We start from the raw sequence: 57671 nt of genomic DNA, 5'->3' as shown, positions 1-57671 counted from the left end.
CCAGCCCCCAAGAGAACCACGAAATCACCCGGATTCGCAATGCCTGCAACCACTGAGGCGAGATCTTCCCGTTTTTCGAGAAAACGGGCGTCGCGATGGCCGGCGGCCTTGATGGCCGAAACCAGCGCTTCCGAGCTTGCGCCTTCAATCGGATCTTCGCCCGCGGCATAGACCGGAGCAAGAATAATCGTGTCCGCATCGTTAAAACAATGCGCGAAATCGTCAAACAGGCTGGAAAGCCGGCTGTAGCGGTGCGGCTGGTGCACGGCGATGATGCGGCCCTTGCAGGCTTCGCGCGCCGCCGCCAGCACGGCCTTGATCTCGACCGGGTGGTGGCCGTAGTCATCGAAGACCTGTACGCCGTTGGCTTCGCCCGTCAGCGTGAAGCGGCGCTTGACGCCGGCAAAGGAGGCAAGCCCCTTCTTGATGTCGGCTTCCGAAATGCCGAGACGATTGGCGACCGCAATCGCGGCCGTCGCATTCGACACATTGTGGCGGCCGGGCATCGGCAGGACGAGGTCCTTGAAGGAGAATATCTTGCCGGTGCGGCGGCGACGGATTTCCACGTCGAAGATCGACCGCGTGCCGTCAATGCGCACATTCGAAAAACGCACGTCGGCCTGCGGGTTCTCGCCATAGGTGATGACCTTGCGGTCCTCGATCCGGCCGACCAGCGCCTGCACTTCCGGATGGTCGAGGCACATGACGCCAAAACCGTAGAACGGCACATTCTCGACAAACTGGCGGAAAGCGGCGCGCACGGCATCGAAATTGCCGTAGTGATCCAGATGCTCGGGATCGATATTGGTGATGACGGCCACATCGGCCGGCAGCTTCAGGAAGGTGCCGTCGGATTCATCGGCCTCCACCACCATCCACTCGCCCTCGCCCATGCGGGCGTTGGTGCCGTAAGCATTGATGATGCCGCCATTGATGACGGTCGGGTCAAGATTGCCGGCTTCGAGCAGCGTCGCGACCATGGAGGTGGTCGTGGTCTTGCCGTGGGTGCCGCCGATGGCGATGGCATTGCGGAAACGCATCAGCTCGGCCAGCATTTCGGCACGGCGAACGATCGGCAGGTGTTTTTCCCGCGCGGCGATGAGTTCCGGATTGCTTTTCTTGATGGCGGTGGAAACCACCACGACCTCGGCATCACCGATATTATCCGCCGTATGGCCGACAAAAACCTCGATACCCTTGTCGCGCAGGCGCTGCACATTGGCGCTATCGGCCTGATCCGACCCCTGAACGCGATGGCCGAGATTGTGAAGCACTTCGGCAATGCCGCTCATGCCGATCCCGCCTATGCCGATGAAATGGACAAGGCCTATGGCTTTCGGCATCTTCATGCCCCAACTCCTTCATTCTTCTTGAATTCCTGTACGGACTGGCCGGAAGCAATCGCCTCAACCAGATCTGCCAGCACATCAGCCGCATGCGGTTTGCCGGTGGCCTTCGCCGCTGCCGCCGTCGCGCTCAAACGGTCAGGCTCGGAAAGCGCCGAGGACAGAAGGCTGGAAAGCTTCTGCGGCGATAGTTCGGCCTGCTTGATGACGCTTGCGCCGCCCGCTGCCGAAAGCGCTGCCGCATTGGCGGCCTGATCGTGATCCAGCGCATGCGGATAGGGCACGAGGATCGACGGACGGCCGATCACCGACAGTTCCGACACCGTCGAAGCGCCGGAACGGCTGATGACCAGATCGGCCTCGCCAATACGTGAGGCCATGTCGCCGAAGAAGGGCGAAACATCCGCTTTCACGCCAAGCTTCTGATAGGAGGCGATCACGCTGTCCTTGTCTTCGGGGCGAGCCTGCTGGGTGACGACGATGCGCTTGCGCTGCTCGTTCTTCAACAGGCAGATCGCTGCCGGTACGGCGCTGGAAAAGAATTGCGCGCCCTGGCTGCCGCCGAAGACGACGAGCTGGAACGGTTCATCCGTCTGCGACGGCGTATAGGGTATCTCCGACGCCGCCAGCACCGCCGGGCGAACGGGGTTGCCGGTGGCCACGGTCTTGTCGGAATACTGGCCGTTGGCGGGCGGCAGGAAACCGCCGGCGATTGCCTTCACCCGGCCTGCCAGCGCCTTGTTGGCGCGGCCCATAACCGCATTCTGCTCGTGAATGATCGACGGCACGCCAAGCCCGGTCGATGCCAGAAGCGGCGGCACGGTGGGATAACCACCGAAGCCGACAACCGCGACCGGCTTCAGCTTCGTGACCAGCCGGCGCGCTGAACGCAGCCCCGTCCATAGTTTCCACAGCGAACGCGCCACGGAAATCGGGTTCTTCGAACCGATCGTGGCAGACGGCACCACATGAATTTCATCCGCCGGGAACTTGCCGGCATAACGCTCGGCGCGGCTGTCGGTGACGAGATGCACCTGATAACCGCGTTCCTTCAGCGTATGCGCCAAGGCCTCGGCTGGAAACACGTGACCGCCGGTTCCCCCGGCGGCAAGAAGAACAATACCCTTACTCATGATCGTTTACTCCGCGGGAACGCCGGAACCGACGCGGAAGAAACTCCGCTCCTGTGCCCGCTTTTCGGGTCTGTGGCGTGTCAGCGCCAGAAGGAAGCCGGCGGTCACGCAGATCGCCATCATCGACGAACCGCCATAGGAAATCAGCGGCAGCGTCATGCCCTTAGCGGGCATCAGTTCCAGATTGACGCCGATATTGATCATCGACTGCATGCCGATCTGCAAAACGAGGCCGGCCACGGCGAAGCGGCAGAAGTCGTCCTTTTCCTTGAAGGCGTGCGAAAGGCCGCGCAGCACGATGAAAGCGAAGATCGCCACCAGGAACATGCAGAAAACGATGCCGAATTCTTCCGCCGCCACCGAGAAGATGAAGTCGGTATGGCTGTCGGGAATGATACGCTTGACGATGCCTTCGCCCGGTCCGCGTCCGAACCAGTCGCCGCGAATGATCGCCTCACGCGCCGTATCCACCTGGAACGTATCGCCTTCGCCCGTCCAGAAACGGTCGATACGGCCGGCAACGTGCGGCAGCAGCAGATAGGCGGAGATGATGCCGCCGACGCCGAGACCGCCGAGCATGATGATCCAGAACCACGGCACGCCGGCCATGAAGAACATGCCGCCCCAGACCACGGAGGTCAGGATCGTCTGGCCGAAGTCCGGCTGGGCGATCAGGAGCGCAGCCACAATGCCGAAAGTGATGATGGCGAAGAGATTGCCCGGAATTTCAGGATGGCGTGCCCGCTCGGCGAATAGCCAGGCGCAGACGATCACGAAGGCCGGCTTCATGAATTCCGATGGCTGGATGGAAAAAGTGCCGATGGAAATCCAGCGTCTCGCACCCTTGACCTCGATGCCGAAGAATAGCGCGAAGATCATCATCAGCAGCGAGGCAATCAGCATGATGACTGCCACGCGGCGCACCTGACGGGGCGACAGAAAGGAAAGACCGACCATGATCGCCAGCGACGGCACCATGAACATCGCCTGGCGCTCGACAAAGAAGAAGCTGTTGAGACCGATGCGTTCGGCAACCGCCGGCGACGCCGCAAAGGACAGCATCAGGCCGATGCCCATCAATGCGATGAACGCCGCCAGAAAGAAACGGTCGATGGTCCAGAACCATTCCGCGACCGGACCGCGATCAACTCGGCTTACCATGGCCTTCAGCCCCTTTTCCAGAGTCAACCAGCATCGTCATGCCATCGAGCGCCGCAACCTGCGCGACGAACGAATCACCTCTGATTTCAAAGTTCTTATACTGATCGAAGCTTGCGCAAGCCGGGGATAACATCACGATATTGCCGGCCGTCGCATCTTTTTCCGCATCCGCCGCCGCATGCTGGATGGCTTTGTCCAGCGTGCCGGATATTTCATAAGGTACTGCCTCGCCCAGCGTCGCTGCAAATTCGGCTGCCGCTTCGCCGATCAGATAGGCCTTGGCGATGCGAGGGAAGAGCGGCGAAAGGCTGGTGATGCCGCCCGCTTTCGGCAGGCCGCCGGCGATCCAGTAGATACGGTCGAAGCTTGAAAGTGCCGGTGCAGCAGCATCGGCATTGGTCGCCTTGCTGTCATTGACGAAGGTGACGTTGCCACGGCGTCCGACAGGCTGCATGCGATGCTTGAGGCCGGGGAAGGATTTCAGGCCTGCGCGAACTTCCTCTTCGGAAACGCCGACCGCAAGGCAGGCGGCGATTGCCGCCGCCGCATTCTGCGCATTGTGGCTGCCGCGAAGGGTCTGGATACCATCGAGATCAACCAGCAGCGCGGAAGTGCCACCATGCGCCCGCAGGATGCGGCTGCCTTCGGCATAAAGACCTTCGGAAACGACATTGCGCTTGGAAATGCGCTCCACCTTCACGCCGGCACGCTCGATACGGTCGGCGATCAATGTCGAATGGCTGTCATCGACACCGACAATTGCCGTGCCGCTGCCCGCCACCAGCCGCTCCTTGACGTCGGCATAGTGCTGCATCGTGCCATGCCGGTCGAGATGATCGGGCGTCAGGTTAAGAAGAATTCCGGCGGTCGGATTGATCGTTGGCGCGAGATCGATCTGGTAGGACGAGCACTCAACCACGTAGAAACGTTGCGCCTTCGGCGGATCGAGGCTCAGCACCGCCGTACCGATATTGCCACCGAGTTGCGTATCGCGGCCGGATGCCTTGAGAATATGCGCAATTAGCGCCGTCGTTGTGGACTTGCCGTTGGTGCCGGTAATGGCGATAAAAGGGCAATCCGGCGCATGAGCGCGGCGCTCACGGATGAAAAGCTCGATATCGCCGATGATCTCGACGCCCGCAGCTTTCGCAAGGTCGACCGACCAATGCGGTTTCGGATGCGTCAGCGGCACGCCGGGCGCCAGAACGAAGGAAGAGAAGTTCGGCCAGTCAATCGTCCGGAGATCCGCCGTCTTGATGCCTTCGGCCTCGGCCTTCGCGACACTGTCGGGATTGTCGTCGAAAGCAACGACATCCGCCCCACCCGCGACCAGCGCCCGGGCCGTGACGAGACCCGAACCGCCAAGCCCGAAAAGCGCGACCTTCTTACCTCTGAACGACGTGACCGGGATCATCGCTCACCTCAGCTTCAGGGTGGCGAGGCCGAGCAGCGCGAGGCCAACGGAGATGATCCAGAAACGGATCACCACCTGGCTTTCCGTCCAGCCCTTTTTCTCGAAATGGTGATGGATAGGCGCCATCAGGAAAACGCGTCTGCCGGTGCGCTTGAACCAGAAGACCTGGATGATGACCGACAGCGTTTCCATGACAAACAGACCGCCGACGATGACCATGACGATCTCGTGCTTGGTCGCGACAGCGATGGAACCGATGAGGCCGCCAAGCGCCAGCGAACCCGTATCGCCCATGAAAATGGCGGCGGGCGGTGCGTTGAACCACAAGAAGCCGAGGCCCGCGCCGATGACCGCGCCGACAATGACGGCGAGTTCACCCGTGCCGGGCACGAAGTTGATCTGCAGGTAATTGGCGAAAACCGCGTTACCGGCAAGATAGGCGATCACCCCGAAGGTAGCAGCCGCGATCATAACGGGCACGATGGCGAGACCATCGAGACCATCCGTCAGGTTCACGGCATTACCCGCGCCAACGATGACAAAAGCACCGAAGAGCACAAAGAAATAACCGAGATTGATCACGAATTCCTTGAAGAACGGAAACGCGATGGAGCTGCCGAGCGTGCCGCCATGCGGGGCGGAAGCGAGCGCCATCTTCATCATGAAGAAGACGGCAATCGCTGCGATGAGGAATTCAATGCCGAGACGCGCCTTACCGGAAAAGCCCTTGTCGCTCTGTTTCGTGACCTTCAGATAATCATCGTAAAAGCCGATGGCTCCGAAACCGAGTGTCACCATCAGCACGGCAACGACATAGACGTTCGACAGGTCACCCCACAGCAGCGAGCCCCCGAGAATGCCGGCAAGGATCATGAGCCCGCCCATGGTCGGCGTGCCGGCCTTCTTGAAATGGGTCTGCGGCCCGTCGGCGCGGATCGGCTGGCCCTTGCCCTGGCGCACGCGCAACGAGTTGATGATCGCCGGTCCAAACAGGAAGACGATCAACGCAGAGGTGAACATCGCCGCACCCGCCCGGAAGGTGATGTAGCGGAAGAGGTTGAAGACTTGAACTTTATCCGACAGTTCGACGAGCCAGATCAGCATAATTGCCCTTTCAAAAGGCTATTTCAGACTTGGCGTTCCGTCTCGGGGAATGCCGGATACTTGTCAAGCAGGGCGGCGACAATCTTGCCGAAACCGAGGCCAAGTGACGATTTTATCATCAGCGCGTCTCCCGGTTGCACCCATTGCAGCGCAAAATCGGTGAGTTCCGCCGTCGTCGGGAACCAGATGACGGTGACGCTGTCCGGCAGCGCATCGCGCAGCGCCGCCATCGCCTCCCCTGCGAGCCAAACATGCTCGATGCCGGCCGCAAGCAGCGGCCCGGCCAGCTCTTCATGCAGCTGCGCGGAAAATTCGCCCATCTCAAGCATGTCGCCAAGAACGGCAACGCGCCGGCCGTGGCCCTGCGTTTCCGTTTCCGCCAGCACGGCAATCGCCGCGCGCATGGAAGCGGGGTTGGCGTTATAGCTTTCATCGATCAGCAGGAACGAACCGCTTTCAATCGTCAGACGGTGGCGCTGACCGCGTCCTTTCACAGCCTCGAGCGTTCCGAGCGCTTCAAAAGCGCGGTCGAGATTGGCGCCCGTCACGGCGACGGCACCGAGCACGGCCATGGCGTTGTCGGCGATGTGACGTCCGGGAACATTGAGATGCAATTCGCTGGTCTCGCCGTTCAGGATCGCCCAGATGGTCGAACCCGCAGGCGTGCTTTCAAAGTCGGCGAGCCGGAAATCGGCCTTGGCGTGCTGACCGAAGGTCAGGATGTGCTCTATACCCTGTTCCTGCGCAGCCTCTTCAAGCTGCTCGAACTGGGCATTGTCGCGGTTGAGGATGACGGAGCCGCCCTCCTCAAGCCCTTCGAATATTTCCGCCTTGGCCGCGGCGATCTCTTCAATATTCTTGAAATTGCCGAGATGGGCGGGGGCGATGGTCGTGATGATCGCCACATGCGGACGCACCATCTTGACCAGCGGGCGAATTTCGCCGGAGTGGTTCATGCCGATTTCGAAAACGCCGAACTCGGTATCCGCCGGCATACGCGCCAGCGTCAGTGGCACACCCCAGTGATTGTTAAAGGATGCGACCGCCGCATGAACCCGGCCCGACGGCTCCAGAGCCTGCCGCAGCATTTCCTTGGTGGTCGTCTTGCCGACGGAGCCAGTCACCGCGATGATGCGTGCCGAAGTTCTCTCGCGCGCCGCAATGGCAAGTTTGCCGAGTGCGGCAAGCACGTCCTCGACCACGATCATGGGCACGGTGAGCCGGCCGAGAGCCGGTAGCTTGGCTTCGGCAACGACCAGGAGGCCGGCCCCATTGGCAACGGCAAAACTGGTGTAATCATGGCCGTCGACCCGATCACCCTTGATGGCGAAGAAGGCTTCGCCCGCCTTGACGGTCCGGCTGTCGATGGAAATGCCGGTGATTCCGGTCGGCAGGTTGCCAACGGGGCGTCCTGCCGTGATGGCGATCATGTCGGCGACTGTCCATAACCAGCTCAAATCTTCAATCCTTCCAGCCCTGCGAGTGCCGCGCGCACCTGTTCATGATCGGAAAACGGCAGCGTCACGGAACCGACGATCTGCCCCTCTTCATGCCCCTTGCCCGCGACGATGAGCGTATCGCCGTTGGAAAGCAGCGATACCGCATGGCGGATCGCCTCTGCCCTGTCGCCGATCTCCAATGCACCCGGTGCCGCCACTATCACCTCGGAACGGATCGTTGCGGCATCTTCCGAGCGCGGATTGTCGTCGGTGACGATGACGATGTCGGAAAGGCGCGTCGCCACCTCGCCCATGATCGGGCGTTTGCCCTTGTCACGGTCGCCGCCGCAACCGAACACGGTGATGATGCGGCCGGAGGTGAAAGGCCTGACCGAGGTCAGCACATTTTCCAGTGCATCCGGCTTATGGGCATAGTCGACATAGGCAAGCGCGCCGTTTTTCGTCTGGCCGACAAGCTCCAGACGGCCGGCAGCGCCGATCAGCTTTTCGAGCGCCTTCAGCGCGGTTGCCGCCGGAACGCCGGTGGACATGGCAAGACCGGCGGCGACGAGAGCGTTCGCAACCTGAAAATCACCCGCCAAGGGTATGTCGACTTCATAAATCTCGCCGTCATGATGCACTTCGATCATCTGCTTGTGACGGAAGTGCTCAACACGCTTCAAGGCCAGATAATCGCCCTTGCGACCGACGGTACGGACATCGAGACCCGCTTCGCGCGCCGCGCGGATTGCTTTTTCCGACCACGGATCGTCCGCAAAGATAATGGCGGGCGCACCCTTTTCCATCAGCGTATCGAAGAGCCGCATCTTCGCGGCCATATAGTCCTCGACGGTCGGATGATAATCCATATGGTCGCGGCCGAGATTGGTGAAACCGGCCGCTGCAAGCTTCACGCCGTCGAGACGGCGCTGATCGAGGCCGTGGCTCGAAGCCTCCATGGCCGCATGGGTCACGCCTTCGGCCGCAAGCTCGGCCAGAAGCGCATGCAGCGTCACCGGATCGGGCGTGGTGAGCGCGCCGTAGTCTTCGCGGCCGGGTGCAATCACACCTGTCGTGCCGATCTGTGCTGCGGCATGGCCCGCGAAAGCCCAGATTTGCCGTACGAAGGAGGCAACGGAGGTCTTTCCCGCCGTGCCTGTAACGGCAACCATGGTTTCGGGCTGTTTTCCGTAAAAACGGGAAGCGGCAAGGGAGAGATAAAGGCGTGGGTCCGTAACCGAAAGCACCGGCACATCGGCATCCACGGGATGCCCGGAAACAACGGCGACCGCGCCCTTGGCAACCGCATCCTTCACATAGGCCGCGCCATCCGCCTTGGTGCCAGCAACCGCCACGAACAGGCTGCCGGGCTGCGCCCTGCGGCTGTCTGCGGTTATCCCCCGATTTCGATCGCCCCGATCTCAGACAGGAGCAATTCATTCAATTCCGGAAACGCGTTTCCGGATATATCTCGCAAATTCATCGACTGTGTCCGTCTTGTCCCCCCGGCGCGAATCGCCGGAACATCATAAGCTCTAACAATCAATAAGACACGAGCAAGGCCGAGCCATCCTTGCCGAACTTCGGCTTCACGCCCAGCACCGCCGCCGTGCGGGTGATGATATCGTGCACCATCGGCGCCGCAGACGTACCAGCAAGAGCCGCACCATTACCCTTGTCCGTCTTCGGTTCGTCAATGAAGGTCAGCACCACATATTGCGGGTCGTCGATCGGGAAAGCCGACAGGAAGGCGTTGAAGTTCTTGTCACGCACATAACGGCCATTGACGACCTTGTCCGCCGTGCCGGTCTTGCCGCCAACGTTGAAGCCGTCGACACGCGCATTACGGCCCGATCCATTGACCCCGTTCCATTCGAACAGGAAGCGCATATCCTTGCTGGTGGTGGGCTTCAGAACCTGCTTGGCCACCAGATCAGCCTGTTCGCGGGTGCGTGGCAGGAAAGTTGGCTCAATCAGCTTGCCGCCATTAACGAGTGCTGCACCGGCAACCGCGGTCTGCAGCGGTGTCGTCGAAACGCCGTGACCGAAGGAAATGGTGATGGAGTTGATCTTCTTCCATTCGCGCGGCTGCGAGGGCATTGCCACTTCCGGCAGTTCCGTCTGCATGCGGGTCAGAAGCCCGAGCTTCGTCAGAAACTCTTTATGACCTTCGGTGCCCACCGTATCGGCAATCTTGGCCGTACCGATGTTGGACGAATACTGGAAGATTTCCGGCACCGACAGAACGCGGTTCTTGCCGTGGAAATCCTTGATGGTGAAACCGCCGATCCGGATCGGATAACGGGCATCGAAACTGTCGCTCAGACGCACGCGGCCCGAATCGAGGCCCATGGCAATTGTGAAGGACTTGAAGGTGGAGCCCATTTCGAACGTGCCGTTCGACATGCGGTTGAGCCAGCCCTCTTTCGCACCCTCGGCCGGATTGTTCGGATCGTAATCCGGAACCGAGGCCATGGCGAGAATTTCGCCGGTATGCACATCCATCACCACGGCGCCGGCGCCAATCGCCTGGAACTTGGCGATCGCCGAAGTCACGACTTCGCGCACGATGGACTGCACGCGCAGATCGATCGAAAGCTTCACCGGCTCAAGCGGCTGGTCGCTGGTCATGCCGAGCGCCGTGAGATCGGCAAGCCCCTGGCTGTCGACATAACGCTCCATACCGGCAACGCCGCGATTGTCGATGTTGACGTGACCGACAATATGGGCCGCTGTCGGTCCACCGGGATAAAAGCGCCGCTTTTCCGGGCGGAAACCGACGCCGGGAATGCCAAGCGCAAGAATCTGGCTCTGCTGCTTCGGCGTCAGCTGACGGCGCAGCCACTGGAAGCGCGAATTGGAGGAAAGCTTCTGATAGGTGGCGCGCTGATCGAGGTCGGGCAGCACGGTGCGCAGTTTTTCGATGGCTTCGTCAATATCAACGATGCGATGCGGCTCGGCAAACAGCGAGACGGTGCGAATATCGGTGGCCAGAACCTCGCCGTTACGGTCGAGAAGGTCCGGGCGCGATGCCATCAGCCGGTCTGCGGGCGCGATGCTCGAAACCGTTTCCTGTTCCGCCATGCCATATTGTACGAGACGCCCGCCGACGACGCCATAAAAGGCGACGAAACCGAAGATGATGAGGCCGACCCGGCTTTTCGCCTGGGCCGCCCTTTTCTTGCGCGCGCCCTCAAAGGCGGCATGATCCGTATAGACGCCGGTGGTGCTGGCGGAAAAATGAGCCTTGCTCTTCAAAACCATGACACGGGAGAGAAAAGACATCAGCGGTTCACCGATCCTGTTATCGTGTCATCCATGTCGTCGGCTTCATCGCCTGCGACGGCGGAGAGGGCTGGAGCCGCTGGGGGACGGGAAACACGCGCCCTGGGCGTCGGAATCGGGGCGCCATTGGCGGCGATCTGGCCCGCCGGCGGCGATTTCGGCTTGGACGCTCCACCGAGCGTGGCGCCCGGCTTCGACCCGTTGACAGCCGCGGCGATGACGTCCTCCACGCTCATGCCTTCCGGCTCGGGCGGCTGCGGCAATTGCGACCGCAGCATCGGAAGTTCGCGCGGCTGCGCCAGCTGCGTGGGCATCGTCGGCGAAAGGCCGAGCTCATTCTGATAGGCATTGACGAGACGATGGAGGCGGTTGGGCTGCGTCAACAGCGCCCAGTCGGCCCTGAGAAGATCGATCGTATCCTTCTCGAGCTTGATTTCAGCCTCGAGCTTGCGAACCTCTTCCAGCTTGAGATCGGCCTTGTGCTTGATCGAATAGGTCACAACAGCCGCAGCGACCATGACCCCCACCAAGACGATATCGAATGTACGCAGCATATCAGCCTCCCATCTTTTCAAGGCTGGCGAGATCAGGAAGCTCGAAAATAGAAAAATCCGCAGCACGCGCCGGCGCTGAGGTCCGCAGACCGGCGCGCAGCTTGGCTGAACGGGCACGCGGATTGAGTTCCGCCTCCTCGTCACTGGCGGCGATCATCGGCTTGCCGATAGTGTCGAAAATGGCGGGCCTGTCTTCCACCATCGGCAGATGCCGGGAACCGGCGGCTTTACCCGACCGATCCGCGAAAAATTTCTTGACGATACGGTCTTCGAGCGAATGGAACGTGACGACGACAAGCCGGCCGCCGGGTTTCAACGCCTGTTCGGCGGCAAACAGCGCCTGCGCCAGCTCACCCAGTTCGTCATTGACGAAAACGCGAAGCGCCTGAAACACGCGTGTTGCAGGATGAATCTTGTCCTTCGCCTTGCGTGGCGTGACGATCTCGATCAGACCGGCCAGATCGCGCGTGGTGCGGAAAGGCTCTTCCGCCCTTTTCTTCTCGATGGCGCGGGCGATGCGGCCCGGCTGTTTTTCCTCACCGAGAAAGCCGAAGATGCGGATGAGATCGCCGACCTTGGCGCGATTGACGACATCCGCCGCCGAAACGCCCGAACTCGACATACGCATGTCGAGAGGGCCGTTCTTCTGGAAGGAAAAACCGCGTTCGGCCTCGTCGATCTGCATGGAGGAGACGCCAATATCGAGAACAACACCGTCAAGGCCACCTTGCGGCGCGTGTTTGGCCAGATCGGAAAATTGCGACTGAATAAGCGAAAGCCTGCCGCCATTGGCGGCCACCATGGCCTGACCGCCGGCAATCGCTGTCGGATCGCGGTCAAGCGCGATCACGCTCGCGCCCTGGTCAAGAATGGCCTGGGTATAGCCGCCGGCCCCGAAGGTGCCGTCAAGAATGATCTTTCCGGATGCGGGCTCAAGCGCGGCGATCACTTCGCGAAGAAGAACCGGGATGTGGCGTTGAGGTCCGCCACCGGCATCAGAAGATCGTCCGCCAGAATTCGCCGCCATCCCGTGTCCCCGTCCTATGCGGGGCGAGCAGCCGAAAAACCGCGCCCCGCTCTTGCTTCCGCCTGCGCCGCCAAAAACGCATTCGGTTGCCAAAGCTGAAAATGATCCGCCCGTCCAACGAAGGTGACGTCGGTGGATATGCCGGTAAATTCCCGCACGAAATCCGTCACCATCAACCGACCTTCCTGGTCGAGCTTTATGAAAACGCCGCCGCCGTGAACCAGCAGCGACATCGCGTTCGCCTCCGGCGAGAAGGCATCCATGGACGCTATCTGCCGCTCGTAGCGCTCCAGCAAATCCGGACCGCCAACGCTGATTGCCGGAAAGGCGAAATCCTGAAGGCAATAAAGCTCCTGAATGCCGCGCCTGGCCAGCACCGAACGAAACGGAGACGGAACCGAAACGCGCCCCTTGGCGTCGATCCTGTTCGTCACGTTCGATAAAAAGCGGTCCATTACTCAACTCGCCAAAACCGCATTCCGCAAAGCGAAACATCCGCCCCGCAGACAACACCGGTACGCACGACACATCGCCAAGCGCCAGGGCGACATGCCCTGCAGCAGCCCCTCGCAGGCTCCTCACTCGTTTCAGCGATTGCGGGTCAAAAACACGACCCAATGTGGTGTGCATTTGGGATACCATGGGACACTATGGGCGTCAATGGGAGAAGCCCGCACGATGCCGACTTCGCATCGGAAATTCATAAGCCGTTAAGTTTAACGAATGGTTTACTTCACACAGCACGATGCTTTTTCACCGTACACGAAGGCACGGTGAAACCGCGGTTTTTCTGTTTTAAAACAATGAAATGATTGCACGATACCGCGGTGCCCGCATACGGATCGGAAGGAAAATTCGCCAGTTGGCCTGTAAGCCGGGTTCTGTATGGCCCCGGTTTGACCCGGAACGTGGCAGCCATTCATCTGGGACGGCATTTGCATGCCGCCTCTCGCAACCCACCCGGATGACGGGCCCGGAAACCGGCTGTAAACGAGCTTTCGCCCATCCCATGTCATCCCTATTCGGTCTTGCTCCCGGTGGGGTTTACCTTGCCACCACTGTCACCAGCGGCGCGGTGGGCTCTTACCCCACCCTTTCACCCTTACCATGCCAGGCATGGCGGTTTGCTCTCTGTGGCACTTTCCCTGGGGTCGCCCCCGCCGGACGTTATCCGGCACCGTATTTCCGTGGAGCCCGGACTTTCCTCACCTTACCGTCTTTCGACATTGGTAAAGCGCGGCTGCCCGGCCAACTGGCTTGGGCTGCATAACCATGTTCCGGGGCGAAAGCCACCGAAAAGCGCAATGAAAGATCAAAGAAATGCCGGCTTGAAATCCGCGGCATAAGCCCCGTCGCCGATTTTTCCGTCTAGCAGCAGCGCAGCGCCGAGCCGCCCGATCTCATCGGAACTCTTCGCCGCCGTGCCGTTGCCACCGGTCAGAACCGCAATGCGCGGTGACGTCGTAAAGCCGATGGCCGGATAACCGCCTGGCGTTTTGGAAACCACGCAGGCAGCCATGGAAATGCGCGAGCGGTCGATGGACGGCACCAAAGTCGCGACGATGTCCGAGAGATGGTCACGCGCGCTTTCACGCCCGCCGGAGCGGAACCATGCGCGGATCTCGGGATCGCTGCCGACGAGCTTGTCGTCGGGATCGCCGCCGATCTTCAGGTAGAACTTGCCGTCGGGATACCGCACGGGCGGCAGCAGATAGATATGTTTCGTCGTGTCGTGAGGCTCATAGATCAGCGACGGCATGCCCGCATATTGCTCCAGATCCGCTTCATCGATCTCGAAGAAAGCGACAGTGCGCGCATGGACATTGAGAGCAACCGGCTGCGGCAGAAGATCCTTCGTGATCGAAAAACCGCCAGCCGCGACCAGCACCCGGTCCGCCGCGTAGACCGCACCCGAGGCCGTCTCCACTATTGCCCTGCCAGCCTCTTCCCGCGTCGATACGACGACATCGTCGACGAGCGTGACGCCGGCTTTATCTGCCAGAACGCTCTGCGCCTTCACCAGCGCGCGCGGATTGACGTAACCCGCATTGTCCTTTTCGAACACGCCCTCGCTGCCCGGCTCGAAGGAGAAATAGGGAAAGTCATTTCTCAGGCTCTCATCATTCATGAGTTCCGTGGAGACGCCAAGCCGTTCCGCCGCCTTGAGGACATTGCCGATAAAAGGATTGTCGCCTCCCCGTCCCGGCCCAACGATCAGGCAGCCGACAGGCGCGTAAAACTCCACCCCGCTCCTTGCCGTTATATCGGCGTAGCGTGCAATCGAGCGATTGGCGAGCAGGGCCCAATCGGCATCGCTGTCGATGGTGCGGGTAATACGCGCTTCATCGTAATGGCTGGCAAAAACACCCTGATGCGACGTGATATCGGCAGGCTCACCGGGGCCGATCAGCGCGACGCCATCCACCTTTTCCGCCAGATGGCGGGCGGCGGCGGCACCCATCATGCCGCGACCGACGACGATATATTTGAAATGCCCCGACATGCCGCCCTCTTCATCCGCTCTGTTCAGTCGCAACCTTGTAGCCGCTCCACAGAAGGATGTCAGATAAAAACCGGCGACATTTCGGCGGCAAAATCATTCTCGGTCAGCTGGCCGTCCAGAAGCAGCACCGCGCCCAGCCGCCCGATCTCATCCGACGACTTGGCGGAAACGAAATTGCCGCCGGTCAGAACCGCGATGTTGGAAGATTGCGTATAGCCGATATAGGGATAGCCGCTGCGGGTGATGGAGGCGACGCAGGAGCCCGATGTCACCGGGCAACCCGCAAGTTCCGGCATCAGCGACAGCGCCCGCTTTTTCAGGAACTCGACCTCGCCAGGTGTGCCGTCCGAATGGAACCAGTCGATAGCCTCGGCAAGCGTTTCGAGCCTGCCCTTTTCGCTTTCGCCGCCGATCTTCAGATAGACCTTGCCGTCGGGATAATGCACGGGCGGAAGAATATAGACGATATCGTCCTCAGTCTCCGCCAGCACGATGGTCGAGGGCATGGTGCCGAAAAGGGCCTGCCTTGCGTCATCAAGCTCGAAAAAGGCAATGGTGCGGCCCGCCGCCGCCATATCGACCGGCGACGGCAGAAGATCGGCCATGTTGGTGAAACCGCCGGCTGCGACGATGACCTTTTCAGCCGTGTGCACGGCCCCTTCCCGGGTCGAAACCTCCACACCCTTGGAGGTATCGCGAATATGCGCCGCCGTCTCGCGCACCAGCCGCGCGCCCTGCGCCGCGGCAACGGTGCATTGCGCCTTCACCAGGGCGCGTGGATTGACGTGCCCGGCATTGCGCGCCTCGAAATAACCGTTGTGATCGGCAGGCAGGGAAAACATCGCGAAGCGGCCGACAAGCCTGTCGCTGCCGATCGTTTCCACGCCAAGACCGAGACGGCCCGCTGAGGAAAGCGCGCGCGACACATAGTCTCCGGCAAGCCCCTTGCCATTTCCGGTAAACAGGCAGCCCGCTTCGGTGAAGAAACGGATGCCGCTTTTTGCCTCGATCTCCGTATAGCGCCGGATGGAGCGTTGCGCCAATTCCGCCCAGACCGGATCGCCGTCGAAACCACGGGTGATGCGCGCTTCATCGTAGTGGCTTGAAAACACGCCGGTATGGGTTTTGCGATCGGCGGGTTCGTCCGGTCCGATCAGCGCCACGCCATCCGTTTGCGCCGAAAGGTGCCGCGCCGCCGCCGCACCCATCATTCCAGCCCCGACGACGATATATTTGAAATCCGGCATGCCATGCTCCGTATCAGATTTATTCCTGACTACAGCATGCGGGCATGAACCGGAATCGATTTCCGTGACGTCCGAAGCATGTGGCGCGCGAATCTGAAAGATCGCACGCCTTGGCGAAAGGCCTCAGCTGGCCAGAAGCGCCTGCACCTTGCCGCAATAACGCTTGGACACCGGGTTCATGCGGGTGGCGCCATGGCCGGCATTGTAACGCAGGATCGTGCTGCAAACCTCGCCGCCGCCAAGCTGATGGGCGGTCGCCAGATATTGCATGCCCAGCGAATATTGGTCTCGGGATCATAAAGAGCCTTGGTCGTGCCGCGAAAGCCCATCATGCGCGCCGTTGCCGGCTTGATCTGCATCAGCCCGACCTCGCCTGCGCTGCCGCGGGCCTTGGGATTGAACCTGCTTTCCACAGAAACGACGGCATGCGCCAGATTGGTGGGAACGCCGTAACGCTTGGCATATTTGACGATCAGATCGGAATAATCATTCTTGAGCGACGAAGGCAGACTCTTTTCCGGAATGGGATAACCGGGTTTGCGGAAGAAGGTCTCCAGCGTCACGGTCTTGGTCTTGACGTCCTCGTCTTTGGCAAAAGCAATCCCCGCCTGCGAAACGAGCATAGCAACGCCCGCTGCGACAGCAACAAAAACTCTGTTCATATGCTGAAAAAGTCTCCAGATCGGATAACCGGAACAATGAAACGATACAAATGTCCAGCGCGTGGAAAGTCGATCACGACCTTCCACAGTCCAGTCTCCTTGATTGATATTGACGGCAAGTTCCCCTGAAGAACAGCACCGCGTCCAGTGCCGTTCTTAGACTTCCTCAATGCGGATTAACTGTGGCACATCAAAAAAAGCGACTTGAACGCCCCGAAAACGGGGAACTATTTTCCAGAATTCGCGTTTAAGCGGCCGAAAATTTCGGCAGGCTGGCAATCAACCGGTGAAGCGTGTCAATAGTGGAAAAATCCGCGATGCCATCCACCAGCGCCGGGCGGAAATGCCGCTGGAAGGCGGCCACGGCACCCTCCGTCTTCTCACAATAAGCGCCTGTTATTTCAACGCCGTATCCGTATATGGAAAGCATCGATTGCAACGCTTCCACCGGCTGGCCATGGTCGCCGCGCTGGAAAAAGCGTCCGCCGCGGATCGGCGCGGGTTCAACCCAATGGCCGACACCGTGCTGCGACAGGATGTCCCACGGGAATTTTTCACCCGGATCGACCTTGCGGATCGGCGCCACATCCGAATGCGCAAGCACCCTTTCAGGGGCGATATTCCAGCGCTGGCCGCAATCGCGACACAATTCGATGACGGCGGCCACCTGTTTTTCCGGAAATTCCGGCAGGCCGCCGGGATGCCCCTGATTGGCGATTTCGATGCCGATGGATCGGGAATTGATGTCCTCATCGCCCGCCCAGGTGCTTTTGCCCGCATGCCAGGCACGGCGGGTTTCAGGAACCATCTGAATGACGCGCCCGTCCTCGAAGACGAAATAATGGCTGGAGACCTGGCTTTCGGGATTGCAGAGCCACGAAAGCGCGCCATCGGCGGTCGTCATGCCTGTATAATGCAGGAGGATGATATCCGGGCCTGCCACGCCCTGTCTTTCGCCATGGTTGGGCGAAGGCGCAACGGCTGCGCCCTTGAAGTCCGGCAGAAATTCACTCATGCGACGCGGCGTTCTTTCTCGATGGCCGCATAGGCGGCATTGAGGGCCGCCATACGCTCATTCGCGGCGGCATGCAATTCCATCGGCACGCCGCGTGCGATGAGCTTGTCCGGATGATGCTCGGCGACCAGCGAACGGTAACGCTTGCGAATATCCAGAAAGTCGTCCGAGGGCGAAACGCCGAGCACGCGGTAGGGATCGCGCCCATCCATGTGAACGTGCCGCGCCATGATCGTTTCAAAGTGATCTTCGGTGATATGGAAGATTTCCGCGATACGGCCGAGGAAAGCCAGCTCCCGTTCGTGGATCAGCCCGTCAGCCTTGGCGATGTGGAACAGACCGTCAATGACGCTTTCCAGCATCTCGCAATTGTCATGGCCGGAACCGCACAGACCGGCAAGACGCTCGGCATAGGCCTCATAACCGGCAACGTCCTGTCGCGCGAGATTATAAAGACGCGCGACGTTTCTAGCTTCTTCTTCGGGAAAGTCGAAGATCTGCCGGAAAGCGCGCACCTCGGCATCGTTGACGACACCATCGGCCTTCGCCATCTTTGCGGAGAGTGCAATGATTGCAACCGAGAATGAAACCTTGCGGCGGGTTTCCGGATCTCCCTCGAAGAGGGTGCGGATAGCTTCCACCACGCGTCCGAGCGCGCCACCTGCCGCGTCGCCGATTGCGCCGAGCAGCCGCTCCCACAGGGATGAAATTTGCAGACAGGCGAAATCGAACATCATGCAACAAGCATGACGGGATATTGCCGCGAATGCAATATGCCCCGCAACGCTGCGGCATTAACTTTTATTCATCTTTGCGACAGTTTTGCTTCAGGAACAAGAGCGCGGCAACCGACACGACTGCAGTTTTCCACAGGCTGCGCGAACACGGGACAGACGATACGGATTGAAACGATTATATTCGGACTCCTTCCTCAAGCCGCTGAAAAACCGCGAGAAATCGGCGTTTTTCTTGATAAATTCACTTTACACCTACACGTGGCTGTCGCATCCATTTGCCAGACATGTCTTTGAATATACGCAAAAGGAGAGCCACGATGGCCAAACAGAAAGTCGCAATGCTGACCGCGGGTGGCCTTGCGCCCTGTCTCTCTTCCGCCGTTGGCGGCCTGATCGAACGCTACAGCGACATTGCGCCTGAGATCGACATCGTGGCCTATCGCTCCGGTTACCAGGGCGTGCTTCTGGGTGACCGCATCGAAATCACCAAGGACATGCGCGAAAAGGCCCCGCTGCTGCACCGTTACGGCGGATCGCCGATCGGCAACAGCCGCGTCAAGCTCACCAATGCCGCCGATTGCGCCAAGCGCGGACTGGTGAAAGAGGGTGACAACCCGCTGCGCGTCGCCGCCGAACGGCTGGCCGCTGACGGTATCACCATTCTCCACACCATCGGTGGCGATGACACCAACACGACGGCCGCCGACCTTGCCGCCTATCTCGGCGCGAACGGCTATGACCTGACCGTCGTCGGCCTGCCGAAGACGGTGGACAATGACGTAGTGCCGATCAAGCAGTCGCTGGGCGCCTGGACCGCCGCCGAAGTCGGCGCTTCCTTCTTCGACAATGTCAGCAACGAACAGAGCGCTGCCCCGAAGACCTTTGTCATCCACGAAGTCATGGGCCGTCACTGTGGCTGGCTGACGGCCGCGACCGCGCGCGCCTATATTCAGAAGACCAGCGGCAATGAATATGTCGAAGGCCTGATGATGAACACGCAGATGAAGAATATCGACGGCATCTACCTGCCGGAAATGGCCTTCGACATCGAGGCGGAAGCCGAACGCCTGAAGGCCATCATGGACAGGCACGGCTATGTCACGCTGTTCGTTTCCGAAGGTGCTGGCCTCGATTCCATCGTTGCCGAGCGTGAAGCCTCCGGCGAGGCCGTCAAGCGCGATGCCTTCGGGCATGTGAAGATCGACACCATCAATGTCGGCGGCTGGTTCCAGAAGCAGTTTGCCGGCCTCATCGGCGCCGAACGCTCCATGGTGCAGAAGTCTGGCTATTTCGCGCGCTCCGCGCCCGCCAATGGCGACGATCTGCGCCTCATCCAGGGCATGGTTGATCTCGCCGTCGAAAGCGCGCTCAACAAGGTCTCGGGCGTCACCGGCCATGATGAAGACCAGAACGGCAAATTGCGGACCATCGAGTTTCCGCGTATCAAGGGCGGAAAGCATTTCGACCTTTCTGCAAAATGGTTTACCGAAGTGATGGAACACGTCGGTCAACCGTTCACAGCGGCCTAATTTTACGATAGGCTAATTAATGCGGTGACAGGGAGGGCAAGGAGGAAGAGAATGTCTGGACAGGCCTGGCTGATTTTTTGTGCAGCATGTGCCGTTGTGTTCGCACTTCCCTCTCCCCTTGTATTCTCCGTGGCTTCCTATGCCGGCATTCGCGGCAGGAAAACGGTCTTCGCCTCCGTCAGCGGCGGAGCGCTCGGTATTGTCACGGCCATGACGATTTCGGCCATTCCGGTGGCCGGGCTCACCTATTTGCCGCAATCCTTCGTGGAGATCGTTCAATGGGCCGGCCTTGGCTGGCTCATGCTGTTCCTGCTCTGGACCTTTGCCACGCCCGCAGCCCAGGCGGCCAATGCGGATAACGACAATCTGCCGGGCAAGTCCTGGAGCGGCATTTTCCGCGACTGCTACGCCATGGCCGCGTTGCGCCCGCGCTATTTCGCGTTCTTCCTGGCGCTGTTACCGCAGTTTGTTTCCGCCTCCGGCAATGCCATCGAAACATTCGCCACGGCTCAGGCCGCAATCATGCTGGTGGCGCTTGCCGTTCTCACCCTGCAGGCGCTGTTTTTCAGCTCCACGCTTTCGCTGGTGCGCCGCATGTCCGGCAACAAAAAAATCCGGCCGAAATACCGCACCCACTTCATTTCCGGCCGCGCCGTCAGCGCCGGCTACAGGCGCATCGCGGCCTGAAAAACCGCCTGAAAGCCGGGGAGCCACGTCCCGGCTTGCCGCTATCCTTACAATAGGTTAATGAAGGCTCGACGGGACACTGCCTGCTTCGCTTGACGCGGGGGTATCGAGAGACAGGCATAACGAAGGCGGCAACATGCGAAATTCGGGCAAATTCCGCGGAAGAAGTGCAGTTCTTCTGTCTTCCACCGTGGGCCTCGCACTGGCATTGGCTGGATGCACAAGTGTCGAATATACCGCCAAGGAAGGGCCGGACGGCCCGAAAATTGCGGCAGTCAACCCCACTGCCGCTCCTGCGCAGGCATCGACACAGCCGGCAACGGCTGAAACCGCAGCAGGCGTAACGCCGGCCGCACCGGCGACAGACGCCGCCACCGCTTCGCAACCTGCAACGCTTCCTACCGCCGTCGCCGTCAAGGGTGGCCGTGTGGCCCTGCCGCCAGCCTCTGAAATCGCAGCAGCAGCGGCGATCAGCGCCCAGATGCAGCAACCGGCAGAGATGGCGCTGGCGACCGTGACGACGTCAGCGCCGGCCACAGCGGCTGCTCTCGCACCCCATGCCGCAACGCCGGCAGCAACCGCGATCGAGACAGCTGGAGCCGCAGCACAATCGTCCACCCACAACGCCGCCGCCGATCTGCCGCAGGTGGTTGCCGTCAAGGGCAGCTTCCCGCCCGCGCCGCCGCCACCTGGCACCCCATCGATCGGCACCGAACTGACGGCCGAGCGCAAGGTCATTCCGCTGCCGAAGCCTGACAGCACGGTTCTCGCCTATGCCGCGGGCCCGACCAATGCCGCCCTTGCCGCCATCCGGCAGAATGAAACCGTGACGGCTCCTCTCAAGTCGGCACCTGCCGGGCGCGAAAAACTGAGTGGGCTGATTTCGAAATATGCGGTCATGTATAATGTGCCGGAAGATCTGGTGCACCGCGTGGTCCAGCGTGAAAGCATGTACAATCCCGGCGCCTATAATGGCGGCCACTTCGGTCTGATGCAGATCAAGCACGCCACTGCCCGCTCCATGGGCTTTGATGGCCCCGCTTCCGGCCTGTTCGACGCCGAAACGAACCTCAAATACGCCGTCAAATATCTGCGTGGCGCATGGCTTGTGGCCGATAGCAACCGCGACAACGCAGTCCGTCTTTATGCACGCGGTTATTACTACGACGCCAAGCGCAAGGGCATGCTGCACGTTCTGCGCAAGTGATTGCTTCGAGGCTGCATCGGGAACACCATCCAGATCAGGCTGGTTTCTTGATACTGGCGGCGAAAAGCGCCGAAAAACCTCTCCGTCATCCTCGGGCTTGACCCGAGGATTAACGATTTCGACGTACTCATGGATCCTCGGGTCACGCCCGAGGATGGCGCCACGACCGGTGAGAACACCCTCAGCGCTTTGCAAAGTCGATCCGTTTCATGCGTCTTTTCGATTCGTTGCTTCCGCCCACAGCCCCTGTCATCAAACTGTAGCGTCACGGCTGTAGACGCCTCTCAATCGACTGAGAGGTGAACATATGACGAGTGCGGCACCCAAGACCGGCTTCAGCAAAAACACAAAACTGAAGTCCGCGCTGCTCCAGCACAAGGCACTCTCGAAAAGCGGTCTTTCCGAACGGTTCTTCGGCGTCCTGTTTTCCGGCCTCGTTTATCCGCAGATCTGGGAAGACCCGGAAATCGACATGGAAGCGATGGAGCTTGGCGAAGGCCACCGCATCGTCACCATCGGCTCGGGCGGCTGCAACATGCTGGCCTATCTCTCCCGCAATCCGGCCAGCATCGATGTGGTGGATTTGAACCCGCATCACATCGCTCTCAACAAGCTGAAGCTGGCCGCCTTCCGCCATCTGCCCGCCCATCAGGACGTTGTTCGCCAGTTCGGCCGCGCCAATACGCGCAGCAACAGCCATGGTTATGACCGCTTCATCGCCGACCATCTCGATGACACGACCAAGGCCTACTGGTCGAAGCGTACGCTGTCCGGCCGTCGTCGCATCTCGGTCTTTGACCGGAACATCTACCGCACCGGCCTGCTCGGCCGTTTCATCGGTGCCGGCCATCTCATGGCCCGCCTGCACGGCGTCAAGTTGACGGAAATGGCTCAAAGCCGCTCAATTGCCGAACAGCGCCAGTTTTTCGACAGCAAGGTCGCGCCGCTATTCGACAAGCCCGTGGTACGCTGGCTGACGAAGCGCAAAAGCTCGCTTTTCGGCCTCGGCATTCCGCCCCGGCAATATGACGAGCTGGCAAGCCTTTCGAACGATGGCACGGTTGCCTCCGTGCTCAAGGAGCGGCTGGAAAAGCTCGCCTGCAACTTCCCGCTTAGCGACAATTATTTCGCCTGGCAGGCCTTCGCACGCCGTTATCCCGAGCCGCACGAGGGTGCCCTGCCCGCCTATCTCAAGCCGGAATATTACGAGACGATCCGCAACAACACCGCCCGCGTCGCGGTGCATCACGCCACCTATACCGAGCTTCTTTCCAAGAAGCCGGCAAACGGCGTCGACCGTTATATCCTCCTCGACGCGCAGGACTGGATGACGGATGTGCAGCTCAACGAATTGTGGTCGCAGATCAGCCGCACCGCCGCTCCCGGTGCGCGTGTCATCTTCCGCACCGCCGCCGAAAAGAGCGTCATCGAAGGCAGGCTCTCCACTGACATCCGCAACCAGTGGGTCTATCTCGAGGAGCGTTCCCAGGAACTGAACGCCATGGATCGCTCAGCCATCTATGGCGGCTTCCATATCTATCAGAGGGCTATGGCATGAAAACCGTCGGCGAGAATGTGGGTCTTGCAGATGAAGCCCATGCGGGCCTGATGGACCGCATGTATCGCCACCAGCGGCACATCTACGATATCACCCGCAAATACTACCTTCTCGGCCGTGACAGGACCATTTCCGGCCTGGACGTGCCAAAAGACGGCACGCTGCTTGAAATCGGCTGTGGCACCGGCCGCAACCTGCTTCTGGCCAGCCGGAAGTTTCCGCAGGCAAGATTGTTCGGCCTCGATATCTCCTCCGAAATGCTGCTGACCGCATCCGAGAATTTTGTCGGCAAGGCAGAGCGACCCATTCTGCGTGTGGCCGACGCCACCGCTTTCCGCGCCGCCGAATTCGGCCAGCCCGACGGTTTCGACCGCGTCATGATCCCCTATGCGCTGTCGATGATACCGGATTGGGAAAAGGCGATAGAACAGGCTCTTTCCGCGCTCAAGCCCGGCGGCTCCCTGCATATTGTCGATTTCGGCCAGCAGGAACAATTGCCGAAGTGGTTCCGCACACTTCTGCAGGCATGGCTCACCCGTTTTCACGTCACGCCCCGTGCCAATCTTCGTTATGTTCTGGCCAATATGGCCGGCCGCTTTGACGGCAATCTCGAATTCGAGGAAATCGCACGGGGTTACGCCTGGCGGGCCGTCATCACGCTTCCGGTCACCGAAACACAGCCGAAAATCAGTCGCATCCTCGCCGACGCCTGATCCTCGAAGAGCTTCCGGCGTCTCGGCAAAGGCAGGTGTGGTGCTGCGACCAGGGCTTCCCACTCGGGAATTCTTGCCGTCATCCCAGCCTTGTGACTGCAAATCGCTTCAAATACAGCGGCTTGCGCGGTCGAAAAAAGCGGTTACCCCTTGCCATAACCGCTTGTTTACCATGTTATGGGTAAATCGGGAGATGCAGCGCGCCATTTGCGGCTGCGGGATGGGCAACACTTTCATTCAGGGTTCCAATGCGGCTGCGTTTATCGGCACTACTGTCGGCTTTGCTGTTGATCGGCGGCTGCACGTCCACGAGTTACGACCTGCTTGAAACCGCGTCCGTGTCCAAGCCGAAATTTTCCGATACCGATCCGCAGGATTTCGGCATGAACAACCCGCATCGCCACGAGGTGCACGGCATCGACGTGTCCAAGTGGAACGGTGATGTCGATTGGCGTACCGTGCGCAAATCCGGCGTTTCCTTCGTCTTCATCAAGGCGACGGAAGGGTCAGACCGCATCGATCCCAAATTCGGCGACCATTGGCGCAGCGCGGCAGCTGCGGATATTCTGCACGCGCCCTATCATTTCTATTATTTCTGCTCGACGGCAGACGCTCAGGCCGACTGGTTCATTCGCAACGTGCCGAAAGATGCCGTCACCCTGCCCCCGGTTCTCGACGTGGAGTGGAACCCCTCCTCGCCCACCTGCAAGACGCGCCCGGCACCTGGCATCGTTCGCGCGGAGATGCAGCGTTTCCTCGATCGCATCGAAGCCCACTACGGCAAGCGCCCGATCATCTATACCTCGGTCGACTTCCACCGTGACAATCTCGTCGGCCAGTTCAAGGATTACCATTTCTGGGTGCGCTCCGTCGCCGCCCATCCGGCCAAGATTTACGAGGACCGGAAATGGGCCTTCTGGCAATATACGGCAACCGGCGTCGTGCCCGGCGTCAACGGCCCAACGGACATCAATGTCTTTGCCGGTACGGAGAAAAATTGGCGTCAATGGATCGCTTCCGCCAAATAAGACGGCCAAGAAGCAACACTTTCGAAAAATCGGCGTTGTTGTGCAACGTCAGATCGCTCGGTCCGTTTTTTTGTCGCAAACATATGGGTAAAGCGGGCCAACAACCTATTGAGGAAATTCCCATGCCCACGTTCCGGTCGCGCAGCATCCTTTTTGCCGCCGCTCTCTCGCTTTTGTCTTCCAGCTCGGCTTTCGCCACGCCACCCGTGGCCTCGCCTGAGGATCCCAAGCAGGTGGCCTGCGGCGGCGATCTCGGCGCATTTCTTGAGGGCGTGAAAGCCGATGCCGCAGCCAAGGGCGTTCCAGCCGATGCGATCCAGAAGGCGCTCGCCGGCGCGCAGATCGATCCCAAGGTCCTGTCGCGTGACCGCGCCCAGGGCGTCTTCCGCCAGACCTTCCTGGAATTCTCCCAACGCACCGTCAGCCAGGCCCGTCTCGATATCGGCCGCAGGAAGCTTCAGGAACTGTCCTCGACCTTTGCCCGCGCTGAAAATGAATTCGGCGTACCGGCCGGCGTCATCGCCGCCTTCTGGGCCATGGAAACCGATTTCGGCGCCGTTCAGGGTGATTTCAACACCCGCAACGCGCTGGTGACCCTCTCCCATGATTGCCGCCGCCCGGAACTCTTCCGTCCGCAATTGCTGGCGCTCATCGAAATGGTCCAGCACGGCGATCTCGATCCCGCCGCCAATACTGGCGCATGGGCCGGTGAAATCGGCCAGGTACAGATGCTGCCGAAGGACATCATCGCTTTCGGCGTCGATGGCGACGGCGATGGCCATATCAACGTCAAGAGCAGCGGCCCGGATGCGATCCTGACGGCTGCAAAGTTCATCCAGCATCTCGGCTTCAAGAAGGGCGAACCCTGGATCCAGGAAGTCTCCGTGCCGGAAAACCTGCCCTGGGAAAAATCAGGCCTCGGTGGCTCGCTCACCGCCGGCGACTGGTTTGCGCTTGGCGTGACGCCGCGCGACGGCAACAGGAATTTCGCTTCCCTGCCCGCAGCCCTCATCATGCCGCAGGGCCGCAAGGGACCGACCTTCATCACCTACCCCAACTTCAACATCTATCTGGAATGGAACCAGTCGTTCATCTACACGACCTCGGCCGCCTATTTCGCCACCCGCCTGATGGGCGCCCCCGTCTATAACAAGGGTAACCCGAGCCGGGCTTCGACGACGCGACCATGAAGGAACTTCAGACCAAGCTCGAAGCGCGCGGCCACAATGTCGGCAAGGTGGATGGCATTCTCGGTTCCGGCACCCGCGTTGCTATCCAGAAGGAACAGCAGCGTCTCGGAATACCCGCAGATGGCTGGCCGTCGGCAGAACTTCTGCAGGCGCTTTAAGCAATCTTAACGGCGCTGTCAGGCCTTTAATCTGTGGGCCGGAATCAAGGCGGAAATCGTTAATCTCGACCGGATGACTGGGGATAACACCCCGGTCATTTACTTTTTTTAAAGATATGAAGCACTGCGTGATAAGAAAATAATCATTTAATTTCAATTTGTTACGCGAGTATCCTTTTTACGCCGCGCCAAAGCGTGCTGCACTGCGTCACAGAAACCGCTTTTCAACTGCCACAAAACGGTCATATTATCGAACCTGTCAACAACAGGAGGCACCCATGGGACTTACAAAATCTCTCAATGCCTTGGCAGTCGGTTTGGCGTTTTTGTTCGTAGCGATGATGCTTTTCATCTGACGAGACGTGAAGACCAAACGCAGTTAAGAACCGTAGATGACACGAATTTAAAAAGCGCAGGCCCTGAGGGACCTGCGCTTTTTTCATGGCGGAAATCCGCTGATTGACATCAGGCGGCGCTGCGGCGCAGACGCTCCAGCCCGAGATTTTCAAGCACCGCATCAACCAGCGGCGCACGGTTCATGGTGTAGAGGTGGAATTCGCTGACACCCCGCCGCTGCAAGTCGGCGATCTGCTCGGCGGCAACTTCCGCAGCCACGCGGGCGCGTCCTTCGAGGTCGTCGTCATAGCCGGCAAAACGCTCATCCAGAAAACCGGGAACGCTGGTGCCGCAACGGCCGGCGAAACGCTTGAGCTGGGTGAGGTTCTGTATCGGCATGATGCCCGGCACCACCGGAATGGTAATGCCGGCCGCTGTCACCCGCTCCATATAACGCTCGAACACGTCATTGTCGAAGAAGAACTGTGTCAGCGCACGGGTAGCGCCATTATCCGCCTTGCGCTTCAGCATATCGATATCGACTGCCTCGCTCGCGCTTTCAGGGTGCTTTTCCGGATAGGCGGAAACGGAGACCTCGAAATCGCCGATCTCGCGCAGCCCCTTCACCAATGCGGCAGCGTTCTCGTAACCTTCCGGATGCGGCTTGTAGGCCGTGCCGATGCCGGTCGAGGGATCGCCGCGCAGCGCCACGAAATGGCGAACGCCGGCATTGCGAAACTCCTCGACGACCTGATGCACATCGTCACGGCTGGCATCCACGCAGGTCAGATGCGCGGCGGTCGGCAGATGGCTGTCCCCGATCATCCGACGCACCGCATCCAGCGTCGGCGCCTTGGTGGAACCGCCAGCGCCATAGGTGACGGAGACGAAATCCGGGTTCCATTTTTTCAGCTCTTCAACCGTCTCCCAGAGGTGGGTTTCCATCTCGGGATTCTTGGGCGGGAAAAATTCGAAAGACAACCGGATATCGCCATCGCGGCGCGCGGTTTCCGACCTCAACATATCATGCCCTCCCGGAGCCAAGTAAAACCACCTCTTGCACCACATCGTCTGCCATCAGCAGCCGCTGGTCGCGGGCAACCCATATTGTCACGTCCAGAGATTCGTCGGACGCTCGTTCAGAATGAAGATCGACAGCGCGCTCCAGAGAAAGCCCGGCCTTTTTCAGCCATTCTTCCATCAATGGATGCGAAAAGCCGAGCCGAACATGTGCATGTTCATCGCGCAGATATTCGAAGGAATGCGGCGCAAGATCGATGACGATCAGCCGGCCGCCGGGACGCAGCATGCGTGCTGCCTCGGAAAGCGCGATCTCCGGCTGGTCGAGAAAATGCAGAACCTGATGGATGACGATAAGATCGAAATCCTGGCCCTCCAGCGGCAGGTTGAGAATATCGCCATGGCGAACGGATGCATTGATCACGCCCGCCTTGTCGAGATTGGCGCGCGCCACCGACAGCATGTCACGGCTGGCATCCACACCGATTGCCCGGCGATAGATGCCGCTCAGAAGCTGGAGGATGCGGCCGGTGCCGGTGCCGAGATCGAGAAGCGAATCGATGGGCGTGGTGCCCACCAGCTTCAAGAGCGCGCCTTCCACGGCTTCGTCGCTCACATGCAGGCGGCGCAGCTCGTCCCAGGCGGATGCATTGCGGCTGAAATAATCCTGCGCCCGCTCCGCCCGCACCCGCTTGACGGCAGCAAGGCGCTCGCCATCGCGCTGGAGCACGGCGTCGGAGGGCGATGTAGCGCCAAGCAGCTGCCTGACGACGACGGCTGGCTCGCCATCCTGCCGCAAGCGGAAGTACGCCCAGGCCCCTTCCTGATAACGCTCGATCAGCCCTTCTTCCGTCAAGAGCTTGAGATGACGGGAGATGCGCGGCTGCGACTGGCCGAGAATTTCGGTAAGATCGGTGACTGTCAGATCGCCGGCCGCCAGAAGCGCCAGCAAGCGAAAGCGCGTCGGCTCTCCGGCCGCCTTCAAGAGATCCACCAATTTGTCCAAACCGAACGCCACGTCTGCCGCACCTCGCAAGCTAATCAACATATAAAGATATCTTTATGTCGATGCGACTTCGGATGCAAGCGCATTTTGCTGCTCGCTTTCCTTCGGTCCCATTTATTGCATGAGAAAAGGCCCGCTTTGGGGCGGGCCTTTTTTGATCGAATGCGTAAAAGGGATCAGCGCGTCAGGCGCTTGTAGCTCACGCGGCCGGGCTTGATGCTTTCCGGGCCGAGGCGGCGGACCTTGTCCTTTTCGTAGTCTTCGAAGTTGCCTTCGAACCATTCCACGTGGCTGTCACCCTCGAAAGAAAGGATGTGGGTTGCCAGACGGTCGAGGAACATGCGGTCGTGGCTGATGATAACGGCGCAGCCGGCGAAGGCTTCCAGCGCTTCTTCGAGCGCTGCCAGCGTTTCCGTATCAAGGTCGTTGGTCGGTTCGTCGAGCAGCAGAACGTTGCCGCCGGCCTTCAGCATCTTGGCGAGGTGCACGCGGTTACGCTGACCACCCGAGAGGTTGCCGACCTTCTGCTGCTGATCGCCGCCCTTGAAGTTGAAGGCGCCGCAATAGGCGCGCGAATTCACTTCGAACTTGCCGAGCTTGATGATGTCGTTGCCGCCGGAGATTTCCTCCCAGACGGTCTTGTCACCCGCCAGCGTATCGCGGCTCTGGTCGACATAACCGAGCTGCACCGTCTCACCAACCGTGACCGAACCGCTATCCGGCTGTTCCTGACCCGTGATCATCTTGAACAGCGTGGACTTACCCGCACCGTTCGGACCGATGACGCCGACGATGCCGCCGGGCGGCAGCTTGAAGGAAAGGTTTTCGATCAGCACGCGGTCGCCATAGGACTTGGTGAGGTTCTCGGCCTCGATAACCACGCGGCCGAGACGCTCTGCAACCGGAATGACGATCTGCGCATCGCCGGGACGGCGGTTTTCCGCCGCTTCAACGAGCTCGTCATAGGCCTTGATACGCGCCTTGGACTTCGTCTGGCGGGCCTTGGGGCTGGAGGCGATCCACTCGCTTTCGCGGCTGATGGCCTTCTGGCGGGAGGCATCTTCACGGGCTTCCTGCTGCATGCGCTTGGCTTTCGCCTGCAGGTAAGCGGAATAGTTGCCTTCGTATGGAATGCCGCGACCACGGTCGAGCTCGAGAATCCAGCCCGTGACGTTGTCGAGGAAGTAGCGGTCGTGGGTGATCATCATCACGGCGCCGGGATAATCGCGCAGGTGCTTTTCAAGCCACGCAATGGTTTCCGCGTCGAGGTGGTTGGTCGGTTCGTCGAGCAGCAGCAGGTCCGGCTGCGACAGCAGCAGACGGCAGAGCGCCACACGGCGGCGTTCACCGCCCGAAAGACCTGTTACGGCCGAGTCGCCGGGCGGGCAACGCAGGGCGTCCATGGCCATTTCAACCTGGTTTTCCAGATCCCACAGGTTCTGGCTGTCAATGATGTCCTGGAGCTTCGCGCCCTCATCCGCCGTTTCGTCGGAATAGTTCATCATCAATTCGTTGTAGCGGTCGACGATCGCAGTCTTGCTCGCCACGCCTTCCATGACGTTTTCCATCACGGTCTTGTTTTCGTCGAGCTTCGGCTCCTGCTCGAGATAACCGAGCGTAGCACCTTCGGCCAGCCAGGCCTCACCGGTATATTCCTTGTCGAGACCGGCCATGATTTTCAGAACAGTCGACTTACCGGCGCCGTTCGGGCCGAGGATACCGATCTTGGCGTCGGGGTAGAAGGAGAGATGAACGTTCTCCAGAACCTTCTTCGCGCCATAGGCCTTGTTCAGCCCGGCCATGTGATAGATGAATTGACGTGCCATTGTAGCGAATGCTCCACATCGGATTTTTAAGAGTACGTATCGGGAAATTTGCCGCTATGTAGGGTAAATAGGACCTTGGGGCAACCTCTGGCACGATTATGACCCCATGATTATGACAAGGGACATTATGGCAGGCGCGATAACGAACGACACGACGGACGACTTCGCCTTCGGCCGGATTGAAAGGCTGGAGGCCTCCTCCGGCGCTTCCATCGCCTTTCGCCACCAGCCCTCCGCTCTTACCCCGGCGCGCGGCGTGCTGATGATCTGCCATGGGCTTGTGGACCATGCCGGACGTTATCGCCGTCTTGCCGACGTCATGTCGAAGCAGGGTTTCGAAGTCTATGCGCACGATCACCGCGGCCATGGCCGCACGAAGGCTGCCGACGCGCCTCTCGGTCGCTTCGCCTGGAAGGACGGAGCGGACAAGGTCGTCGCCGATGTCATGGCCATGCGCCGCATGGTCGGCGAAAGACATCCCGGCCTGCCCACGATCCTGTTCGGCCATTCCATGGGCGGCCTAGTGGCCCTCAACACCGCCGTCAGCCACCCGGATGCCTTCGATGGCCTCTCCATCTGGAATTCCAACCTCAATCCCGGCCTCATGGGCCGTGTTGCGCAGGTTTTGCTGCGGCTTGAAAAGATGCTGAAAGGCTCGGACGTGCCGAGCGCCATCCTGCCGAAGGCGACCTTCCGCGCATGGAATGCCAGAATGCCGGAAAAACGCACCCATGCGGACTGGCTGAGCCACGACAAGGCGGCGGTGGACGCCTATGCGGAGGATCCACTTTGCCAGTTCGAGGCCAGCGTCTCTCTCTGGCAGGATGTTTTCCAACTTTCCTATCGCGGGCCAAGACTCATCGAGCGCCTGCCGAAAACCCTGCCGCTGCTGCTCGTCAGCGGTGATCAGGACGCCGCCACCAATGATGGCAGGGAAATCGTCTGGCTTGCCGAGCGCTTTCGCCAGGCGGGTTTCAGCCATGTCGAACATACGATCTACCGGGGCATGCGGCACGAGACGCTGAACGAGATCGGCTGGCAGGCCGTCGCGGCGGACTTTGCCGCCTGGTGCGGCCGCATCGTCGGCGATTGAGGGGCCTTTGCCGAAACGGAATAAGTCCATGAGATAAAATCACATGCGGCGGGGCAAGGAGACGTCTATAAACCGGCAGGATGAAGACACCGGGGGACAGATGACCGAAATGCCGAACAGGAAACCGCCGCTCTCCGGCATTCGCGTCATTGAACTTGCGCGTGTTCTGGCCGGTCCCTGGGCAGGACAGATGCTGGCCGATATGGGCGCCGATGTCATCAAGGTGGAAAACCCCGAGGGTGGCGACGACACCCGCACATGGGGACCGCCCTTTGTCGAAGGGGCAGATGGCGAAAACCTCTCCGCCGCCTATTACCACGCCACCAATCGCGGCAAACGCTCCATCGTTGCCGATCTGAAAACACCGGAAGGCTGCGAGCTGGTGCGCCGCCTCGTGCGCACCGCCGATGTCGTCATCGAGAACTTCAAGCGCGGCGGGCTTGCCAAATACGGCCTCGATTATGAGAGCCTGAGAGCGCTCAATCCGAAGCTGATCTATTGCTCCATCACCGGCTTCGGCCAGACCGGGCCCTATGCCGATCTCGCCGGATATGATTATATCGTGCAGGGCATGTCCGGCTTCATGTCGATAACGGGCGAAGCCGACGGCCAGCCGATGAAGGCGGGCGTGGCGGTTGCCGATATCTTCACCGGCATCTATTCCGTGTCAGCCATTCAGGCCGCACTGATCCACGCCATCCGTACCGGCGAAGGCCAGCATATCGATATGGCGCTTCTCGATGTGCAATCGGCCGTGCTTGCCAATCAGAACATGAACTACCTGATTTCCGGCAAGGCCCCGGTGAGGCTCGGCAACGCCCACCCGAATATTTCCCCCTATGAAGTGGTGCCGACGGCCGATGGTTTTCTCATCCTTGCGGTCGGCAATGACGGCCAGTTCCGGCGTCTCTGCAACATTCTTGGCATCGGCGCGATTGCCGATGACGAGCGTTTTGCAACCAACAAGGCCCGCGTGGCGCACAAGCAGGACGTGCGACAGATCGTGTCCACCGAGACGCTGAAATGGCAGAAGCGCGATCTTCTGACCGCCTGCGAGAAAAATGCCGTGCCGGCCGGACCAATCAATTCCATCGAGGAAATGTTCGCCGACCCACAGGTGAAGGCCCGCGGCCTTCGCGTCGATCTCGAGGCACAGGATGGCACCGTCATCCCCGGCGTGCGGACACCCATTATCATGTCCCAGACCCCGTTGCATTACGAACGCCCGAGCCCGAAGCTCGGTGAGCATCAGGCACAGGTGCTGGCCGAACTGGAAAACATCGAAAGGACCACGACGCCATGAAAGGGACCGGAATGAAAAGAACCGGCGGAGAACTGATCGTCGAAGCGCTGAAAGCCAATGGCGTCTCCCGCGTTTCCTGCGTTCCGGGCGAAAGCTATCTGGCCGTGCTGGATGCGCTTTATGAAAGCGGCATCGAAACCGTGGTCTGCCGCCAGGAAGGCGGCGCCGCCATGATGGCCGACACCTGGGGCCGGCTGACGGGCGAACCCGGCATCTGCATGGTAACGCGCGGTCCCGGCGCCACCAATGCCTCGGCCGGCCTGCATATCGCAAGGCAGGATTCCATTCCGATGATCCTGTTCATCGGCCAGGTGCAGCGCGAGGCCCGCGAGCGCGAGGCGTTTCAGGAAGTGGAATATCGCCGCGCCTTCACCGAATTTGCCAAATGGGTGGGTGAAATCGATGATGCCCGCCGCATTCCGGAATTCGTCACCCGCGCCTTTGCCGTCGCCACCTCCGGCCGCCCCGGCCCCGTGGTGCTGACGTTGCCCGAAGACATGCTGGTGGAAGAGGTCGAGGCACCCGAAGCAAAGCCCTACACCCCGGTCGAAGCGCATCCCGGTCCGTCGCAGATCGCCGCCTTCTCGAAAATGCTGGGCGAGGCCAAGCGGCCCATCTTCATCATCGGCGGCACGCGCTGGTCCGAGGAAAGCGTCGCAGGCTTCAAGGCATTTGCGGAAAAGAACAAACTGCCCGTTGGCTGTTCCTTCCGCCGCCAGATGCTGTTCGATCATTTGAGCCCATCATATGCGGGCGATGTCGGCATCGGCATCAACCCGGCCTTGGCCAAGGAGATCAAGGAAGCCGATCTCGTGGTGCTGCTCGGCGGTCGCCTCTCGGAAATGCCCTCCTCCGGCTATACGCTGCTCGACATTCCTTACCCGTCGCAGAAACTCGTCCACATCTATCCGGAAGCCGAAGAACTTGGCCGCGTCTATCGTCCCGATCTCGCAATCTGCGCCTCGCCCGATGATTTCGTCGCCGCCCTTTCCTCCGTCACGCTTTCGGCCAATGCCGCCTGGGCGGACCGCACGGCCAGCATGCATTCTGCTTACCTCACCTGGTCAACCCCACCGCAGACCGGCCCCGGCGCGGTGCAGATGGGTCCGATCATGGACTGGATCGAGGCCAATGTGCCCGATGATGCGATCTTCACCAACGGCGCGGGCAACTATGCCACCTGGGTCCACCGTTTCCACCGCTTCCGCCGCTTCAACACCCAGTCCGCGCCGACCTCTGGCTCGATGGGATATGGCCTGCCGGCGGCCGTGGCCGCCAAGCACCTCTTCCCAGAGCGCGAGGTGATCTGCTTTGCCGGCGACGGCTGCTTCATGATGCACGGGCAGGAATTCATCACCGCCGTGCGGTACGGCCTGCCGATCATCACCGTCCTAGTCAATAACGGCACCTACGGCACGATCCGTATGCATCAGGAGCGGGAATATCCCGGCCGTGTCAGCGGCACCGATCTTGTCAATCCGGATTTCAACGCCTTTGCCAAAGCCTATGGCGGCCACGGCGAAACGGTCAAAAAGACGCAAGACTTCGCCGCCGCCTTCGAACGCGCACGGGCCAGCGGCAAGCCCGCCATCATCGAGGTGAAGCTGGATGCCGAGGCGATCACACCCACCCGCACATTGACGCAGATCAGAACCGGAAGCTGATATTACGCATGGACACGGCTCCGGCATGGTGTAAATCCTGACTAGAACATACAGGTTAGGAAATAACATGCCGGATGCAGCCACTCCCGTCATCACCCCACGCGGCGCAAGGATCGAACCCTCGGCCGGCGCGCCTTTCGAGGCCGTGCGCGTGGCCCGGGATGTCCTGCACACGTCCCGCACGGCGGCGCTTGCAACGCTCGATCCGCTCAGCGGTTACCCCTATACGACCGCCACCAATATCGGCATCCAGCCTGATGGCACCCCGTTCTTCTTCGCGGCGGGCCTAACGCTGCATGCCCGCAACATGGAGGCCGATCCGCGCATCTCGCTGACACTTGCCCCCTTCGGCAAGGGCGACGCGCTGACGTTGCCGCGGCTGACACTGGTGGGCAAGGCTGAACTGCTGGATGCCGAGGAAGTGCCGCTCGCCAGACAGCGCTACATCGACCGTTATCCTAAGGCGAAACTTTATCTCTCCCTTCCCGATACGAGGCTTTACCGGCTGCGGACGGAAGGTGTGCAGATCAATGGCGGCCCGGCCCGCAATGCCAGCAACATCACCTCGGCCGATCTGCGCACCGATCTGTCAGGCGCAGACGAACTGATGGCGGCGGCGGAAAGCGAAGCGATCCACCTTAACGCCATCAAGGGCGAAGCGGCCCGGCTTGCTGTTCTCGCCGGCGCGAAGACTGGCCGCTGGACGATCACCTCCATCGACCCTGAGGGCATCGATCTCGCCTCGGCGAGCGATCTGGCCAGGCTGTGGTTTGCGGAGCGGGTGACGACGTTGAAGCAGTTTGAGAAGGCGCTTGCTTAGCTTTTGAAGTGACGTGCCCAAGCGATTCACAAACCTGGGACAATCCCCTCTCCTCCGTCATGCTCGGGCCTGTCCCGAGCATCTGCTGCCTATCAATTTGCGATAGGTGATTGGATCCTCGGGACAAGCCCGAGGATGACGAAACGAACGTTTCGAATTTCCCATCAAAAAAGGCCGGACCGCTTTCCGCGACCCGGCCCTTTCTTAAAAACTCAGACGGATGCTCAGAGAGCAGCGGTCACGATGAACTCGACCTTGTAATCCGGCGTCGCCAATGGTGCGCCGCTGGTGGCACGGGCCGGCGGGTTTGCCGGGTCGATCCAGCCTTCCCAGACGGCGTTCATTTCGCCGAAGGTGGACATGTCGGAGAGATAGATGATCGTCTGCAGGATCTTCGACTTGTCCGAACCGGCAGCAGCCAGCAGGCGGTCGACTTCGGCGAGAGCGGACTTGCTCTGTTCCGTAACGCTCGTGCCTTCGCCAACCTGGCCGGCCAGATAAACGGTGTTGCCGTGAACGACGGCGCCGCTCATGCGCTTGCCCGGCTCGATACGCTTGATGGTCATGGAAAACTCCTGTTGATTGGCATTTAAAATAGAATGACGCGCGGAAAATCAGCCGCGCAGGTGATGGGTCTTTTCGTAAATCGCCGTCGAGCGCGCGCCGGAACGGCAATAGCCGAGCATCGGGCGCTGCAATTCGTCCAGCGCATCCACCATGCCGGTAACGGCATCGGCATCGACGCCATAGCGGCCGACCGGCACATGCATGATGGTGAGGCCCAGCTGTTCGGCACGCTCGGCAATATCGGCGAAAAGCGGCTGGCCCTCTTCTTCGCCATCCGGGCGATGGCAGACGATCGACTTGAAGCCGAGTGCCTTCACCTCGTCGAGATCGGCAACGCTGATCTGTCCCGTGACCGAATATTCGTCGTCTATACGCCTGATATCCATCTTAATGCCTCCGCTGAAACCGGCGCCTCCGCGCCGCTGGCACGCTCTCGCCACCGTCTGAAATCCGCATCCGATGTAAGCGGTCAAAACCCCTGCGTCAATGATACGGCGTCTTCATTCGGTACGCCATTCAGAGGATGGAAAAGCGCAGCCCATAGGAGCGGCTTTCTCCCGGCTGCAGCATGTTGAACTCGCCGGAAGCCTCCAGCTCCCCGCGCCCGACCCAGCGATGCGAAACCGGCTCGATGCCGAGGACATTGGCCGGCTCCTTCTGGTTGCGCCACATCTGGAGATCGGGCAGCGTCTCCGTGCGAAAACGCACGGTCAGCGTCCTGCCACCAATGGCCGCAATCGGACCAAGCGTAAGTGACGCCCACTCGTCCTTGCCGGCGGGCACGCAGAATACCGTGCCCGGCTCCTCGCCGAACCGCCAGCCATGGCCACCGTCATCGAGCATCGCACCTTCAAGGCGAACGGCGTCGTCAAAAAGGCGTGCGCCGACATTCATGTGGTACATGAGAAAGACCGGCATCGGCCGCGCACTCGTGTTGACGATTCGGTCATCGAGGCTGACTTCGCCGCTTTCACCGGCAATACGCCATGTCCGTTCCAGCAGGGCGGTGCCGCCGTCGGCAAGGTTCACGGGAACCTCGGCCCGTGCCAGCGCATTGGACTCATTGAGTTCAAAGGCCGTTATCTTTGCGGGATGGGAGGAGAACGACCCGTGCAACGGATATCGACGCCCCTCTCCATCACCATCGATCGGCTCGGGGTGGCGGATATGATCGGGACCGCAGGTGAACAGGAAGCCTTCCAGCGAGTGGTCGATGCGCGCATCGCCATCGTCGGGAATGGCGCGGCCGGGCGCGATATCGATGCCGTCGACGAAACAGGAGCCAATATCGAAAACGGAGGTTTCATCGAGGAAAATGCGTGGCGATTTGCCAGCCTGAAACGAGCGCAAGACAACCTCCCTGTGGCAGTAAAAACGCATAACTCACGGAAACGCTACTAACCGTGACGGAAATTAAGATTGCATTAACCGCGAATTCACCTTTTTCACAATAGGGTCAAGATTGCGGTGTGTTTATCGGTGAACGAAGTAAGGGATAGCAGAATCGTGAAACAGTTTCTTAACGCAGCTCTGGGTCTGACGGTCGCCGTTGCGTCGGTTTTCGCCCCGCTACAGGCTGGCGCGCAGCAGCGTTATGGTTATGAGCAGCCGGTTCTGGTGACGCCGGATGGCCGCGTTCTCGATTTCGTTCCCGAACGCGGTGATATCGTCATCAGCCGCGACGCGATGGGCCGTACTGTCTTCTACGACCAGTACGGCAATCTGCTGGCGACCGAAATGCCCTCGGGTTACCAGCAGCAACGGCGCCAGCAGGCGCGCCAGCGCGACACCACCTATTACCCGCCCGCCCCGGCGGCCAGTATCGTGAGCCGCAACGTGACTACGGTTATCAGGACAATGGCAGCGTACGCGACTATCGCGAATATCGCGGCAATGGTTCCGACGACAATGTCTACACCGGCTCCGTTCCCGCACCCGGTGCGGTAGAAAGCGGCCCGCTCGGCCAGCCGATGCCCGGTGAAAGCACCACGGCCGCCGTTCCGCAGCCGGAGCACCTGATCGAGCGCCACACACCGGTGACCACACCGGTCAACCGTTCCCGCCAGGAAATCGTCGCGCTCCAGACCTTCCTCGATCGCGAGGGCATCTCGCCCGGCGTCATCGACGGCAAGATGGGTGACAACGTCAACAAGGCCATTGCCGCCTGGCAGGACATGACGGGCGAAAAGCTCGACCCCAACAATTCCGATGACATTCTGGAGCGCCTGCGCGCCTCCGGCGGCATGCCGATCGTGGACTACACGATCACCGCGGCCGATGCCGCAGGTCCCTATGTCGCCTCCATTCCGGATGACTATGCCGAGAAATCGCAGCTGCCCGCCCTCTCCTTCACGAAGACCTCGGAGGCGCTCGCCGAACGTTTCCATATGGACGAAAACTATCTGAAGGAACTGAACCCCGGCATCGATTTCTCCGTGCCCGGCACCATCATCAAGGTCGTCAATCCGGGTGAGGCGAAAAAAGGCCAGGTCGCCCGCATCGTCGCCCACAAGGGCATCAAGCAGGTCTTCGCTTACGGGCAGGACGGCAACCTGATCGCCGCCTACCCGGCCACCATTGGTTCCACGGATACGCCCTCGCCGAGCGGCACGCACACGGTCGAGCGCATCGCGCTCAATCCGGGCTACACGTACAATCCGAAGATCAACTTCAAGCAGGGTCAGAACGACAAGATCCTGCAGATCCCGCCGGGTCCGAACGGCCCGGTCGGTACGGTCTGGATCGCGCTGTCAAAGCCGACCTACGGCATCCATGGAACGCCTGAGCCGTCCAAGATCGGCAAGACCAATAGCCACGGCTGTATCCGCCTCACCAACTGGGACGCGACGGAGCTGGCAAAAATGGTCCGCCCCGGTGTCGTGGTCGAATTCGCGGAATAGGATCGACCAGAGTAAAAAAGAAAAAGCCCGGCGGTTGGGTCCGCCGGGCTTTTTCTTTGTTGGAATTTCAGCCGCGCTTTTCCGTGAGAAAATATAGAAGGGCGGCCACCGGCAAGGCGAAACCGATCCACGAGGCGGCTTGCCACTCGCCGACCGCATAGGCCCAGCCGCCCACGGCCGAGCCGATCGCCCCGCCCATGAAGAATGTCGCCATATAGATGCCGTTCAGGCGGCTGCGGAATTCTGCTCCGAGCGTGAAGATGGCGCGCTGACCGAGCACCAGATTGGTGGTCACGCCGAAATCCAGAACGATGGCCGCAATCACCAATATCCCAAGCGCAAGATGTGATCCTTCGGGCGCAAGATGGGTGACGGCAAATGACAGCGCCACCGCCACCAATGCCAGGAACGTGGCCGCATAGGTCCAGCCCCGGTCGGCCATGCGCCCCGCAATCGGCGCGGCGACGGTGCCCGCCGCACCGGCAAGCGCAAACAGCGCGATCTCACCCTGGCTGAGATTGAAATGCGGCCCGCTCAGATAAAGCGGCGTCGTGGTCCAGAACAGGCTGAACGCGGCAAACAGGAAGGCATGATAGATCGCCCGCCGCCGCAGGAGCGGCGTATGCACAGCCAGCCTGCCCATCGAGGCCATCAGCGCGCCATAACCAAGCCTCGCCTCAGGCACACGAGGCGGCAAAAGCCGAAAGAGCACGACGGCAAGGACGGCCATGACACCCGCCGATATCATGAAGACACCGCGCCAGGACACCACTTCGGACAAAAGACTGGAGACCGGCCTTGCCAGCATGATGCCGGCCATCAACCCGCTCATGACATTGCCGACCACCCGCCCACGGGAGGCATGTGGCGCCATATGGGCCGCATAGGGAACAATGACCTGCACCGCCACGGAACTGACGCCAACCAGGAATGCGGCAATCAGAAACGGTGCCGCATGCGGTGCGAATGCCGCCGCCAGAAGCGAGAGCACCGCCATGGAAACCGTGCTGACCACCAGCTTGCGATTTTCAACCAGATCGCCGAGCGGCACGACGAACAACAGGCCGACGCCGTAACCGATCTGCGTCAGGGTCACGATCAGACCGGTTGCGCCTGCAGACAGGCCAAGCTCCGCCCGATAATGCCGGCAAGTGGCTGGCCATAATAAAGATTGGCCACGATCAATCCGCAGGCTGTCGCCAGCAAAAAAGTCAGGGCCGGGGAAATGGATGTCTCGAAAACATCCTCCCCTTCAACTACACGCGTCGTCATCATTTTCTCCAAAATGGAAACGAATGTTTCCTAAATAGTCACAAAATCATTCGGCGAGCTTCATGGCGATAGTCACCACAGCCGTCATTTCTTCCAAACTCCGCCCCGTCTTTCCCACAACGCGCATGCCGTACATCATGCACAACATTGCCCGGGCCAGATCATCGGGATCGGTTTTCGACTGGACGGAACCATCCTTTTGGCCCTCGGCCACAAGCCGGGCGACGATGCGCTCCCTCGCCTTCACCGCCCGCTCGACCACGACTGCGATGTCCTCGTCCAGGGCCGCCAGATCGGCAGCGGCGCCGACAACCAAACATCCATCGGAACCCGAGCCGCCGTGTGACCGCTCCGCATAGAACATCAGGCCGGCCCGCAGTCGCTCACGACCAGTCGCGTAACCGGCAACGGCAGCTTCGAAGCGCTCGGTCTGTATGATCCGGTAACGCTCCATCGTGGCGATGAACACGGCCTTCTTGTCCTTGAAAGCCTTGTAAAGACTGCCCTGCGCCAGTTCCATCGCATCGGTGAGATCACCGACGGAGGTTGCGTGGTAACCGCGTCTGGAAAAAACCCGGATCGCACCATCAAGCGCGCGGTCAATATCGAACTCGCGCGGCCTGCCGCGATGGCGCTGTTCCTGAGTTTTGGGTCGGGCAATAGTGGTCATGGCGGCAATATAGGAAACGATCATTTCCAAATCAAGCGAAAATAATGCCCGCACCGCAAACGGCCCAGGCATCAGGAATGCCGTTCAGGCGGCCTTGCGCGTAAGAAGGCGTGCAGGTTGCGCGCCGAGCCTCAACGGTCGCTTCGGCAGAAGGCCGAGCACCTCGCCTGCGAAGGCCTTCGCGTTCTCCACCGCCTTGTCAATATTGCTGACCTTGTCCTTATCAAGACAGAGAAGCGTGCCGCCATAGTCGAAAATATCGCGATAGGCCGCTCTCTCGACAATCGGCGTATTGAGCACCGAGACATTCTTTTCCGCCAGCAGCATTTTGACCAGCAGCAGCGAACGCGTCGCCACCATGGCGTTGACCCGTGTCAACACGATGGAATGGGCGATAGCCTTGCCCATCTTGCGGTTCAGAAATTCGATGTGATCCAGAACCTCGGCAGCGCCGCGCGCATCCATGGCAGAGCCCTGCACCGGGATCAACACGTGATCTGAAATACCGAGCGCCATGGTCAGCAGCGGGCTTTTCGCGCCCGGCAGATCGATGATGAAACAGTCGGTATTGGTTTTATTCTCGCGAATATGGCCTTCAAGCGAAGCCATCGTTACATGCGAAATCACCGAGAGATTTTCGATCTCGCCGGACAGATCGTGCCAGCGGGAAATCCACAATTGCGGATCGGCATCCAGAACCGTCACGCGGTGGCCGCTGCGGGCCAGTTCGGTTGCCAGAAGCAGCACGGCAGTGGTTTTTCCCGCGCCGCCCTTGGTGTTGGCAAAAGTAATGACAGGCATGATATCCCCTGTTGATCAGAGCCATTTCATGCTCATTCACGCACCGAGCCGATCATGGTGCTTTCTATAACCTTAACGAACATGGTTAAGAAAAGACTAAGATCGTTTTTGGGGACAACAAAAAAGCCCGCGATAAATCGCGGGCTTCTGACATCTGATTGATCACACCAGCTTTCGGTACGACCCCACATCATCCGTCCTAAGGCGGCCGGCTTTGAGATCTTCGTACTTCGGCAAATTCAGGGAGCTGCCCAGCCTTTTCTCAACGGTTGCACGATCAAGCGTGATCATGCGTCCGGCACTGGTGAAGGACACCATGCCATTCTTTCCGGAATACGCCATAGTCGCGCGCATTTCACAGAAATAGCGGTCTGAGCCCTTGGACAAATTCCATCCCCGGATTCCTGCTTTATTGCTCGACAGAGCTCCGACTTTGTAACCCTGACCGGAAAGCTCCTTGAAAGAAGCGGCCTGCGCCACAAGGGGTAGGCTTAAAAACGCCACTGCAAGCAATGGCGAAAAGACTGAAACTCTCATCGTTGCCATAACGACCCTTTAAAAGCAGTCCTCAAACAATTTCCTGGTATTCTCCAGCGTCATCGGCACTGGATTGCCGCCGCAGCTCGGATCCTTGATCGCTTCCGCCGTCAGTTCGTCGATGCGATCAGGCTTGATGCCCATGGCGGTCAGGTTTTCCGGCACGCCGAGTTCCTTACGAAGCTCGAGCACATAGTCATAGAAGCCGTCGAAACCGCCGGAGATACCGAGATAAGCGGCCGCACGGGCAATCTTGTCTTCGATGGCCGGGCGGTTGAAGCGCAGCACCGCCGGCATGACGACGGCATTGGTCATGCCGTGATGGGTGTTGTAGACTGCCCCGATTGGGTGCGACAGCGAGTGAATGGCCCCGAGACCCTTCTGGAAGGCAACCGCCCCCATCGCTGCCGCTGCCATCATATTGGTGCGCGCTTCGATATCCGTGCCATCCTTATAGGCGCGCGGCAGGAATTCCTTAACGAGCCGCAGGCCCTCTAGCGCAACACCAGCGCTCATCGGATGGAAGAACGGCGACGAATAGGCCTCGAGGCAATGGGCGAAGGCATCCATGCCCGTACCGGCCGTGATGACCTTCGGCATGCCGACCGTCAGCTCCGGATCGCAGATGACGACGCCGGGCAAGAGCTTCGGATGGAAGATGATCTTCTTCACATGGGTCTGCGAATTGGTGATGACGCTGGCGCGGCCGACTTCTGAGCCGGTACCGGCCGTCGTCGGCACGGCGACGATCGGCGCGATCTTGGCGGCATCCGCCCGTGTCCACCAGTCGCCGATATCCTCGAAATCCCAGACCGGGCGTGTCTGCCCGGCCATGAAGGCGATGGTCTTGCCGAGATCGAGGCCCGAACCGCCGCCGAAGGCGACAACGCCGTCATGGCCGCCATCGCGATAGGCTTTCACGCCGGCTTCCATGTTGATTTCGTTGGGGTTCGGATCGACCTCGGCGAAGATCGCCCGGCCAAGGCCAGCCTCTTCCAGCACGTCGAGCGCATGCGCGGTGATCGCCATATTGGCAAGGCCGCGATCCGTCACGAGAAGCGGCTTTTTGATCCCGAGCGTCTTGCAGGCTTCCGCCAGTTCCTTGATCCGGCCGCGGCCAAGCTTGACGGCGGTGGGATAGCTCCAGTTGGCGACGATATTCATTTCGTGACTTTCTTCAGATGGTAGGATTTCGGTCGGGTCAGGTTCTGGAAACCAAGCACGGAAAGCGAACCGCCACGGCCGGTTTCCTTCACACCGGTCCAGCAAAGGGCGGGGTCGAGATAATCGGCGCGGTTCATGAACACGGTGCCGGTTTCGATCTCGCGACCGATGCGCCCGGCGCGGGCGGCATCCTGCGTCCACAGCGAGGCGGTGAGGCCATATTTGCTGTCATTCATCAGCGCGATGGCTTCATCGTCATTCTTCACTTTCATGATGCCGACGGCCGGGCCGAAGGTTTCTTCGGTCATGAACTCCATCGAATGATCGACATTGACGAGAACTTGCGGCGCAACATAAGCGCTCTCGCCGTCATCGGCGGGGAAAAGCTTCGAATCGACCAGCGCCTTCGCGCCTTTGGCAACAGCATCGGCGATCTGCGCACGCACCACCTTGGCGAAACGCTTGTTGGCCATCGGCCCGAGCGTCGTTTCCTGCTCCAGCGGATTGCCAAGCTTGTAGTTGGAAACCCACGCCACGGACTTCTCGACGAATGCGTCATAGAGGTTCTCGTTGACGTAGATACGTTCGATACCGCAGCAGCACTGCCCGGAATTATAGGTGGCGCCATCCATCAACGTGTCGACGGCGGCGTCCAGATCGGCGTCCTCCATCACGTAGCCGGGATCCTTGCCGCCGAGTTCAAGACCGAGGCCGGTGAAAGTGCCGGCCGCGGCGCGCTCTATGGCACGGCCGCCTTCCACTGAACCGGTGAAGTTGACGAAATTGAAAAGACCTTCGGAAATCAGCGCCGAAGTCGTGCCGTGGTCGAGGAAGACGTTGATGAAGACATCGTCAGGCACGCCGGCCTCAACGAAAGCCCGCACCATGCGCTCGCCCACCAGCAGCGTCTGCGCCGCATGTTTGATGACAACCGTATTTCCGGCCATCAGGGCGGGCGCGACGGTGTTGATCGCCGTCATGTAAGGATAGTTCCACGGCGCAATGACGAAGACCACGCCATGCGCTTCGCGCTCGATGCGGCGTTCGAAATTGCCGCTTTCCTCGATGACGAGCGGCGCCAGCGCATCGGCAGCGATGGAGGCAACGTAGTTGGAGCGTTCGTTGAATCCCTTGAACTCGCCGCCGTAACGAACCGGACGGCCCATCATATGCGCCAGTTCCGGCACGACTTCCGCCACCATTTCGTTAAGGCGGGCGACACCCTTCAGAACCAGCTGAACGCGGTCCTCAAGCGGACGCCGCGCCCAGTCTTTCTGCGCCTTGCGCGCTTTCGAAACGGCGGCCCGCGCCGCCTCCAGCGACATCGCCTCCCGCTCGGCATAAACCGAGCCGTCGATGGGCGAGATATTCTGGATCATGGTCATGATGTTTTCCCGTAATGATTAGGCCCGTTCGAAACCGCGCGCCACTTCCCAGTCGGTCACGCGGCGGTCGTATTCTTCCTGCTCCCACCGTCCGGCATGGACGTAATGATCGATCACATCGTCGCCAAAGGCGTTGCGCAGCATTTTCGATCCGTCCAGAAAGGCAGTGGCGTCACGCAGTGTCTTGGGTATCTCGCGCACGTCCTTGCCGCCATAGGCATCGCCGACAAAAGCGGGCTCAAGTTCGAGTTTATTTTCGATGCCGTCAATGCCTGCCGCGAGCAAAGCCGCCATGGCGAGATAGGGATTGAGGTCGGAGCCGCCGACGCGGCATTCGATGCGGATGCCCTTGGTGCCTTCGCCGCAGAGGCGGTATCCGGCCGTGCGGTTGTCGAGGCTCCAGATCGCCTTGGTGGGCGCAAAGGTGCCGGCCATGAACCGCTTGTAGGAATTGATATAGGGCGCGAGGAAATAGGTGATCTCGCTGGCATGGGCGAGAAGCCCGGCAACATAATGCCGCATCAGTTCCGACATGCCGTGCTTGGCGTCCTTATCGAGGAAAGCAGGCGTCTTGCCATCGGCGCTCCACAGCGACTGGTGAATATGCGAGGAACTGCCGGCGGCGTTGTAGTTCCACTTGGCGAGAAACGTCACCGCCTTGCCCTTGGACCAGGCGATCTCCTTGGTGGCGTTCTTGATGATGGCGTGCCGGTCGGCCATGGTCAGCGCATCGGCATAACGCACGTTGATTTCCGCCTGACCTGCGGACGCTTCGCCCTTGGAATTTTCAACCGGAATGCCTGCGCCCTGCAGGCCTTTGCGCAGCGCCCGCATGACATCCTCTTCCTTGGTCGTCTGGAAGATATGATAATCCTCATTATAACCGCTGGCGAGGTTCAGACCCTTGTAGCCGTTGGCGCGTGCCGCATCGAAAGTCTGGTCGAACAGGAAGAATTCCAGTTCGGTCGCCATATAGGCCTTCAGCCCCATGGCCTCCAACCGCGCCACCTGCTTTTTCAAAAGCGCGCGCGGCGAATGCGGCACTTCTTCATGGGTGTGATGATCGAGCACGTCGCACAGCACCAGCGCCGTGCCTTCCAGCCACGGCACGCGCCGCAGCGTCGAAAGATCGGGCTTCAGCACATAGTCGCCATAGCCCTTTTCCCAACTGGAGGATTTATAGCCGGGAACGGTTTCCATCTCCATGTCGGTGGCGAGCACGTAATTGCAGCTATGGGTTTCCTCAAAGGCGCTTTCAACGAAGAATTCCGCCTGGAACCGTTTGCCCATCAGACGCCCCTGCATGTCGACAAGGCAGGCCAGAACCGTGTCGATGCGCCCCTCGGCGACATCCATTTTAAGCGCGTCGAATGTGTAGCTCGTCATTTTGTCCGTTCCCTCTTATTGTGGCGACCGGGCGGCCGGGATGCGGCCGCCCGTTTCGTTTGAGCATCAGGCCTTTGCAGCGGCTGCGGCAACCGCAGCCTGCTTGTGCTCCAGCGCGAATTCCTCTTCCGGCGACAGGATGAGGCGGTGGCGTCCGACAAAGGCGAAATAGGCGATCGCCACGGCGAACCATACGGCGACCCAGAGCACGCCCTTGGTGAAGTTCGGATCCTGTATCTGGTAAAGCAGCGTGACGATGGCGATGATGACCGTCAGCACCGCGCCCGGAATGCCGAAGGGCGAGCGGAACGGCCGCTCGATATGCGGCAGGTTCTTCCGGAGCAGAATGAAGGAAATCGCCTGCATGATGTAGGAGAACATGGCGCCGAACACGGCCATGTTCAAAAGCACGCTGCCGATGATGCTGCCGCCCTCTTCCGCACCCAGCGAGAACCAGATGACCAGCATGACCGCAAGGCCGACAATCGCGCCGGTGATATTGGCAACGTAAGGCGTGCGGTATTTGGAGTGGGTGATCGACAGCAAGGTCGGGAAGTAACCCGCACGCGACAGCGAATAGATCTGCCGGCCCTGTGCATAAAGGATCGTGTGGAAGCTGGCGATCAGGCCGGTCAAGGCAACGAGACCGAGCACCACCACGCCGCCATCGCCATAGATCGCCTTGAAGCCATCAAGCAGCGGCTCGAGCGAGGAGCTGAGATGGAAGGCGCCGACGCCCGGCAGGGACGGGTTGAGCAATACGATCATGAAGGCCGAAACCATCAGCGTCACCATGCCGAGAATGATGCCCTTCGGCATGTCGCGTTTCGGATCGACCGATTCTTCAGCCGCCAGCGGCAGCTGCTCGATGGCAAGGAACAGCCAGACTGCAAAGGGCAGCGTGGCGAGAACGCCCGAAAAACCGAAGGGGAAGAAGGAACCGCCACCTTCCGGCAGCTCCACCGCCTTGCCGTCAGGGCCGACACCGATATTGAGCGCAAAACGCGAAAAATCGATATTCGGAATGGCGCTGATCCAGAAGAACACCAGAACGGTGAGCGAGATCAGCGTGATGACCAGCGTGACCTTAAAGGAAAGCTCAAGCCCGAAGACGTTGAGCGCAAGGAAAATTGCATAAAAGACTATCCACACGAAAGGTGAATAGGCCGGATCGAGCCCAAGAATGGAGTTCACATAGGCCGTGATGAAGGTGACGACGACCGCCGGCGTCAGCACATATTCCACATTCTCGCAAAGCCCGGTGATGAAGCCGCCCCATGGGCCCATGGCCGTGCGGGCGAAGGAATAGGCCGCACCGGTGTGCGGCAATGCCGGGCTCATTTCCGCAATCGAAAATGTCAGCCCGAGATACATGATGGCGATGATGATGCCCGCCACCAGCATGCCGCCCCAGCCGCCAGTGGAAAAGCCGAAATTCCATCCGGAAAAATGCCCGGAAATAACCGCGCCGACGCCGAGCGACCAGAGCGACCACACGCCCGCATAACGGGAAAGTCCGCGTTTTTCGAAATAGGATGCATCAGCCTTCTTGTAGCTGACGCCTGATGATGAACTGTCCATGCCCTTCTCTCCTGAATAAGAAAAAAACAAGCCAGTCAGCCATTATTGGCCGATTGTGCCCCAGTTTTCAGCACCTTCGCGAGGTTTCCCGCCCTGTGCCGCACGCACTTGCTGTTCCCTTGCCGCTGCATGTCTTTTCGGCTTCATGGCCGGCTTTTATTCGATGGCGGCAGTCTCGTTTTGACGGCCGGCCGCGGTGTTTTCACCGTCGGCCGGCCCTTGCTCCCTCACTCATCGATTGATGAGAGCGCCTTCCCCATAAGTTCGTTTAGGAAGCCGGCAATGGCCGACTGGTCCTGCTCATTGGCGACCAGATCGTTGCGGATCTCGATCATCACATTCAAAAGTCCGTCCGACAGCGCGTGCAACCGCAGCGTATGCGTCACCCCGTCTTCCGGACCATAGGGATCATTGCGCCGGACCGTGAGCGCGGAGCCTTCAGCATCCGAAAGCATCGCATCGGCCAGACGGCTGTCGGTATCGTGCAGGATGCCGATTTGCACCTCGCGGAATTTACCGTGATAGACCGGCGTAAAACTATGAATGGTCACCACCACCACTCGGCGGCCGGCCGCCTGCCGCTCGGCGATGATCTCGCTCACACGGTCGTGAAACGGCACGTAAAGCGCGGAGGTACGGGCGAAACGCTCCGCTTCGCTCAGATCGAAATTACCGGGAATGTCATAGATTTCGCTTTTCACCGGCATGGCGGAAGGTGATTCGGGCGGACGGTTGCAATCATAGACAAGCCGCGAAAACCTTTGATGCACGAGTGTTGCATCAAGGCTTTGCGACAGCAGCCTCGCAACGGCCAGAGCCCCCGGATCCCAAGCCGCATGGCTGGAAAGAACCTCCTGCGAAAGACCGAGCGTGCCGATTTTTTCCGGAATGGTGGCGGATGCGTGCTCGCAGACAAGAAGGACGTCGCCCTTCGCTGCGGCGTTCTCGACGCCAACGGCCTGCCCTTCCGCTTCTGTGAAAAACCGTGAACGCACCGTCATGCACGAACCCCACCCGGAACCCCGTCGCTCCACCAATGACGAAAAGAATTCTTCACATTATTGCGAGTGTCAAATGGAATTTTGAAATTTTCTCTTCATTTTGCCATTGACTCGATAGCTGGCGCAGATGTTTATTTTAGCGGTTACACCGGCAAAAAGACCGGAAGGGGAAAGATTTGCGCAGCACGACGGCGACCGTGTCGGATGTCATCCATGCCCATTACGACGCGCTGACCCGTTCGGAAAAACGGCTGGCGGAGAGCCTGCTCGGCAACTACCCCGTCTCCGGCCTTGGCAGCATTACCACCATCGCGGAAAATGCCGGCGTCTCGACGCCGACAGTGGCGCGCATGGTGCAGAAGCTCGGCTACAAGGGTTACCCGGAGTTTCAGGCGCATCTGCACCAGGAACTGGAAGCAACGATATCGGGCCCGATTGCGAAACATGACCGCTGGGCCACCAATGCCCCGGGCCTGCATATTCTCAACCGCTTTGCCGACGCCATCACCGGCAATCTGCGCGATACGCTTGGTGATCTCGACACCGCCGTCTTCGACAATGCCGCGGCACTGCTTTCCGACCGCAAGCGCAGCATTTATTTCGTCGGCGGGCGCATCACCGGCGCGCTCGCCGAATATTTCTTCACCCATATGCAGGTGATCCGCCCGAAAACGACGTTGATGTCGTCGAATTCCAGCGCCTGGCCGCAATATATGCTGAATATGAGCGCTGGCGACGTGCTGGTCATCTTCGACATCCGCCGCTACGAACACGACATGACGACGCTCGCCGAAGTGGCGAAAGCAAACGGCGTGCAGATCATCCTCTTCACCGATCAATGGACGTCGCCCGTCGCGCGTCACGCGCTCCACACATTCCGTGTGAAGATCGAAGCGCCCTCGGCATGGGATTCCTCGGTCGTGACATTGTTTGTCGTCGAAGCCCTGATCGAAGCGGTGCAGAGCGGCACATGGGATGAAACGAAAGAGCGCATGAATGCGCTAGAGGGTCTGTTTGAGCAGACACGCCTGTTCCGCAGACCGGACCGGACTTGAAAACTATATAGCCGGCATCTTGCTTGACGCGGATGCCACTCGCTGATTGGATACCTGTAATCGCTACCAGCACGATAAAACAGGATAAATGACCAAGCTGGGGAACATATCTGCCGATAGGATGATGAGGGGATTCTCCCGCAATTGCAGGCATAAAGCCTGACGATGGCGGAAAATGGGCGTAAAGTGACGGAATCCGGATAAATAAATTGCAATCCAACCGTCACATTAGCTTCATCTACAATCCGTATCAGCGTCCGCAATATGAGAACACGAAGAGGAGAAAAAAGTGATCTCTCACTGCCGCCGACTGCTTGCTACCACCACCGCACTGGTCATCGCCTCCACCGCGATCGCTGCTGCTGAGCCGAGCGCCGAACTGATCGCTGCCGCCAAGAAGGAAGGCATGCTGACAACCATCGCGCTGCCGCACGACTGGTGCGGTTACGGTGACGTGATCGCCTCCTTCAAGGCGAAATATCCGGAAATCACCGTCAACGAACTGAACCCCGACGCCGGCTCCGCCGACGAAGTGGAAGCGGTGAAGGCCAACAAGGACAACAAGGGCCCGCAGGCCCCTGACGTGATCGACGTCGGTCTTGCCTTCGGCCCGCAGATGAAGGCCGAAGGCCTGCTGCAGCCTTACAAGGTCTCCACCTGGTCGGAAATTCCTGACAACGTCAAGGATGCCGACGGTTACTGGTACGGCGACTATTACGGCGTCATGTCGATGTTCGTGAACAAGGACCTCGTCAAGAACACACCGAAGGACTGGGCCGACCTGCTGAAGCCGGAATATTCCGGTCAGGTAGCGCTCGCCGGTGACCCGCGCGCTTCCAACCAGGCTATCCTCGGCGTTCTCGCCGCCGGTCTTGCCACGGGCGCGAAGTCCGGCAAGGAAGCCGGTGAAGCTGGCCTGAAATATTTTGCCGATCTCAACAAGGCTGGCAACTTCCTGCCGGTCATCGGCAAGGCCGGCACGCTGGCGCAGGGCGCGACGCCGATCATCGTTGCCTGGGACTATAACGCGCTGTCCTGGAAGAAGACGCTGAACGACAACCCGCCGACAGAAGTTGTCGTTCCTGAAAAGGGCGTTCTGGCCGGCGTTTATGTTCAGGGCATCTCCGCTTACGCCCCGCATCCGAACGCTGCCAAGCTCTGGATGGAACACCTCTACTCCGACGACGGTCAGCTTGGCTGGCTGAAGGGCTATTGCCACCCGATCCGCTTCAACGCCATGGTCAAGGCCGGCAAGGTTCCGCAGGAACTGATCGACAGCCTGCCGCCGGCAGCAGCCTATGAAAAGGCGATCTTCCCGACGCTCGAGGAAGTCGATGCCAACAAGGCTGCCGTTACCGGCGGCTGGGACAGCGTCGTCGGCGCAAACGTGAAGTAAACTGTTGAAAACGCACCCCGGCCGGTCAAAAGCCGGGGTGCTTCTTTTATGATGTAGACCTTTATATACAGACCGTTTGAAAACGGCGTTTGGGGACAAGGATGCCATCAACCAACACCGGCGGACCATCCGACGCGGGCAGGAAACTGCCGCTGCACTGGATTGGCGTCGTACCTTTTGCCGTTTTTGTTCTGCTGTTTCTGATCATGCCGACGATGAAGATCGTCATCGGCGCATTTCAGCGTACCGATGGCAGCTTCACGCTGGAAAACATTGCCGGACTTTTCACCTCTTCCATTCTCGCGGCCTACTGGATTTCGATCAAGATCAGCCTCGCCTCGGCGGCTCTCGGCTGCCTGATCGGCTTTGCCGTCGCCGCTGCCGTGGTGCTTGGTGGCCTGCCGCAGCGCATTCGCGGACCGCTTCTGACCTTTTCGGGCGTCGCCTCGCAATTCGCCGGCGTGCCGCTTGCCTTCGCCTTTATCGCGACGCTCGGCCCGGTCGGCCTGCTCACAGTGTTTCTGAAGACGCAGATCGGCATCGATCTCCGGCTGCTCGGCTTCAACATCCTGTCCTTCTGGGGCCTGACCGTCACCTATCTGTTCTTCCAGATACCGCTGATGATCCTCATCATCACGCCGGCGCTGGACGGGCTGAAGCGCGAATGGCGCGAGGCTGCGGAAATCCTTGGCGCGACCGGCCTGCAATATTGGCGCATGGTGGCCTTCCCCATCCTGCTGCCGTCGCTGCTCGGCACCATGTCGCTGCTGTTTGCCAATGCCTTCGGCGCGGTGGCCACCGCAATCGCGCTCACCGGCTCCTCGCTCAACATCGTGCCGATCCTGCTCTTCGCGCAGATCCGTGGTGACGTTCTCGGCAATCCGCATCTCGGTTACGCGCTCGCCTTCGGCATGATCGTCGTCACCGGCATTGCCAATGCGCTTTATATCTGGCTGCGAGCCCGCAGCGAAAGGTGGCTGAAATGAAGCGTTTCTTCGCCTGGGGCGCGCTGGTCTTCGGCCTTCTTTATTTCGCTCTGCCGCTGATCGGCATGACCAACTTCTCCCTGAAGATGCGGCGCGGAGAATATTCCTTCGACGCCTATGGCAAGGTGCTCACCGACCCGCGTTTTCAGGAAACCTTCAGCTATTCGGTGGTGATGGCGCTGTTCACCATCGTTTTCGGGGTTCTGCTGGTCGTGCCCACCGCCTATTGGGTACGCCTGAAACTGCCGCACCTGCGCCCCTATATCGAGTTCATCACGCTCCTGCCGCTGGTCATCCCGGCCATCGTCATCGTCTTCGGTTACATCAGGCTTTACAACACCTCCAGCTGGCTGCCGCTGACCGGCACGACCTTCGGCACCAACCTGCTTCTGATGTTCGGTTATGCCACGCTCGCCTTGCCCTATATGTACCGCGCCGTGGATACCGGTCTCAGAACCATTGATGTCGCGACGTTGACGGAGGCTGCGCAAAGCCTGGGTGCCGGCTGGACGACCATCCTGTCGCGCATCATCCTGCCCAATGTTCTGGTCGCGGTGCTGTCAGGCGCATTTCTGACCTTCGCCATCGTCATCGGTGAATTCACCATGGCAGCCCTTTTGAACCGCCCGGCCTTCGGCCCCTATATGCAGCTGCTCGGCGCCAACCGCGCCTATGAACCGGCGGCACTTGCCGTGATTTCCTTCGGCATCACCTGGGGTTGCCTCGGTCTGATCCAACTCGTTTCACGCTACCAGAAGGGCGCGCCTCCCAAGGCCTGAGGACAAGATTTTCATGAGCTTTTTGACACTTAGCAACATCAAGAAATCCTTCGGTTCCGTGCAGGTCGTGCATGATTTCGACATGGCCATCGAAAAGGGCGAGTTCGTCTCCTTTCTCGGCCCGTCGGGCTGCGGCAAGACCACCGTGCTGCGCATGATCGCCGGTTTTGAAATCCCGACTGGCGGATCGATCGTCATCAATGGCAAGGACCAGACGACGCTCAGACCAAACCAGCGCAATATCGGCATGGTGTTTCAGGCCTATGCGCTGTTCCCCAACATGAATGTCTACGAGAATGTCGCCTTCGGGCTCAAAGTCGCCGGCAAGCCGAAAGCCGAGATCGATGCGCGCGTGAAGGAAATGCTCCAGCTTATCCATCTGGAGCATCTCGCGGACCGCTACCCCTATCAGATGTCGGGTGGCCAGCAGCAGCGCGTGGCACTCGCCCGTGCCCTGGCACCGAAGCCGGAAGTGCTTCTGCTGGATGAGCCGCTCTCCGCGCTCGACGCCAAGATCCGCGTGTCGCTGCGCGAGGAAATCCGTCAGATCCAGCAGAAGCTCGGCATCACCACCATTTTCGTGACCCACGATCAGGAAGAAGCCCTGTCGATCTCCGACCGCATCGTCGTCATGAATTCCGGCCGCGCCGACCAGATCGGTTCGCCCTTTGAAATCTACAACAAACCCGCAACCCGCTTTGTCGCTTCCTTCGTCGGCACGCTGAACCTGATCGACGCCACAGTCATCGATTCCTCGACCAACGCCATCCGTGTCGGAGAGCAGCAGATCACCCTCCACAAACCTGTCGATGCGGCAAACGGTGAAAAAATCACCCTCGCGCTTCGCCCGGAAGCAGGCGCGCTCGGAGCCGATGCGAAGGGCGATGTCGCTATTTCGGGCGTCGTCACCTCAAGCCAGTTCCTCGGCTCCGTCATCCGCACCCGTCTTGATCTCGGTGGTTCGACCCTGTCTTTCGACATGTTCAATGATCCCGGCACAGCACCACCCGCCCTTGGCGAACAGGTAACGCTCAAATTCGCAGCGGGCGATCTTATGGTGATCAAGGACTAAAGCGCTTTTCCAGACGCAAAACCGCTCCGCCCATTTGCGGGACATGGTAGAGCAGGTATGACTTCGAACCTGCATACCAACTATGTGAGGCCATGATGCGCGCGCTTTTTTACGAACTGTTCGGCGAGACCCCAATTGTCGCATCCCTGCCCGATCCGGAACCGACCGATGGCGGCGTGGTCATCGAAGTAAAGGCAACCGGCCTCTGCCGGAGCGACTGGCACGGCTGGATGGGGCATGACACGGATATTCGCCTTCCGCATGTCCCCGGCCATGAATTTGCCGGCGTCATCGCCACTGTCGGCAAAAACGTCACCCGCTTCAAGACCGGCGACCGCGTTACCGTGCCCTTCGTTTCCGGCTGCGGCCATTGCCATGAATGCCGCTCCGGCAACCAGCAGGTCTGCGAAACGCAGTTCCAGCCCGGCTTCACCCATTGGGGTTCCTTCGCCGAATATGTCGCGATCGATTATGCCGATCAGAATCTCGTGCATCTGCCTGATACGATGAGTTACGCCACCGCCGCCGGTCTCGGCTGCCGTTTCGCCACCTCCTTTCGGGCCGTCACTGACCAGGGCCGCCTGAAGGGCGGCGAATGGCTGGCGGTGCACGGCTGCGGCGGTGTGGGTCTCTCCGCCATCATGATCGGCGCAGGTCTCGGCGCGCAGGTCGTCGCCATCGACATTGCCGAAGACAAGCTCGAACTTGCACGCCAGCTCGGCGCGACCGCCACCATCAACAGCCGCTCCGTTGCCGATGTTGCCGAGGCGGTACGCGACGTGACGGGTGGCGGCGCGCATGTCTCGATTGATGCGCTCGGTCACCCGCAGACCTGCTGCAACTCCATCAGCAATCTGCGCCGGCGCGGCCGCCATGTGCAGGTAGGGCTGATGCTGGCCGATCACGCCATGCCCGCCATTCCCATGGCTAGGGTGATTGCCCACGAACTGGAGATTTACGGCAGCCACGGCATGCAGGCATGGCGCTACGAAGATATGCTGGCGATGATCGAAAGCGGTAAGCTTGCGCCCGAAAAACTGATCGGCCGCCACATCTCGCTGACAGAAGCCGCCGCCGCCCTGCCCGCTATGGACAGTTTCCAGGAAAGTGGCATCAGCATCATTGATCGGTTCGAGTAACCGTCAGATATTCGCGGCGATTTCGGATTCTGGAGTCTCGGCGCAGGTCACCCGCTCCTGCGTCCAAAAGTCTTGACCACAGTGCCTGCGTGAGAAGATGCGGAAGCCGCCGAGGTGCGCCCGTCGTGATTGGTCTGGGTATCGCTCCAGTGACGATTGACCAGTTGCTTCTTGCGGATCTCAAGCGGCGTATCAACCGCCTCCGTTGAGCCATTTCCAGTAATCGCGGGGCTCGTCAATGATCGCACAACCATCGGTAGATAAGCAGGGCCAGACGGAGAAGCGCGAAAAGACCGCCAATCCACACCAATATCAAAATCACGAAGCCCCAGCGAGTATTTTCGGCATCGCGTTCCACCCGTTCCATGCGGTGTTTGGTCGTCGGGTCGAAACCCAGCGTCGCCTTCAGCTTCGCAATGTCCGCGTCGCTGAGCTTCGTGTAGCGGTCACCGTTATAAAGAACATAAGCGTTGCCATTGCTGCTGTTCAGATAGCCGAGATCAAACGCTTTTCCATCTCGAAGGAACATCGGAGTGTCCGGTAGATCATAGACGAGATCGATCGTTTCACCGCTACCAAATCCGGGAATGGCAAATAGTCTGGCTTTTCGAGCCTGCGCATGCGTGGATGCCATTGAAGAAAATAGAGCAACGGCAAAAAACAATGCAATGTAATTCATCCACAACTCAAAACAATAACGATAATGAATAACAATTGCCATGTCTATATTAATGCAAAGTTTATATAACAAATATATTTGTAAATATTTTAAGTAATAAATGAAGCTTATAGAAATAAAAATCGACGCAACAAATACATATGAATAATTATATTATAATATTCAAAATTAATATTACTGATTTATACATAAGAATGGCGATTTTCGTTGTGCATTGGTACAGCGCCGCGTCGCACTCCAAACACAGGCAGCCGCACCAGGCTCAAACATGGCCACTCCGCCAAGGTGCCACTCTTCACACTGGGATTGGAAAAGCGTAAGCGGTTTTTGCTCGAAACCCTCGTCTCAAATCAACGACGAAGCAAGGAACGCGACATGCTGTTTCTCGACAGCGTCACCATGAAGGAAGCGCCGGACCGAAGGGACGAGTATCCCTTTTCCGTTCCGGCGCTGCGCAAGCTGGAACGCCTCGAATTCAAAACACCGATCACCTTTTTTGCCGGCAATAACGGCTCCGGCAAATCGACGCTGCTGGAAGGGCTGGCAGCGGGAATGACGGCCTATGCCATCGGCAATCATGGCCAGGTTGCCGGCGACCTCTACCTCCAGCACGCGGAAACGGTCGCGAAGGCATTCTATTTTGCCCGCAAGAAATATCCGAAAATCCGCATGTTCATGCGTGCGGAAGATGTGCTTGGCTACATCCGCAAGCAGAATGAAGAGACCTTGGACGACTTTCGCTGGGAGCGGGAAAAAGCCCTGAAAAGAGGCGAGGATTTTCCGGAGGAAACGCCGGACACTTTCATGCATATCGTCAGAAACAACGTCATAGACCGGCGTTCGCATGGCGAGGGATTTCTCGACATCATGCAGCAGCGGCTGCATGGCGCAGGCCTCTATTTTCTCGACGAACCCGAAAGCCCGCTTTCGCCGCAAAAACAGCTGGAGCTCGCGGCAATCGTCCGTCACACGGCTGATAGTGGCGGTCAACTGATCATCGCCACCCACTCACCGGTCCTCCTGGCCATTCCCGAGGCGACGATTTATTATTTCGACGAGGATGGCGTCACCGAGCGCCTCTATGACGAGCTGGAGAACATCACCTTCCTTCGGCGCTTCCTCGATCGTCCGTCGAAATACCTCAGCGATTGAACATCGATAAGGCTTGAAATCGCGCCGCGCTTGCCGCATTCCCATTAGCAACATGTGAATTAGAAAAAGAAGCAGGCTTATGTCTCCCACCACTACGCCGGCGGCAGCCCGGCCCCTGAACAGCCAGGATTACAGAACTCTTGGCCTTTCGGCCCTCGGCGGCGCGCTGGAATTTTACGATTTCATCATTTTCGTGTTTTTCGCCACCGTCATCGGCCATCTGTTCTTCCCGCCAGAAATGCCCGACTGGCTGGTGATGATCCAGACTTTCGGCATCTTCGCCGCCGGTTATCTGGTGCGGCCACTGGGCGGCATCGTGCTGGCGCATTATGGCGACCGTTACGGCCGCAAGCGCGTCTTTGCCTTCTCCATCCTGCTGATGGC

The 57671-nt window shown here is 59.8% G+C and carries 47 protein-coding genes, 1 other RNA gene and 5 pseudogenes (2 of these 53 running past the window's edge); 20 read left to right on the top strand and 33 right to left on the bottom strand.

From position 1 onward, the window contains the following. From murC to G3A56_RS15365, 17 genes and pseudogenes are all read right to left on the bottom strand, one after another. Positions 1 to 1349: the 5' portion of a UDP-N-acetylmuramate--L-alanine ligase gene (gene murC / locus G3A56_RS15445; protein ID WP_003494890.1), read on the bottom strand. It extends 67 nt beyond the left edge of the window; the window shows 1349 of its 1416 coding nt (coding positions 1–1349); its start codon is at positions 1347 to 1349; the stop codon falls past the left edge of the window. Continuing rightward, on the bottom strand, positions 1346 to 2479 hold the full coding sequence (murG, locus tag G3A56_RS15440) for an undecaprenyldiphospho-muramoylpentapeptide beta-N-acetylglucosaminyltransferase (protein WP_003494888.1): 1134 nt from the start codon (positions 2477 to 2479) through the stop codon (positions 1346 to 1348). Before murG ends, murC begins: the two co-directional genes overlap by 4 nt. A gap of 6 nt (positions 2480 to 2485) precedes the next feature. Continuing rightward, a complete protein-coding gene (ftsW, locus tag G3A56_RS15435; RefSeq protein WP_003494886.1) occupies positions 2486 to 3640 on the bottom strand; it encodes a putative lipid II flippase FtsW in 1155 nt (384 codons plus the stop codon). After that, positions 3624 to 5054, bottom strand: a complete 1431-nt coding sequence (murD, locus tag G3A56_RS15430; RefSeq protein WP_164056494.1) for a UDP-N-acetylmuramoyl-L-alanine--D-glutamate ligase — start codon at positions 5052 to 5054, stop codon at positions 3624 to 3626. The genes ftsW and murD overlap by 17 nt, the downstream gene beginning before the upstream one ends. Before the next feature lie 3 nt (positions 5055 to 5057). Next, on the bottom strand, positions 5058 to 6158 hold the full coding sequence (gene mraY / locus G3A56_RS15425; protein WP_003494882.1) for a phospho-N-acetylmuramoyl-pentapeptide-transferase: 1101 nt from the start codon (positions 6156 to 6158) through the stop codon (positions 5058 to 5060). A gap of 23 nt (positions 6159 to 6181) precedes the next feature. Then, complete coding sequence (locus G3A56_RS15420; protein WP_082182648.1) at positions 6182 to 7615, bottom strand: UDP-N-acetylmuramoylalanyl-D-glutamyl-2,6-diaminopimelate--D-alanyl-D-alanine ligase; 1434 nt, start codon at positions 7613 to 7615, stop codon at positions 6182 to 6184. After that, positions 7612 to 9080 (bottom strand): annotated as a pseudogene (locus tag G3A56_RS15415) (UDP-N-acetylmuramoyl-L-alanyl-D-glutamate--2,6-diaminopimelate ligase). Before G3A56_RS15415 ends, G3A56_RS15420 begins: the two are co-directional and overlap by 4 nt. A gap of 59 nt (positions 9081 to 9139) precedes the next feature. Continuing rightward, positions 9140 to 10882 carry a peptidoglycan D,D-transpeptidase FtsI family protein gene (locus G3A56_RS15410; RefSeq protein ID WP_082182649.1) on the bottom strand — a complete coding sequence of 581 codons (1743 nt, stop codon included), beginning with the start codon at positions 10880 to 10882 and terminating at the stop codon, positions 9140 to 9142. After that, the gene (gene ftsL, locus G3A56_RS15405; RefSeq protein WP_082182650.1) at positions 10882 to 11436 is read right to left on the bottom strand and encodes a cell division protein FtsL; all 555 of its coding nucleotides are present in this window, start codon (positions 11434 to 11436) and stop codon (positions 10882 to 10884) included. Before ftsL ends, G3A56_RS15410 begins: the two co-directional genes overlap by 1 nt. Position 11437: 1 nt before the next feature. Then, positions 11438 to 12463 carry a 16S rRNA (cytosine(1402)-N(4))-methyltransferase RsmH gene (gene rsmH, locus G3A56_RS15400; RefSeq protein ID WP_082182651.1) on the bottom strand — a complete coding sequence of 342 codons (1026 nt, stop codon included), beginning with the start codon at positions 12461 to 12463 and terminating at the stop codon, positions 11438 to 11440. A gap of 14 nt (positions 12464 to 12477) precedes the next feature. Next, entirely contained in the window at positions 12478 to 12918 is a 441-nt protein-coding gene (mraZ, locus tag G3A56_RS15395) for a division/cell wall cluster transcriptional repressor MraZ (RefSeq protein ID WP_082182652.1), read from the bottom strand. A 399-nt stretch (positions 12919 to 13317) separates the two neighbouring features. After that, positions 13318 to 13719: RNase P RNA component class A (gene rnpB, locus G3A56_RS15390), an RNA gene on the bottom strand. A gap of 56 nt (positions 13720 to 13775) precedes the next feature. Next, on the bottom strand, positions 13776 to 14966 hold the full coding sequence (locus G3A56_RS15385) for an FAD-dependent oxidoreductase (protein ID WP_082182653.1): 1191 nt from the start codon (positions 14964 to 14966) through the stop codon (positions 13776 to 13778). A gap of 59 nt (positions 14967 to 15025) precedes the next feature. Then, positions 15026 to 16213 carry an NAD(P)/FAD-dependent oxidoreductase gene (locus tag G3A56_RS15380; protein ID WP_082182654.1) on the bottom strand — a complete coding sequence of 396 codons (1188 nt, stop codon included), beginning with the start codon at positions 16211 to 16213 and terminating at the stop codon, positions 15026 to 15028. A 123-nt stretch (positions 16214 to 16336) separates the two neighbouring features. Beyond that, positions 16337 to 16875 (bottom strand): annotated as a pseudogene (locus tag G3A56_RS15375) (lytic transglycosylase domain-containing protein). A 247-nt stretch (positions 16876 to 17122) separates the two neighbouring features. Beyond that, the gene (locus G3A56_RS15370; protein ID WP_035220426.1) at positions 17123 to 17890 is read right to left on the bottom strand and encodes an N-acetylmuramoyl-L-alanine amidase; all 768 of its coding nucleotides are present in this window, start codon (positions 17888 to 17890) and stop codon (positions 17123 to 17125) included. Then, complete coding sequence (locus tag G3A56_RS15365; RefSeq protein WP_035220735.1) at positions 17887 to 18627, bottom strand: J domain-containing protein; 741 nt, start codon at positions 18625 to 18627, stop codon at positions 17887 to 17889. Before G3A56_RS15365 ends, G3A56_RS15370 begins: the two co-directional genes overlap by 4 nt. A 317-nt stretch (positions 18628 to 18944) precedes the next feature. On the opposite strand from G3A56_RS15365, the gene G3A56_RS15360 reads away from it, so the two are divergent. The 7 genes and pseudogenes from G3A56_RS15360 (at position 18945) to G3A56_RS15330 (ending at position 26697) form a co-directional block, all read left to right on the top strand. Further along, positions 18945 to 20156 (top strand): pyrophosphate--fructose-6-phosphate 1-phosphotransferase, encoded by a 1212-nt coding sequence (locus tag G3A56_RS15360; RefSeq protein WP_003494859.1) that lies wholly within the window; start codon positions 18945 to 18947, stop codon positions 20154 to 20156. A gap of 51 nt (positions 20157 to 20207) precedes the next feature. After that, positions 20208 to 20843: a LysE family translocator gene (locus tag G3A56_RS15355; RefSeq protein ID WP_082182656.1), complete on the top strand. Its 636-nt coding sequence runs from the start codon at positions 20208 to 20210 to the stop codon at positions 20841 to 20843. Positions 20844 to 20979: 136 nt separating this feature from the next. Further along, complete coding sequence (locus G3A56_RS15350; protein WP_082182657.1) at positions 20980 to 22050, top strand: lytic transglycosylase domain-containing protein; 1071 nt, start codon at positions 20980 to 20982, stop codon at positions 22048 to 22050. A 307-nt stretch (positions 22051 to 22357) separates the two neighbouring features. Continuing rightward, positions 22358 to 23608 carry a BtaA family protein gene (locus G3A56_RS15345; protein ID WP_082182658.1) on the top strand — a complete coding sequence of 417 codons (1251 nt, stop codon included), beginning with the start codon at positions 22358 to 22360 and terminating at the stop codon, positions 23606 to 23608. Then, positions 23605 to 24321, top strand: coding sequence for a class I SAM-dependent methyltransferase (locus G3A56_RS15340; RefSeq protein ID WP_164056493.1), 717 nt, complete (start codon positions 23605 to 23607; stop codon positions 24319 to 24321). Before G3A56_RS15345 ends, G3A56_RS15340 begins: the two co-directional genes overlap by 4 nt. Positions 24322 to 24569: 248 nt before the next feature. Next, on the top strand, positions 24570 to 25349 hold the full coding sequence (locus tag G3A56_RS15335; protein WP_035242212.1) for a glycoside hydrolase family 25 protein: 780 nt from the start codon (positions 24570 to 24572) through the stop codon (positions 25347 to 25349). A gap of 122 nt (positions 25350 to 25471) precedes the next feature. Continuing rightward, positions 25472 to 26697 (top strand): annotated as a pseudogene (locus tag G3A56_RS15330) (lytic murein transglycosylase). A gap of 465 nt (positions 26698 to 27162) precedes the next feature. Here the strand turns inward: G3A56_RS15330 and metF are convergent. From metF to ettA, 3 genes are all read right to left on the bottom strand, one after another. Further along, positions 27163 to 28056: a methylenetetrahydrofolate reductase [NAD(P)H] gene (gene metF / locus G3A56_RS15325; protein ID WP_035242210.1), complete on the bottom strand. Its 894-nt coding sequence runs from the start codon at positions 28054 to 28056 to the stop codon at positions 27163 to 27165. A gap of 1 nt (position 28057) precedes the next feature. After that, entirely contained in the window at positions 28058 to 29071 is a 1014-nt protein-coding gene (locus tag G3A56_RS15320) for an ArsR/SmtB family transcription factor (RefSeq protein WP_035242208.1), read from the bottom strand. Between the two features lie 164 nt (positions 29072 to 29235). After that, positions 29236 to 30885: an energy-dependent translational throttle protein EttA gene (gene ettA / locus G3A56_RS15315; protein ID WP_003494839.1), complete on the bottom strand. Its 1650-nt coding sequence runs from the start codon at positions 30883 to 30885 to the stop codon at positions 29236 to 29238. A 112-nt stretch (positions 30886 to 30997) separates the two neighbouring features. Between ettA and G3A56_RS15310 the strand changes: the two genes are divergently transcribed. The 4 genes from G3A56_RS15310 to G3A56_RS15295 all read left to right on the top strand — a co-directional run bounded on the left by G3A56_RS15310 (position 30998) and on the right by G3A56_RS15295 (position 35765). Continuing rightward, positions 30998 to 31978 carry an alpha/beta fold hydrolase gene (locus G3A56_RS15310; RefSeq protein WP_425503362.1) on the top strand — a complete coding sequence of 327 codons (981 nt, stop codon included), beginning with the start codon at positions 30998 to 31000 and terminating at the stop codon, positions 31976 to 31978. 100 nt (positions 31979 to 32078) lie between these two features. Then, the gene (gene caiB, locus G3A56_RS15305) at positions 32079 to 33281 is read left to right on the top strand and encodes a succinate--glutarate CoA-transferase (protein WP_082182660.1); all 1203 of its coding nucleotides are present in this window, start codon (positions 32079 to 32081) and stop codon (positions 33279 to 33281) included. Further along, entirely contained in the window at positions 33278 to 34945 is a 1668-nt protein-coding gene (locus G3A56_RS15300) for a thiamine pyrophosphate-binding protein (protein WP_164056491.1), read from the top strand. Before caiB ends, G3A56_RS15300 begins: the two co-directional genes overlap by 4 nt. A 67-nt stretch (positions 34946 to 35012) precedes the next feature. Continuing rightward, complete coding sequence (locus tag G3A56_RS15295; RefSeq protein ID WP_082182661.1) at positions 35013 to 35765, top strand: HugZ family pyridoxamine 5'-phosphate oxidase; 753 nt, start codon at positions 35013 to 35015, stop codon at positions 35763 to 35765. Positions 35766 to 35989: 224 nt separating this feature from the next. Here G3A56_RS15295 and G3A56_RS15290 read toward each other — a convergent pair whose 3' ends face one another. The 3 genes from G3A56_RS15290 to G3A56_RS15280 all read right to left on the bottom strand — a co-directional run bounded on the left by G3A56_RS15290 (position 35990) and on the right by G3A56_RS15280 (position 37682). Beyond that, positions 35990 to 36331, bottom strand: coding sequence for a RidA family protein (locus G3A56_RS15290; protein WP_003494829.1), 342 nt, complete (start codon positions 36329 to 36331; stop codon positions 35990 to 35992). 48 nt (positions 36332 to 36379) lie between these two features. Further along, entirely contained in the window at positions 36380 to 36718 is a 339-nt protein-coding gene (locus G3A56_RS15285; protein WP_082182662.1) for a protein tyrosine phosphatase family protein, read from the bottom strand. 130 nt (positions 36719 to 36848) lie between these two features. Beyond that, a complete protein-coding gene (locus G3A56_RS15280; protein WP_082182663.1) occupies positions 36849 to 37682 on the bottom strand; it encodes an aldose 1-epimerase family protein in 834 nt (277 codons plus the stop codon). A gap of 156 nt (positions 37683 to 37838) precedes the next feature. Between G3A56_RS15280 and G3A56_RS15275 the strand changes: the two are divergent. Beyond that, a pseudogene (locus G3A56_RS15275) lies at positions 37839 to 39232 on the top strand (L,D-transpeptidase family protein). A gap of 67 nt (positions 39233 to 39299) precedes the next feature. Here G3A56_RS15275 and G3A56_RS15270 read toward each other — a convergent pair. The 9 genes and pseudogenes from G3A56_RS15270 to G3A56_RS15230 form a co-directional block, all read right to left on the bottom strand. Next, a pseudogene (locus tag G3A56_RS15270) lies at positions 39300 to 40504 on the bottom strand (MFS transporter). Positions 40505 to 40550: 46 nt separating this feature from the next. Beyond that, the gene (locus G3A56_RS15265) at positions 40551 to 41198 is read right to left on the bottom strand and encodes a TetR/AcrR family transcriptional regulator (RefSeq protein WP_164056490.1); all 648 of its coding nucleotides are present in this window, start codon (positions 41196 to 41198) and stop codon (positions 40551 to 40553) included. A 60-nt stretch (positions 41199 to 41258) separates the two neighbouring features. Continuing rightward, positions 41259 to 41975, bottom strand: coding sequence for a ParA family protein (locus tag G3A56_RS15260; RefSeq protein ID WP_082182667.1), 717 nt, complete (start codon positions 41973 to 41975; stop codon positions 41259 to 41261). A 162-nt stretch (positions 41976 to 42137) separates the two neighbouring features. Further along, positions 42138 to 42521 (bottom strand): hypothetical protein, encoded by a 384-nt coding sequence (locus G3A56_RS15255; protein ID WP_082182668.1) that lies wholly within the window; start codon positions 42519 to 42521, stop codon positions 42138 to 42140. A gap of 9 nt (positions 42522 to 42530) precedes the next feature. Further along, positions 42531 to 43676 carry an iron-containing alcohol dehydrogenase gene (locus tag G3A56_RS15250; RefSeq protein ID WP_082182669.1) on the bottom strand — a complete coding sequence of 382 codons (1146 nt, stop codon included), beginning with the start codon at positions 43674 to 43676 and terminating at the stop codon, positions 42531 to 42533. After that, positions 43673 to 45061: an aldehyde dehydrogenase family protein gene (locus G3A56_RS15245; protein ID WP_082182670.1), complete on the bottom strand. Its 1389-nt coding sequence runs from the start codon at positions 45059 to 45061 to the stop codon at positions 43673 to 43675. Before G3A56_RS15245 ends, G3A56_RS15250 begins: the two co-directional genes overlap by 4 nt. Positions 45062 to 45079: 18 nt before the next feature. Then, positions 45080 to 46447 carry a glutamine synthetase family protein gene (locus tag G3A56_RS15240; protein ID WP_003494807.1) on the bottom strand — a complete coding sequence of 456 codons (1368 nt, stop codon included), beginning with the start codon at positions 46445 to 46447 and terminating at the stop codon, positions 45080 to 45082. Positions 46448 to 46513: 66 nt separating this feature from the next. Next, positions 46514 to 48028 carry an amino acid permease gene (locus G3A56_RS15235; protein WP_082182671.1) on the bottom strand — a complete coding sequence of 505 codons (1515 nt, stop codon included), beginning with the start codon at positions 48026 to 48028 and terminating at the stop codon, positions 46514 to 46516. 227 nt (positions 48029 to 48255) lie between these two features. After that, on the bottom strand, positions 48256 to 49029 hold the full coding sequence (locus tag G3A56_RS15230; protein WP_082182672.1) for an N-formylglutamate amidohydrolase: 774 nt from the start codon (positions 49027 to 49029) through the stop codon (positions 48256 to 48258). Positions 49030 to 49205: 176 nt separating this feature from the next. Between G3A56_RS15230 and G3A56_RS15225 the strand changes: the two genes are divergently transcribed. From G3A56_RS15225 to G3A56_RS15200, 6 genes are all read left to right on the top strand, one after another. After that, positions 49206 to 50084: a MurR/RpiR family transcriptional regulator gene (locus tag G3A56_RS15225; RefSeq protein ID WP_082182673.1), complete on the top strand. Its 879-nt coding sequence runs from the start codon at positions 49206 to 49208 to the stop codon at positions 50082 to 50084. Positions 50085 to 50373: 289 nt separating this feature from the next. Continuing rightward, complete coding sequence (locus G3A56_RS15220) at positions 50374 to 51480, top strand: ABC transporter substrate-binding protein (RefSeq protein ID WP_082182674.1); 1107 nt, start codon at positions 50374 to 50376, stop codon at positions 51478 to 51480. Between the two features lie 101 nt (positions 51481 to 51581). Further along, on the top strand, positions 51582 to 52466 hold the full coding sequence (locus G3A56_RS15215; protein ID WP_003494796.1) for an ABC transporter permease: 885 nt from the start codon (positions 51582 to 51584) through the stop codon (positions 52464 to 52466). Continuing rightward, on the top strand, positions 52463 to 53245 hold the full coding sequence (locus tag G3A56_RS15210) for an ABC transporter permease (protein WP_003494794.1): 783 nt from the start codon (positions 52463 to 52465) through the stop codon (positions 53243 to 53245). Before G3A56_RS15215 ends, G3A56_RS15210 begins: the two co-directional genes overlap by 4 nt. A gap of 13 nt (positions 53246 to 53258) precedes the next feature. Then, entirely contained in the window at positions 53259 to 54317 is a 1059-nt protein-coding gene (locus tag G3A56_RS15205; protein WP_082182675.1) for an ABC transporter ATP-binding protein, read from the top strand. A gap of 95 nt (positions 54318 to 54412) precedes the next feature. Then, positions 54413 to 55456 (top strand): zinc-dependent alcohol dehydrogenase family protein, encoded by a 1044-nt coding sequence (locus tag G3A56_RS15200; protein ID WP_082184476.1) that lies wholly within the window; start codon positions 54413 to 54415, stop codon positions 55454 to 55456. Between the two features lie 235 nt (positions 55457 to 55691). Here G3A56_RS15200 and G3A56_RS15195 read toward each other — a convergent pair whose 3' ends face one another. After that, the gene (locus G3A56_RS15195) at positions 55692 to 56177 is read right to left on the bottom strand and encodes a hypothetical protein (RefSeq protein WP_246231013.1); all 486 of its coding nucleotides are present in this window, start codon (positions 56175 to 56177) and stop codon (positions 55692 to 55694) included. Between the two features lie 333 nt (positions 56178 to 56510). Between G3A56_RS15195 and G3A56_RS15190 the strand changes: the two genes are divergently transcribed. Both G3A56_RS15190 and G3A56_RS15185 read left to right on the top strand, forming a co-directional pair. After that, positions 56511 to 57287, top strand: a complete 777-nt coding sequence (locus G3A56_RS15190) for an AAA family ATPase (RefSeq protein WP_082184477.1) — start codon at positions 56511 to 56513, stop codon at positions 57285 to 57287. A gap of 79 nt (positions 57288 to 57366) precedes the next feature. Further along, positions 57367 to 57671: the 5' end (the start) of an MFS transporter gene (locus G3A56_RS15185; RefSeq protein ID WP_082182676.1), read on the top strand. 1027 nt of this gene lie beyond the right edge of the window; only the first 305 of its 1332 coding nucleotides appear in the window; its start codon is at positions 57367 to 57369; the stop codon falls past the right edge of the window.

Origin of the sequence: Rhizobium oryzihabitans, assembly GCF_010669145.1 — a bacterium.
GTDB lineage: Bacteria > Pseudomonadota > Alphaproteobacteria > Rhizobiales > Rhizobiaceae > Agrobacterium > Agrobacterium oryzihabitans.
Note: the sequence above shows the minus strand (reverse complement) of the source record. Positions and strands in the feature narration are given on the sequence as shown.

What these genes read in the sequence shown, in the direction of transcription:
- murG (WP_003494888.1), bottom strand. Translation starts at nt 2,479, where the DNA reads ATGAGTAAGGGTATTGTTCTTCTTGCCGCCGGGGGAACCGGCGGTCAC.
- ftsW (WP_003494886.1), bottom strand. Translation starts at nt 3,640, where the DNA reads ATGGTAAGCCGAGTTGATCGCGGTCCGGTCGCGGAATGGTTCTGGACC.
- murD (WP_164056494.1), bottom strand. Translation starts at nt 5,054, where the DNA reads ATGATCCCGGTCACGTCGTTCAGAGGTAAGAAGGTCGCGCTTTTCGGG.
- mraY (WP_003494882.1), bottom strand. Translation starts at nt 6,158, where the DNA reads ATGCTGATCTGGCTCGTCGAACTGTCGGATAAAGTTCAAGTCTTCAAC.
- G3A56_RS15410 (WP_082182649.1), bottom strand. Translation starts at nt 10,882, where the DNA reads ATGTCTTTTCTCTCCCGTGTCATGGTTTTGAAGAGCAAGGCTCATTTT.
- ftsL (WP_082182650.1), bottom strand. Translation starts at nt 11,436, where the DNA reads ATGCTGCGTACATTCGATATCGTCTTGGTGGGGGTCATGGTCGCTGCG.
- rsmH (WP_082182651.1), bottom strand. Translation starts at nt 12,463, where the DNA reads ATGGCGGCGAATTCTGGCGGACGATCTTCTGATGCCGGTGGCGGACCT.
- mraZ (WP_082182652.1), bottom strand. Translation starts at nt 12,918, where the DNA reads ATGGACCGCTTTTTATCGAACGTGACGAACAGGATCGACGCCAAGGGG.
- G3A56_RS15385 (WP_082182653.1), bottom strand. Translation starts at nt 14,966, where the DNA reads ATGTCGGGGCATTTCAAATATATCGTCGTCGGTCGCGGCATGATGGGT.
- G3A56_RS15380 (WP_082182654.1), bottom strand. Translation starts at nt 16,213, where the DNA reads ATGCCGGATTTCAAATATATCGTCGTCGGGGCTGGAATGATGGGTGCG.
- G3A56_RS15370 (WP_035220426.1), bottom strand. Translation starts at nt 17,890, where the DNA reads ATGAGTGAATTTCTGCCGGACTTCAAGGGCGCAGCCGTTGCGCCTTCG.
- G3A56_RS15365 (WP_035220735.1), bottom strand. Translation starts at nt 18,627, where the DNA reads ATGATGTTCGATTTCGCCTGTCTGCAAATTTCATCCCTGTGGGAGCGG.
- G3A56_RS15360 (WP_003494859.1), top strand. Translation starts at nt 18,945, where the DNA reads ATGGCCAAACAGAAAGTCGCAATGCTGACCGCGGGTGGCCTTGCGCCC.
- G3A56_RS15355 (WP_082182656.1), top strand. Translation starts at nt 20,208, where the DNA reads ATGTCTGGACAGGCCTGGCTGATTTTTTGTGCAGCATGTGCCGTTGTG.
- G3A56_RS15350 (WP_082182657.1), top strand. Translation starts at nt 20,980, where the DNA reads ATGCGAAATTCGGGCAAATTCCGCGGAAGAAGTGCAGTTCTTCTGTCT.
- G3A56_RS15345 (WP_082182658.1), top strand. Translation starts at nt 22,358, where the DNA reads ATGACGAGTGCGGCACCCAAGACCGGCTTCAGCAAAAACACAAAACTG.
- G3A56_RS15340 (WP_164056493.1), top strand. Translation starts at nt 23,605, where the DNA reads ATGAAAACCGTCGGCGAGAATGTGGGTCTTGCAGATGAAGCCCATGCG.
- G3A56_RS15335 (WP_035242212.1), top strand. Translation starts at nt 24,570, where the DNA reads ATGCGGCTGCGTTTATCGGCACTACTGTCGGCTTTGCTGTTGATCGGC.
- metF (WP_035242210.1), bottom strand. Translation starts at nt 28,056, where the DNA reads ATGTTGAGGTCGGAAACCGCGCGCCGCGATGGCGATATCCGGTTGTCT.
- ettA (WP_003494839.1), bottom strand. Translation starts at nt 30,885, where the DNA reads ATGGCACGTCAATTCATCTATCACATGGCCGGGCTGAACAAGGCCTAT.
- G3A56_RS15310 (WP_425503362.1), top strand. Translation starts at nt 30,998, where the DNA reads ATGACAAGGGACATTATGGCAGGCGCGATAACGAACGACACGACGGAC.
- caiB (WP_082182660.1), top strand. Translation starts at nt 32,079, where the DNA reads ATGACCGAAATGCCGAACAGGAAACCGCCGCTCTCCGGCATTCGCGTC.
- G3A56_RS15300 (WP_164056491.1), top strand. Translation starts at nt 33,278, where the DNA reads ATGAAAGGGACCGGAATGAAAAGAACCGGCGGAGAACTGATCGTCGAA.
- G3A56_RS15295 (WP_082182661.1), top strand. Translation starts at nt 35,013, where the DNA reads ATGCCGGATGCAGCCACTCCCGTCATCACCCCACGCGGCGCAAGGATC.
- G3A56_RS15290 (WP_003494829.1), bottom strand. Translation starts at nt 36,331, where the DNA reads ATGACCATCAAGCGTATCGAGCCGGGCAAGCGCATGAGCGGCGCCGTC.
- G3A56_RS15285 (WP_082182662.1), bottom strand. Translation starts at nt 36,718, where the DNA reads ATGGATATCAGGCGTATAGACGACGAATATTCGGTCACGGGACAGATC.
- G3A56_RS15265 (WP_164056490.1), bottom strand. Translation starts at nt 41,198, where the DNA reads ATGATCGTTTCCTATATTGCCGCCATGACCACTATTGCCCGACCCAAA.
- G3A56_RS15260 (WP_082182667.1), bottom strand. Translation starts at nt 41,975, where the DNA reads ATGCCTGTCATTACTTTTGCCAACACCAAGGGCGGCGCGGGAAAAACC.
- G3A56_RS15255 (WP_082182668.1), bottom strand. Translation starts at nt 42,521, where the DNA reads ATGGCAACGATGAGAGTTTCAGTCTTTTCGCCATTGCTTGCAGTGGCG.
- G3A56_RS15250 (WP_082182669.1), bottom strand. Translation starts at nt 43,676, where the DNA reads ATGAATATCGTCGCCAACTGGAGCTATCCCACCGCCGTCAAGCTTGGC.
- G3A56_RS15245 (WP_082182670.1), bottom strand. Translation starts at nt 45,061, where the DNA reads ATGACCATGATCCAGAATATCTCGCCCATCGACGGCTCGGTTTATGCC.
- G3A56_RS15240 (WP_003494807.1), bottom strand. Translation starts at nt 46,447, where the DNA reads ATGACGAGCTACACATTCGACGCGCTTAAAATGGATGTCGCCGAGGGG.
- G3A56_RS15235 (WP_082182671.1), bottom strand. Translation starts at nt 48,028, where the DNA reads ATGGACAGTTCATCATCAGGCGTCAGCTACAAGAAGGCTGATGCATCC.
- G3A56_RS15230 (WP_082182672.1), bottom strand. Translation starts at nt 49,029, where the DNA reads ATGACGGTGCGTTCACGGTTTTTCACAGAAGCGGAAGGGCAGGCCGTT.
- G3A56_RS15215 (WP_003494796.1), top strand. Translation starts at nt 51,582, where the DNA reads ATGCCATCAACCAACACCGGCGGACCATCCGACGCGGGCAGGAAACTG.
- G3A56_RS15210 (WP_003494794.1), top strand. Translation starts at nt 52,463, where the DNA reads ATGAAGCGTTTCTTCGCCTGGGGCGCGCTGGTCTTCGGCCTTCTTTAT.
- G3A56_RS15205 (WP_082182675.1), top strand. Translation starts at nt 53,259, where the DNA reads ATGAGCTTTTTGACACTTAGCAACATCAAGAAATCCTTCGGTTCCGTG.
- G3A56_RS15200 (WP_082184476.1), top strand. Translation starts at nt 54,413, where the DNA reads ATGCGCGCGCTTTTTTACGAACTGTTCGGCGAGACCCCAATTGTCGCA.
- G3A56_RS15195 (WP_246231013.1), bottom strand. Translation starts at nt 56,177, where the DNA reads ATGGCAATTGTTATTCATTATCGTTATTGTTTTGAGTTGTGGATGAAT.
- G3A56_RS15190 (WP_082184477.1), top strand. Translation starts at nt 56,511, where the DNA reads ATGCTGTTTCTCGACAGCGTCACCATGAAGGAAGCGCCGGACCGAAGG.